A 56,147-nucleotide genomic window follows, 5' to 3' on the forward strand; every position below is an offset into this window, starting at 1 on the left:
GGAGGCCGCGGGCATCGCCGAGGAGACAGCGCCCGGCGTGGAGGTGCGCACGGAGCTGATCACCGGCAATCCGCGAGCGGTCCTCGAGACGGCGTCGCGGACCGCCCTGCTGATGGTCGTCGGCAACCGCGGTCTCGGCGGATTCCTCGGGATGCTGCTCGGCTCGGTGAGCCTGGGGCTGATCACCCACGCCGGCTGTCCCGTGATCGTGGTGCGCGAGGCCGAGGCGCCGCACGGCCCCGTCCTGGTCGGGGTCGACGGCTCCGAGGCGAGCCTCGAAGCGGTCGACGCCGGCGTCCGCCTCGCGCGCGCCCTCGGCGAGGGCCTGACCCTGCTGCACGTGCGCGGCACGGTCGACGGACATGTCGTCGAGGGCGACCGCGCCGAGCGGATCCTCGACGAGGCGACCGCCCGCGCCCACGCGTCGGCCCCTGATCTGGCGGTCAGCTCACAGGTCGAGGAGGGGAGCAGCGTCCCCGACGGGCTCCTGCAGGCCTCGGCCGAGTCCGGCATGCTCGTGCTCGGCTACCAGGGACGCCACGGCCGCCTCTTCGGTTCGACGGCGCATGCCGTGGTGCATCACGCCCAGTGCACGACCGTGATCTGCCGCCACGAGTTCCGTGGCGAGCCGGACCCCTCGTCCCCGCAGCCGGCCTGAGGCGCCCCTGGGCCTCGGCGTCGCTCACTCCTGCTGTGCAGCGATCGCTTGCGCCCGCTCCACCTGCACGCGCTTGTCCCAGCGCAGCTCGACGAACAGGCCGACGGCGGTCGCGGCGACGAGCGCCCACCGGGCGGGCGACGGGACCGTCAGCGGCATCGCCGTCACGGCCAGCACGATGATCAACAGGGTGAGACCGCCGACCACGAGCTGACGCATCGATCGCTCCAGTCCGGATCCTGCGCAAAGCATCCGCGTGAAGCCGTCGATGAGCACGATCGCGATCACCAGCGCGCCGCACATGATGGTCCGCGCGAGCAGCCCCAGGGGGAACAGACCGAGCATGGTCGCCGCAGCGCCGGCACCCAGCAGCGCCTCCGCCAGGGTCCATCCCCAGGGCACGGGACGCGGATGGGGGACGACGGGGCTGTAGCCGGAAGACATGGCGCACCTCCTGCGCGAGGTCTTCTTCCCAGAGTACGCGCGGATGCGCTGGCGAGCTCCTGCGGTGCCGGAGGGTCGCTCCTCCTTGTGGTGATCACCGAGCTCCCCTAAGGTCAGACATCAGACGTCCCTCGGCGGGTCCCTGCGAGGCGACTGCCCGCGCCGCCGACGGACAGGAACGAAGGAGCTCCCGTGACGTCTTCTCCTCGCACTGCCGGACCTCATCGCCGCACCGTTCTCGGCGCGGGCGCCGGCGCCCTCACCTCTCTGCTCGCTGTCCCCGCGGCCGCGCACGCAGCGCCCACCGGCCACGGCCACGGCCACGGCCATGGACATGGACATGGACATGGACATGGACATGGGCACGGCAGCGGCCACGGGCATGGCCACGGCGGCAGCACCGGCGGCCGGTTCCTCACGGAGGCCCTCGCGATCGGCGGCGACGGCGTGTTCCCGAACTACCGGATCACCGCGCTCGTGCAGCTCGAGAACGGCGACGTCCTCGCCGCATACGACGGCCGCCCCACCGGCATCGATGCCCCCGGCCCCAACTCGATCCTCCAGCGCCGCTCCCGTGACGGCGGCCGCACCTGGGAGGAGCAGACCGTCATCGAGCAGGGGCACGACGGCGAGGACAAGATCGGGTTCTCCGACCCCAGCTACGTCTACGACCGCATCACCGGCACCCTGTTCAACTTCCATGTCTTCTCCAAGGACGCCGGCTTCTTCGAGAGCGGCTTCGGGAACGACGACGCCGATCGCATGGTCCTGAGCTCGACCGTCTCGGTCTCGGACGACGACGGCCGCACCTGGACGTCACGGCGCCTGACCGAGATCACCAAGCCCGACGACGTGCGCGGCATGTTCGCGACCAGCGGCGCCGGCATCCAGATCACCCGCGGGAAGCATCGCGGCCGCCTCGTCCAGCAGTACATCGGGCAGTGGCGCGACGAGTCGTTCCGCGCCTACTCCGTGTTCTCGGACGATCACGGCGAGACCTGGCGGATGGGCGAGCCGACGGGCGTGAACATGGACGAGAACAAGGTCGTCGAGCTCAGCGACGGCACGCTGATGCTGAACTCGCGCGTCCACAGCGGGGACACCGCGCGCTACGTCGCCCTCTCCCGTGACGGCGGGGAGACCTGGTCCGAGCCCGTCCTCGACGCGACGCTCACCGATCCGCGGAACAACGCCTCGATCATCGCCATGGATCCGGGGGCGCGGGCAGGGTCGGACACGGCGAAGGAGCTGCTGTTCTCGAACTCGGACAGCGCGACCGCGCGCGTCAACGGCACCGTGCGCTATTCCTACGACGACGGCGAGACCTGGCCGGTGAAGAGGACCTACCAGACGGGCGACCACGCGTACTCCCAGCTCACAGCGCTCGAGGGCGGCACCTTCGGCGTGCTCTTCGAGGGAGAGGGTGCCAACACCATCGTCTTCGGCCGCTTCGACCGCGACTGGTTGAGCCCCTTCCGCCTGCACGTCCCCGACACCTCTGCGGAGGTCGCTGCGGGCGGCGACGTCGAGGTCGCCGTGACCCTGCGCAACGACGAGAAGCGCACACTGCCCGCCTCCCGCGTCACGGCGGAGCTGCCCGAGGGCTGGAGCGCCGAGAGCGTGCATGTGCCGGCCCTGCCCCCGGGCCGCAGCCGCGCCGTCCGGCTGCGCGTCACCGCGCCGGCCGATGCCGAGGCCACGACCGTGACCGGCGACGTCACGATCAGCGCGGGGTCGTTCTCGCTCCGCGGAGACCTGGAGGTCGCCGTCCGGGCCTGAGCATCCGGCCGTCGGTCCGACGGGGAGCGTTGCACACGGGGCGCCCCGCGGCGAGCGCCGCACATGCGGCGCTCCCCGTCGTCGCTCTCCGCGTCGTTGGACACTCCCGGCCCGCCTGCGGCATGCTGTACCTGAAACCGTCGGTATCAGGAATCAGCGCCTCGATGACGTACGGCGCCTCGACGACGAGAAGACCCCCGAAAGGCTGGCCATGGCCCCCACCACCGCGCACTCCGGCAGCGTCCCCGCGTACACCGAGCACGTCACCCGCGTCCTCGTCGAGGACCGCGAGCACGAGGGGATCGGCACGATCGCCGTCCTCACCTTCGCCCCGCCGGAGGGCGAGTCCCGGCCCGCGACGCTCGGGCCGCAGTCGCTCGAGAACGTCGACTCGGCGCTCACGGAGGCGCTCGCCCGGGCCGAGGCCGGCGAGATCCAGGCGATCGCGCTCACCGGCACGGGCAGGGTCTTCCTCGCCGGCGCCGACCTCTCGATGTTCGCCGATCCCGCCGGACGCGAGGCCGTCGACCCCATGACCCATCGCGCGCACGACCTGCAGGTCCGCATGCGCGGCGCCGCGGTCCCGGTGCTCGCCCACCTCAACGGCGCGGCCCTCGGCGGCGGCCTCGAGGTCGCGCTCATGGCCGACATCCGCACCGCCGGCCCCACGGTCCGCGGCATCGGCCTGCCCGAGACGAGCCTCGGGATCCTGCCCGGATGGGGCGGCACCACCCTCCTGCAGTCCGTCATCGACCCTGCCGACGCCGTCCGCGTGATCCTCGAGGACCCCGCCCGCGACAAGCAGCTCAGCGCCTCCGCGGCCCACGAGCTCGGCATCGTCGAGGCACTGGTCGAGGACCTCGACGCGGCCCTCGACCACCTCGCCGGCCGCATCGCCGACGGCGGCATCGACCCGTCGGCTCGCCCCGATCCGATCCCCGCCGCGGGATCCGATCGCGCCCGGACGCTGCTCGACGCGCTGGACGCCCCGCACAGCCCCGCCGAGACCCGTCGCGCATGGGCCGAGCGCATGGAGGCCGCGGGCGCTCCCTCGCTGAAGCGCACGCTCGGTATCCTCGAGGCCCTGCCCGGATCGAGCCTCGAGCAGTCCCTGGCCGCGGAGCACCAGGCCATCGTGGGCCTCGCCGACTCCGATGCCGCCGCCGGCTCGCTGTACGCGGCCGAGCTGCTGCGCCGCGGCAAGCCCGGACGCCGCCCGGTCGAGGGCGCCCGCGAGATCCGCCGCGTGGGCGTGGCCGGAGCGGGCCTCATGGCCTCCCAGATCGCCGCGCAGCTCGCCCTCGGCCTGCAGGTGCCCGTCACCCTGCGCGACCTCGACGAGGACATCGCCCGGAAGGGCCTCGCGCACGCCCGCGACGTGATCGCCCAGGCCGCCTCCCGCGGGAAGCTCGACGAGCAGTCCGCCCGCTCCGTCTCCGAGCTGCTGAACGCCACGGCCGACGTCGCCGACCTCGCCGACTGCGATCTCGTGCTCGAGGCGGTCCCCGAGGTCCTCGCGATCAAGAAGAGCGTGCTGGGGGAGCTCGAAGGCGTCCTCGACCCGTCGGCCCTGCTGGTCACGAACACCTCCTCGCTGTCGGTGGCCGCCATGAGCGAGGACCTCGCCCACCCCGAGCGGGTCGTCGGCCTGCACTTCTTCAACCCCGTCGCGAAGATGCCGCTCGTCGAGGTGGTGCGCACCGAGCGCACCGATCCCGCGGTCCTCGCGACCGGTCACGAGGTCGTGCGGCGCTGCGGCAAGTTCGCCGTCGAGAGCGCGGACGCGCCCGGGTTCATCGTGAACCGTCTGCTGTTCCGCGTGCTCAGCGAGGTGCTGCGCTCGGCCGATCAGGGTGCCGACCTCGCCGCCGTCGACGCCTCCCTGGACCCCTTCGGCCTGCCGATGCGGCCCTTCGAGCTGCTCGACCTCGTGGGCATCGGCGTCGCCGACCACGTGGGCAAGGTCCTCGGCGAGCAGCTGGGCACCGAGCGCTTCCCGGTCTCCACGGGCCTCACGCGCCTGCTCGACTCCGGCGAGGCGGGCACGGTGCGCGACCGCTCGCAGGTCCATCCGCAGGTCTCCGACGCGCTGCGGGCCGCCTTCTCCGGCGGGACCTTGGAGGGCGGGTCGGCCGCCGTCGGCGAAGCGCTCCTGGATCGCGTGCTGCGCGGGCTCGCCGAGGAAACCGGGCTGATGCTCGACGAGGGCGTCGTCGAGCGCGCCGAGCAGATCGACCTGGCGATGATCCTCGGCGCGGGCTACCCGCGCCACCGCGGCGGGCTCACCCCGTACCTCGACCAGACCGGCGTGAGCCGCGAGGTCGTCGGCGCGCCCTTCCACGGGGACCGCTTCACCCGCTGACGGACCCCGATCGCCGGTGCCCGTTTCGGGCCGCGGGCGGTCACCGCGATCCGTTGATGCTCGGCGCCGCTCCGCAGAGGGCGGCGCCGGGTGGCGCATCCGGTCGCGGCGCCGGTGTGCGCTGGGGCACAATAGCCTCTCAGAGTGCCGTGGACCTCGTCGGCACAGGTGCTGAGAGGAGGGGCGGGGCCGTTCGGCGCCGCGCGACACGATGACGCAACCACCGCAGAATCCCGGTCAGGACGGATGGGGCTCGGCCCCGCAGGGCGACGGCCAGGGCGACGGCGCCACGGGCCCGCCCGACGGGCAGCAGCAGGGCTTCGGCCAGGACTTCGGCTCGGCCGACGGCGCGTACGGCTCGGCGAACACCGGCTACGGCGCCCAGAACACCGGCTACGACTCCTCGAACGCGGGATCCGGGTACGGCTCAGCGGGCTCCGGCTACGGCGACCAGGGCACGAACTACGGCGACCAGGGCACGAACTACGGCGACCCGGACACGGGCTATGGCGACCCAGGCGCCGGCTACGGCGCCCAGAGCTCGGGATACGGCGGCTACGGCTCGGCGAATCCCGACTACGGCACGGCGGGCGGCGGGTATCCCGCGCCGCCCACGAGCCCCGGGTCGTCGGCCTCCGCGAACCCCTACGGCGCGACCACGGGCGCCTCGAGCGCGCCCGCGTACGGCGGCGACGGCTTCTCGAGCATCCAGCAGCAGGTCAGCGGCGGCGGGTCGAAGAAGTGGTGGTTCATCGGCTGCGGTGGCTGCGCGGTCCTCGCGCTTCTCGCCGTGATCGCGATCATCGTGGTGTTCGCCCTGGCGGGCGGCGATGATCCGGAGCCGACGTCGGGCCCCGCCACGCAGGAGCAGACGACCGAGCCCGAGGAGACCACCGCATCCGACGAGCCCACCGCATCCGACGAGCCCAGTGAGGACGCGACCGCATCCGGCGACGCCGGCGGCTCCTCCTCCGCGCGCGGCACCCGCAGCGACCCCCTGCCCGCGGGCAGCACGGTCACCGTGGAGGCGGTCGACGGCGGCGAGCTCGACGTGAAGCTCGGGAAGGCGAACTTCGATGCCGACGAGGCCATCGCGAAGGCCGACCAGTACAACGACAAGGCGCCGAGCGGACAGAAGTACATCCTGGTCCCGGTGACGATCACGTATCACGGCGACGGGAGCGCGGCGGCGAACTTCGACGCCACCGTCTCCTACGTGAGCGCGGACGGCAAGGGGTACGAGTACACGTACGCCACGACCGAGCACGACTACCTCGACGCCGAGCAGATCTACGACGGCGCCTCGGTCACCTACGACATGCCGTTCCTGGTCCCGGACTCCGACAAGGGCGACGGCACCTTCAAGGTGTCCGGACTCGTCGACTTCGACACCGACCCGGCATTCGTCGCCGGGAAGTGACGGCGGGACGCGGCGCGGCCCGCGCGGTGCCCGATCAGCCCGCGCGGACGCCCTCGGCCCATGCGGCCAGGCGCCGTCCGGCCTCCTCGAGCGTCGCGCGGTCCTTGCAGAACGCGAGCCGCGCCCAGCTGCGCCACTGCCCGGCCTCGCCCTCGGGCAGAAAGGCGCTGACGGGGATCGCGGCCACCCCGGCCTCCTCGGGCAGACGGTCGCAGAGCTCGGCGGCGTCGTGCGCTCCCAGCGGCGCGAGATCGGCGAGCACGAAGTAGCCGGACTCCGCGACGACGAGGGGCAGCCCGATCCGATCGAGCGCCGTGACCAGCAGGTCCCGTCGCTCGCGCAGGTCCTCGGCGATCGCCGCGAAGTCCTCGTCGGCCATGGCGAGGCCCCTCGCGACCGCTCCCTGGAAGGGCGTGCCCGAGGCGTACGTGAGCCACTGCTTGACGCCGGTGACCGCCTCGAGGATCGGCGCCGGCGCCGTCACCCAGCCGATCTTCCAGCCCGTCACGGAGAGCGTCTTGCCGGCCGAGCCCACGGAGATCGTGCGCTCCCGGGCGCCGGGCAGGGACGCGACGGGCACGTGCTCGCCCTCGAAGACGAGATGCTCGTAGACCTCGTCGGTGAGCACGAACGCGTCGTGCTCCGCGGCGGCATCGACGATGACCTGCAGCGTCCGGGCGTCCAGCACCATCCCCGTGGGATTGTGCGGGGAGTTCACGAGCACCACGCGGGTGCGGTCGGTGATCGCCGCCCGCAGCTCGTCGGGGTCCACGCGCAGGCGTGCCCGCGCGCCGTCGGCCCCGTCCTGCCCGTCGGCCATGTCGCCTCCGTCGTCCGCGACGCTCTCGCGGCGGATCGGCACGGTCCGGTGCACGCCGCCCGCCAGGGCGATCACCGCCGCGTAGGCGTCGTAGAACGGGGCGAGCGTGAGCACCTCGTCGCCCGGCCGCACGAGCGCGAGGAGCGACGCGGCGAGGGCCTCGGTCGCTCCCGCCGTCACGAGCACCTCGCTCGTCGCGTCCCAGCGCAGACCGTAGAAGCGCTCCTGGTGCGCGGCGATCGCCTCGCGCAGGGCGGGCACCCCGGCGCCCGGCGGGTACTGGTTCGCCCCCTCGCGGATCGCCGCCACCGCGGACTCGGCGACGACCTCCGGAGGATCGGTGTCGGGGAAGCCCTGGCCCAGGTTCATCGCGCCGTGGGCCGCGGCGAGGGCCGACATGTGCGCGAAGATCGTCGGCCGCACCTCCCCGTCGCGCAGGAGACCGGCGGCGCTCACCGCGCGCGACCACGGGCCCTCGGGCGCAGGTGCGGACACGGGCGCGGGTGCAGGCGCGGACGCGGACGCGGACGAAGGCTCGGGCCGGGGCGCTCCAGCGGGCTCCGGCGCGGATCGGCGGGCGGGGGAGAGGTGATCGGACATGGTGCGAGTCTGGCAGGGTCGCGGCCGACGGGTGCCGGGTCGTCGCGGGCTGGACCGGGAGCGGCGCCGACGGCCGTCGCGACAGGCCGGGACGACCAGGAGGAACGCGGACGAGCACGCCGACGAGGGGGTACGACACGCCCCGCCGGTCGCCGTGCGATCCGGACTCAAAAGTTATGAAGGCGAGGTGACCTGCGACATCACCCTCTCAGTGGTCTGCGCCACTGGTGGATCGCCCGTCCGGAAACCTATAGTTCCCAGTCGTACAGGCACGGCCTGGTACCAGACGCCTCGGGTGGGGGTCCGAGGTGTCGATGTGCAGCGGCCCGCGCCGACTTCGGTCGGTGCGGGCCGCTCGCTGTGTCCGGACAAGAGCGGACGGATCACGACATCCGCCGCTCGGGGACGACGGGTGACGACTACTGCAGACCGGCTTTCTCGCCGAGCTGGCGCTTGATGCGCCCCAGCATCCCGGCCATGCCCCGCAGGCGCAGCGGGCTCACCACCTCGGCGAGCCCCAGGTTCTCGGTGACGTCGGCCGGGACCGCCCGGATCTGTCCGACGGTGAGCCCCTCGAGGCCCGCGGCGAGGATGCCCGCGAAGCCGCGCGTGGTCGGCGCCTCGGGCGGGGCCGAGAAGAACAGGCGCGCCGGGGCGTCCTCGCCCTGGCCGTCGACCTCCGTGATGACGAAGATGGGCGACTGGCACTCGGGCACCGGCTCGAGCAGCTCGGGGTGGTCGCGGTAGCGCTCGGGCAGCTCGGGGAGGTCGTCGGCGAACTCGAGCAGCATCTGCACGCGATCATTGCCGGAGACCGCGTGGAAGTCGTCGACGATCTCCGCGAACGCCTCCGGGAGGGGCGCGCTCGTCCCCTGGTCGGCGGGGCCGTCAGATGCGGTCGCGTCGCCGGAGGGGGCCGTCATCGGGCGGGCACCTCGCCCGGCTCGGAGCCGGTGGCGATCGGGACGCGCACGCTGTTGCCCCACTCGGTCCACGAGCCGTCGTAGTTCTTCACGTCGGCGAAGCCCAGCAGGTACTTCAGCGCGAACCACGAGTGGCTCGAGCGCTCGCCGATGCGGCAGTAGGCGATGACGGGCGCGGCGGGATCCAGGCCCTGCTCCTGCAGGTAGACGGACTCGAGCTCGGCGCGCGGCCTGAAGCGGCCGTCCTCGCGCGCGGCCTTCGCCCACGGCACGGAGCTCGCGCCGGGGATGTGGCCGCCGCGCACGGCGCCCTCCTGTGGGAAGTCGGGCATGTGCAGGCGCTCGCCCGTGTACTCCTGCGGGGAGCGCACGTCCACGAGCTGCCCGCCCAGGAAGGCGAGCACGTCGTCGCGGAAGGCACGGGAGGCCTCGTCATGGCGCTCGAGCACCGGGTACTCCGTCGCCGCGGGCTGCGGGACCTCGCGGGTCAGCTCACGGCCCTCGGACTGCCAGAGGGCGCGGCCGCCGTCGAGCAGGCGCACGTCGGCGTGGCCGAAGAGCTCGAAGACCCACAGGGCGTAGGCGGCCCACCAGTTCGACTTGTCGCCGTAGACGACGACGGTCGTGTCCGACGTGATGCCGGCGCGGCTCATGAGTGCGGCGAAGCCCTCGCCGTCCACGTAGTCGCGGGTCACCGGGTCATTGAGATCCAGGTGCCAGTCGATCTTCACGGCGCCGGGGATGTGCCCGGTGTCGTACAGCAGGACGTCCTCGTCGGACTCCACGACCACCAGGCCGTCCTCGCCGAGGTGATCGGCGAGCCACGCGGCGGTCACGAGCTTCTCGGGATGCGCGTACTCCTGCAGCTCCGGTGCCGGGTCGGCGGGCAGTGCCATGGGGTGCCTCCTCCAGATCGCGTCCCGGGCGGGGCGGCGTCGGGCCGATACCGCATCGAATGGCCCACCCAGGTGTGGCGTATGGGGCCAGTCTCCCACCCTCGCACGACGAGCGTCAGGGCGGGGTGAGCCGGGGAACGGCGGACGAGACACGGCCGGGATGCGGCCCCGCGGGTCGGCGACGCCGCGTGGACGCCCCGGGCGCGGCGGTGTCAGGAGGCGAACAGCGCGAACGCCTCGCCGATGCCCGCTGCGGAGAGTCCTCGGGCGAGCGCGAGCTGCAGCAGCAGACGCGCCTTGTGGGCCGGGAGCACGCCCGCCATGAGGCAGCCGCTCGCGAGCAGATCGACCTCGCTGCCCGGGTAGGAGTAGTGGTGGGTCGAGGTGCCGCCATCGGGGATCCGGGTCGCGACGACCACCGGAACGCCCTCGGCGACGAGGCGCCGCAGCCTCGGCATCGCCCCCGCGGGCACATGCCCCATGCCGGCGCCGTCCACCACGAGGCCGGCGATCGAGCCGAGGGGCAGGTCGTCGAGGATCTCGCCCTCGTCGCCGATGCCCAGGGAGATCACCGGGACGCGGGGCAGCGGGTCCGGGAGCTCGGGACGGCCGGCGGCGGTCGGATCGGCCGAGGGTCCGGCCGAGGGATCTGCCGACGTTCCCGCCGACGCCCCTGCGAGCAGGCGCACGAGCGGGCGATCGACGGCGTGCGTCGCGCGCGCTGCGGGCCGCTGCAGCAGCCGCGTGCCCTCGTCGATGACCGCGAGGGCGCCAGCGGGAACGGAGCCGAAGGCGCTCACGGAGCGCGAGGACAGCTTGCGCACGCGGGCGCCCAGGTGGGCCGCGCCGTCGAAGACCGCGAGCGCGCCGAGCCCGCGCAGCGCGGGCGCGGCGGCCGCGCGGATCGCATCGCGCACGTTCGCGGGCCCGTCGGCCCCCGGTGCGTCCGACGGACGCATCGCACCGGTGAGCACGAGCGGGGCGTCGCGGTCCCAGAGCGCGTCGAGCACGAAGGCGGATTCCTCGAGGGTGTCGGTGCCGTGCGTGAGGACCACCCCGCGCGCGCCCGCGTCGACCGCGGTCCGGGCCCGCTCGAGCACGGCACCCAGGTGACCGGGCCGCACCGACGGCGACCCGATGTTCGCGACCTCCTCGTGCGTGACCTGGACGCCCGCGGGAAGGCCGGCGGCGACGACGTCCGCGCCGCCCGCACCCGGTGCGGCGCCCGCGCCGTCCGCCGCGGTCATGAAGATCGTGCCGCCCAGCGACAGCACGTGGATGCGCGCGGTGAGGTCAGGAGCAGGGGAGTCGTCGGGGATGCTCACCCCGCGATCCTACGGGGCAGGAGCCTCGTCGTCCCTCGCCTCGAAGAGGACGGCCGCGGGGTCCGCCTCGGTGCGCCGGCGCTCGATCTCCTCGGGCGGGTACTGGCGGACATCGGCGCCGCCCGCCTGGCGATAGGCGCGCTCGGTGACGTGCAGGCGCATGTCGGCGGGGATCTCGACCCGGTCGTCGTCGAGCAGGACGGCGAAGCCGCCGTCGATCTCCTCGATGCCGTGGAACGTCCCCCACGCCTCCACGCGCGGGATCTCGATCGACATGCGATCGAGCTCGGACAGCAGCGGACCCTCCACATGGGCGGGGTCCAGGAGGACGTCGGGCATGGCGCCGTGGTGGGCCCCGCCGTCGTCGGCGATGCGCTGGCGCGCCATCTGCTCGGCGAAGAGCGCGGCGAGCAGGGGGAGCGGGCCGTCCTGCGGCGGCGGCGAGGCCTCGACCCCGGCGACGGTGCGGGGGCTGGACCCCTCCGCCGGGGCTCCCGGGTCCTGCGGATCCTCCGGTCGCGATGCGGATGCTGCATCCATGGCGCTCGACCTCCTCGACGGGCGTGGCGGTGATGTGCTCACCGCCCACTGTTCCACGCGGCGCCGAGCTCGTGCACCCGCTCTCCGAGGTGCCGGACGACTCGCGCTCAGGCGTTCCGGCGCAGCCGCACGAGCACCTCGTCGTGCTCGGTGTGGGGGAACATGTCCACCAGCCGCGCGGCGGCGATCCGGTAGGAGGGCATGGCCGCGAGGTCCGTCGCCAGGGTGCGGGGGTTGCAGCTGGAGTAGACGACGTCGCGGACGCCCGAGTGCTCGAGGAAGCCGGCGAGGCGCTCACCGATGCCGCGGCGCGGAGGATTCACGATCACGGCCTGCGGCGGTCCCGACGCCTCCGCCTCGCGGACCGCCCACGCCGTCGCGTCGTCCGCGTGGAAGGTCGCGCTGAGATGCGCCTCGGCGGCGGCCGCCCGGGCGGAGTCGATCGCCTCGGGGGAGATCTCCACACCGATCACCTCGCGCGCCCCCGGAGCGTCGGCGTCGTGCGCGCAGTGGAGGGCGAAGCCCCCGACGCCGCAGTACAGGTCCCACACGCTCGCGGGGTCGATCTCGGCGATCCATGCTCCCACCTGCGCATAGAGCTGCGCGGCGACAGAGGAGTTGGTCTGCACGAAGGAGCGCGGACGCACCTGCAGCGTGATCGCGCGACCTGGCCCGGCGGGGTTCGCGGCCCCGTCCGTCCGCGCGTCGGTCGGCCCCGCCATGCGCATCCGCAGGGCGGCGTCGCCGGCGAGGTGGATCTCGGTCGGCCCGTCGAGGACCGCCTTGTGCTCGGGATGGATGTTCGCGCTGATCACGCGCAGCTGCGACTGGGCCTCGAGCAGCCGGGGGAGATGCTCGCGGATCCTCGGCAGCGGCTTCTCGCTGCGCAGCACGAGCCGCAGCATGAACTCGCCGTCAGGCGAGACGGTGACCAGCACGTTCTTGAGCTCGCCGCGGCGCCGGGACACGTCGTAGGGAGGGATCTGGGCGCGTCGCACCAGGGCGCGCACGTCCTCGAGCAGCTCCTGCACGCCCTCCGGGTACAGCGGGCAGTCCACGAGGTCGACGCCCGGGCCTCCCGGCGCGCGCCCGGGGGCGGAGAGCAGGCCCAGCACCGGATCTGCGGCAGTGCCGGTCGCGACCATCTTCGCGGTCGCCCGGAAGCCGGAGTCGGCGCTGCGCACGTGCGGCAGCCAGACCGCGCCGGGAGCGGACGGGTCGGCGGCGAAGGGGGCCAGCAGCTCCTGATACCGGGCCTGGGCACGCGCGATCTGCTCGTCGTGAGGGAGGGGGATCAGGGTGCAGGAGCGGCAGGTGCCGGCATCGAAGTGGTGGCACTGCACGCTGTGAAGTGTACGGCTCCGTCGTGCGGATGCGATCCCTCCGTGCCCGGTACGGGCGCGAGCTTGCTAGGTTCACGACGGGAGGTCGGGGGACCTCCCGGTCGGAGCGGAAGGACCATGATGCAGGGAGGCAGCACGACGGACGCCCAACCCGGGTTCGTCACCGATGTCGCGCAGACCTGGCGCACGCAGCGGCTCTCGTTCGAGATCGCCGGCGTGGGCCGCGTGTCCGTGACCGCGGATCCTCGCACCGCCGCCCCGGAGACCCTGGGTCCGCAGGCTGACGTGCCGCCGGTGCCCTTCGACGACGGGTGCGCGGGGCCCGATCAGGCGCAGCATCCGCCCGTCTCGACGGGGAGCGGCGCCGAGGTGAGCCGGGTGGTCGCGAACGAGCGCGCACGCGACGAGCTCGCGCTCCCCGGCGAGGTCGTGCTGATCCCGGCACTGGGTCCTGTGATCCCGACGTCCGCGCCCGTCGTCCCCACCGTGGAGGAGCTCGAGGACGGATCCATCCTCGCGATCGATGCGCCCCCGCCGGAGGGCCCGGAGCCGCTGGATCCTGCGGATCCCTCCGATCTCCCGTCGGCGCTCGACCCGGTCGATCCGGCGGGACCGCCCGAGGGGGCCGAGGATGCGCTGCCCGAACCGGTGCGGCGGGACGATCGCAAATGGCTGCGCTCGCAGCAGGTGCTGCAGGCCGTCTGGGGCCCGGGAGTGGTGACGGGCTCCGGTGCGCTGATCGCGTCGGATCGCAGCTGGTTCGAACCGGCGGTGGCGATCATGCGGGAGGCCGACGTCCTCGGGAGCGCACGGGCCGGCGAGGACGTGGACCTCGTGGAGATCGCGCGCTGCGCGGCCCGCGAGACCGGGCAGGTCGCGATCGTGCACGTGCACGACGGCGTCCTCGACGTGCTCCCTACCGGCACGGATCCGCGGGTCCCGCACCTGCAGGGCCTGCCCACACGCGCGAGCCGGTGGCCCGGCATGTGTCCCCTGACCGGGGTCGACGAGCTGCGGCCCTGCCGCGCCGAGGGCGGCCCCGGCGGGGAGGAGGACATCCGCGCGCGCCTCGCCTTCGACGCGCGTCGCGCGCTCGCCGTCGGACTCCTCGGCTGCGGCGTCTGCCACGGTCGCGGGCGGACGGACGACGGCCAGGGGAACGACGTCGACGTGCCGCTCCCGCTCGCCCTCTCCCTGGGCCAGATCCCGCGGATCACCCTGCGCACCGGCGAGACCATCGAGATCGATGCCCTCGCGGACATCTACGCGGCCGGGGAGCCGTTCTAGCCCCTCCCCTCCGGGCGCCGTGCGGTCCGGGCCGTGGCGGGAGCGGTCCACGGGTCCTCGGGCCAGGGATGCTTGGGGTAGCGCCCGCGCATCTCCTTGCGGACGTCCTGGAAGGGACCGTCCCAGAAGGAGCGCAGGTCGTCGGTGACGGCGAGCGGCCTGCGCGCGGGGGAGAGCAGGTGGAAGAGCACGGGCACCCGCCCGTCGACCAGGCGCGGTGTCTCCGCGAGACCGAAGAGCTCCTGGAGCTTCACCGCGACGACGGGCCTGCCCGATCCGTCCGCCGCCGTCGAATCCGATGATCCTCCCGCGGCCGACGCGTCGGGATAGTCGATCCGCGCGGTCGACCCCGACGGCACGGCGAGCCGCTCGGGCGCGAGCTGGTCCAGTCGCGCGGCCTCCGGCCAGGGCAGCAGGCGCCGCAGCGCGGCGGTGAGGTCCAGGCGCGAGAGAGGGGCATCCGGGCGCAGCTGCAGCAGGTCCGGCAGCAGCCAGGCCTCGAGGGACGCGAGCAGGGAGGCGTCGTCCATCGCGGGCCAGGGGTCCCCGAGCTCCCGATGGATCAGGGCGAGCCGCGAGCGAAGGGTCCGTGCGGAATCGCTCCAGCTCAGAGCTGCGAGGCCGTGCTCCCGGAGGTGGGCGGCGCGGGCGGGGCCGACGTCGTCCGCCGTGGCGGCCACCGGGGTCGCGCGCAGCACGATCGCGCCCAGTGCGCGCTCCTCGCGCACCGAGACCTTCCCGCCCTCGAGACGCGCCCGACGCGTCGCGCGCAGCAGCGGGCCGGCGAGGTCGAGCGCCGAGTCCTCCTCGAGCGGGGCGGCGGTGCGGATGACGGCGCCCGTGCCGTCCGCCGCGCGCCCGTCGGCCCGCTGCACCTCTGCGATGGCGAGCCAGGTGCTGCCGGTGAGGCCGGAGCCCTCGGGAAGCGCGGCGCGCGTGCCGCCGACCAGCAGGTAGGTGCGCGCTCCGGTCGCGGTGAGGCGGGCGATCCGCTCGGGCCGCGCGAGCGCGAGGACCTGGCCCGGGAGATCGTGGGGAGGGTGCGAGCCGCCAGAGGTCGAGGATCCGGTGGGCGACGGGGCAGTGCCGTTCCTCGCCCTCGTGTCCTCGGCGATCCGGCGCAGGCGGGAGACCTCGCGCCGCCAGCGGTCCGCTCCGGGGGCACGGCCCGTGCGCAGCTCCCGCAGCAGGCGCGGCAGGTCCGCATCGGGCGCACGGTGGTCGTCCGAGATCGCGGCGATCACCTCCGCGACCGCCTCGGGTGCGGCCAGGCGCTCGGAGCCCTCGAGCAGGGCGCGCGCCTCCCGCACGCCGACGGGCAGACGGGCGACCCGCCTGCCCAGCGCGCTCGCCCGGCCATCGGTGTCGACGAGCCCCAGTCCCGCGAGCACCTCGACGGCCCGAGTCGCGGAGGCCGCAGGCGGGGGAGTGAGCAGCGGCAGACCAGGGAGCAGTGCGGGCTCCCCGGCCGCGCCGGCGCCCGCGCCCGTGACCTCCTCGGAGTCACCGGGTGCCGCCCACGGCGACCCCCACGCCGCGACCAGCAGGGCGGCGTCCGTGAGGTCCGCCGAAGCGATCTCCGGCGGGGAGATCGCGGGCAAGCGCACGTCGTCCGTCGGAGAATAGGCGCGCACCGCCAGTCCCGGTCCCTGACGGGCCGCGCGGCCCGCCCGCTGATCGGCGCTCGCCCGTGACGCGCTCACCGTGACCAGCCCCGTCATGTCCCGTGCCCGGTCCCGACGGACCTCCCGGGACAGTCCCGCATCGACGACGAGGCGCACGCCGGGCACCGTCAGGGAGCTCTCCGCGAGAGCGGTGGAGACGACGACGCGACCGGGGGACGCGGCGTGGGACCCGACCTCTCCAGTCCCTCCTGGTGCGCGCCCGCGCGTGGCCCGGTCCTGCTCGCGCGCGGGCAGACGGCCGTGCAGGGGAAGCACCTCGAGGTCGGGGGCGCGCGAGCGGATCCTGCGCACCAGCTCGTCGACCTCCCGGGCACCGGGCACGAACACGAGGGCGTCGCAGTCCTCCTCGGCCCGGTGCTCGACGGTGATGCGCGCGAGATGGTCCAGGAACTCCCGGGTCACGCCGCGGGCGTCGAGCCGCGGGGCGGCGCCGGGCTCGTGCGCGATGCGCAGCGGGTGCAGGGGAGCAGGGACGTCGACCACGCGCGCCCCGCCCAGCAGGTCCGCGACCTGCGCGGAGTCGAGCGTCGCCGACATCGCGACCACCGTGAGGTCCTCCCGCAGCGCCCGCACCTCGGCGAGCATGCCCAGCAGCAGGTCGCCGTCGAGCGAGCGCTCGTGCACCTCGTCGAGGATCACCGCGTCCACGCCCTCGAGCTCGGGGTCCGCGAGCAGTCGGCGCAGCAGGACGCCCGGGGTGAGCACCTCGAGTCGGGTCTGCGGGCCGACGTGCCTCTCGCCGCGCACGGTAAGGCCCACGCGCTCGCCGAGGCGCGAGCCGTCGAGCTGCGCGATGCGTCGGGCCGCGGCGCGCACGGCCACGCGCCGCGGCTGGGTGACCAGGGTGCGACCGGGCACGAGGCCCGCCACGAGCGGCGGCACGAACGTGGTCTTGCCGGTGCCGGGAGGCGCCGTGACCACGAGCGCACCGGACCGTGCGGCCTCGGCGAGCTCCTCGCGTGCGGCGGCGACGGGCAGGCCGGCGCCGATCGCCGCGAGGTCGAAGGGTCGGAGCGCCGTCATGGGACGAGGATCATCGCAGGTCGTCGGGGCCTTCGGTGGGTGCCGTGCACTCAGTCGATGAGGTCGAACTCGACGGAGTCCTTGCACACGCTCGTCACCGACAGCGTCCACTGGTCCACGGAGATCGTGTCGCCCACGTGCGCGGTCTCGATCGGCCTCTGCGTGCCGTCGATGTCCGCGACGAGGTCCGCGCCGTCGTCGTCCGTGACGTCCTCGAGCGAGACCTTCAGCGTGAGGTCGTCGCGCTTCGGCAGCGCCGGGTCGTTGGGCTTCTCGCCCTTGACCAGGAACGCCCCCTCGCCGGTGCACGCGTCGGTCAGCTCGGGCTTCTGCTCCGGCGGCGTCACGGCGATCGGTTCGGCCGACGTCGAGGAGTCCCCGCTCGAGCCGCCCGAACCGTCCGACCCTCCGTCGGACGCAGAGCTGCCGTCGGATGCTCCCGCGCCGGAGGCCGCGGCCGAGCCGCCGCCGTCGGACTGCGTGGTGCCGGTCTGCGCGGCGCCGGAGTCCGCGCCGTCACCGCCGCCGCAGCCCGCGGCGAGCACCAGCACCGCGCCGAGCGCGCACGCGACGGACACGGGACGACGGGCGGCGGCGAGGCGATGGGGGAAGCGCTGCACTGCGGTCTCCTTCGAAGCGGTGACGGTGCCGACGGGACGGACCGGGCCGACGGGGCGGGCGGGGCCGATGGGCCGGACGGGGTCGACGGCCGAGCCCACGCTACCGGAGCCGTGCCCGACTCACGAGGACACATGAGGGGCGTCCGGGCCGACCATGCGAGAGACTGGCGCGGTCGCCGGAGGCGACATGCACGAACAGCACCCGCGAGCAGCACGCCCGAGGCGGAGGGAGGCGCGATGAACACGCAGGAGCCCCGGACCCCGCGTCCCGCCGCGCCCTCGCCGGCCGCGCTGCGGGGACGCCCCGCGCCCGCTGCGCGCGTGCGACCCGTCGACTGGACCGCCACCGGCCGCCGCGCCCCAGACCAGGGCGAGGACCAGGGCGAGCATCGGGATGGACGACAGCAGCAACGCCCGGGGAGCAGTGCGCCGACGCCGCGGGGCCCGTCGGCCGGCGACCGCCTCCCCGCGCACCGCCGCGCCCGCACCGTGGAGCTCCCGCGCCCCGCGCAGGCGCCTCCCGCCGAGGCCGTCCACTCCCTCGTCCCCGAGGACCCGCGCCCGAACCTGCGCCCGCTCACGATCGACGAGGGCGCGATCCGCACCGTCGGCGTCATTGACGTCCCCACCGAGACCATCGTGCTCGCCGTGGCCGACCCGGAGGAGTCGTGGAGCGCCGACGCCGGCACCAGCGACCACTTCCTGCGCGGCGGCCTCGTGGTCCAGGTGCACCGCGCCGAGAACGCCGTGATCGGCCTGTTCACCGCCCGCTACGCACTCTCCGTGCGCCCCGAGGAGTACGAGGACGCGCTCGACGCCGCGATCGAGGCCTCCGGGAGGTCGGCCCGCGGAGGCCGCGGCACCCGCCACCCCACCACCCGCCGCGAGCTGCTCACGCGCATGGAGAAGGCAGGGTTCGTCGTCACCCCAGGCGCCGGCCACGGGCGCGTCGCCCACCCCGACCATCCGGGCCTCTTCGTGCCCTTCGCGAGCACCCCGTCCGACGCCCGCTTCACCCGTCACGCCGTCGCCCAGATCCGCCGCGTCTTCGGCATCGACCTGCGGCACTGAACCAGCCCACCGTTCCGCCGTCCCACCACGCACACAGGAGAGCACCCATGACCCAGGCCATCAGCACCGACCAGGCTCCCTCCGCCATCGGCCCCTACTCCCAGGCCGTCCGCCACGGCGACACGATCTTCGTCTCCGGGCAGATCCCGCTGGACCCCGCCACCGGCGCGATCGTCGAGGGCGGCATCCGCGAGCAGACCCGTCGCGCGCTCACCAACGCCGGCGCGATCCTCGAGGCCGCCGGCTCCGGGCTCGAGAAGGCCCTGCAGGTCACCGTGCTGCTTGACTCCATCGACGACTTCGCCGCCGTCAACGAGGAGTACGGGACCTTCTTCACCGAGCCGTACCCCTCGCGCATGGCCTACGCCGTCGCCGCGCTGCCCAAGGGCGCGCTCATCGAGGTCACCGTGGTCGCCGCCGCCTGACCATCCCCACCATCCGCACCATCCGCACACCCGCCCGCACCACGCACCAGGAGGAGCCATGACCGCGTACGACCTCGACACCCTCGTCGACCGCACGTCCATGGGCTCCTCGAAGTGGACGGCGATGGGCGAGGCGGCGCGCACGGCCGACGTCGATCTCGAGCGATGTCGCGACACGGCGGGCGCCCCCATCGCGCCCTTCTCCGTCGCCGACCTGGACCTCGCCAATGCGCCCGAGATCATCGACGCCCTCCAGGGCGCCCTCGCGCGCGGCCTCGTCCTCGGCTACACCGTCCCCACCGACCGCTACCTGGGCGCCGTCACCGGCTGGATGCGCCGACGCCACGGCTGGGACGTCGACCCCGACTGGATCCGCGTGACGCCGGGCGTGATCCCCGCGTTCACCTGGGCCATCCGTGAGCTCACCGCACCCGGTGACGGCATCATCGTGCAGACCCCCGCCTACTACCCGATGTACCGGTCGATCACCTCGAGCGGGCGGCGCATCGTGCGCAATCCTCTGGTCGAGAGCGCGGGCCGCTTCCGCCTCGACCTCGACGAGCTCGAGCAGCTCGCGAAGGATCCCTCGACGACGATGCTGCTGCTGTGCAGCCCGCACAATCCGACCGGCCGCGTGTGGGAGCGGTGGGAGCTCGAGGAGATCGCCCGGATCGTCCTGGAGAACGACCTGCTGCTGGTCAGCGACGAGATCCACGCCGACCTCGTGCAGGAGGGCCACGAGCACCTGGTCGCGCCGACGATCGACCCGCGGCTGGCCGAGCGGACCCTCGTCCTCACCTCGCCCAGCAAGTCCTTCAACCTCGCCGGGCTCGGCATCGCGAACGCGATCATCCCCGACCCGGGGCTGCGCGCACGGCTCACCGAGGCCCGCGACGACCTCGGCTTCGACAACCCCAACGTGCTGGGGGCCGTCGCCTGCGAGGCCGCGTACACGCGTGCCGAGCCGTGGCTGGACGCGGTGAACGAGCTGGTCGCCCGCAACCACCGCCGGGTCCGCGAGATCTTCGCCGAGCGCCTGCCCGCGGTGCGCGTGTGCGACCTCGAGGGAACGTACCTGCAGTGGATCGACCTGCGCGCCCTCGGACTCCCGCACGAGGAGCTGACCCGCCTGCACGCGTGCGAGGCGATGCTCTACTGCGACGAGGGCGCCGTCTTCGGCCCCGAGGGCGAGGGCTTCGCCCGGCTCGTCATCGCCACCCCGACGCCCGTGCTCGAGGCGGCTCTGGATCGCCTCTGCTCCGCCTACGAGCGGGCGCTCGCGGAGCGGCCGGGTGCGCAGCGGCGGGATGCTCAGAAGCGATCGGCGATGGCCTCCAGCCGCGCCCTGTAGTCGGGCCAGTCCTCGTCGGCGGGCAGGTTCGAGTTGTCGCGGCGCAGCCCGGCGGCGCCGTCGATGCTCTCGCGCAGGATGTCCGCGTGGCCCGCGTGCCGGGAGACCTCTGCGGTGACGTGCACGAGGATCCGGTGCAGGGAGATCGTGCGGCGGCTGCGCGGCCACCAGGGGACCTCGGCCGTGGTCTCGAGCGGCAGGGCCTCGACGACCTCGTCGACGAAGGTCTGCACGCGCCGGTAGCGGGCGACCACGAGCTGCGCGCTCTCGTCGGCCGCGGCGTACATGTCGACCAGCGGGTCGGTCTCCTCCGCGGCCAGTGGCAACAGGTCCTCCGGGTGGGGGTACGGCTCGGGGGAGACCAGGGAGAAGTAGCCCGCCTCGACGTTCGCGACGTGCTTGACCAGCCCCAGCAGGTTGGTGCCGGTGGGGGTGCGGGGCAGGCGCAGGTCCCGCTCGCTCAGGCCGTCGAGCTTCCAGAGCAGGGACTCCCGTGCTTCGCGCAGGTACTGCAGGAGGGTGGACGTGGGATCAGGGGTGGGCGCCATGGGGACCAGTCTGCCCCTCGTCGGCCCCGGCCTCGAGGGTCACCGCGGCGTGGGCGAGCGCCCGCAGCACGACCGCCAGCTGGGTGAAGGCGAGGGAGCCGATGAGCGCATGGCGGACGATCGCATCGGTGCTCGGGCCGCTCGGGCCGCTCGAGGCGCTGGCCGACGGACCGGACGACGCGCCCCGCGCGCTCTGCGGCTCGCTGCGGATCCCCGCGAGGTCCTCCCGCGCGATCTCCTCGAGCGGGCGGGCGTAGCGCAGCAGGGTGGGCAGGTCCGCGGCGACGTCCTCGGCGCCCATCGCCCCGAGCAGCCGGTCGAGGGCGACGCGGGGACCGCTGCCGACGTCGGCCCAGCCCATCGCCCCGATCAGGGCCGCCACGCGCGGATCCTCGTCCTCCGGCGGCGGCTCCTCGTGCAGACGGGCGGGCAGACCCGTCGCGATCGCCTGCGCGATCTCGAGGGCCTTCACGAGAGGTCGGCCCTCGTCGATCACGGTGGTGAGCGCCCGAATGTCCTCGATGGGGGCATGGGCGAGCTCGCGCAGCGCGCGGATCAGCGCGAGGCGCTCGAGGTGCTCGCGGCCGTAGTCGAAGCGCGTCGTGGTGAGCCGTCGCCCGGGAGGGAGCAACCGCTGTCGCCGGTAGTACTTGATGCTCGCCGTGCTCGTGCCGCTCGCGCGGGCCAGCTCGTTCAGCAGCATGCGATCCCCCTCGGATCTCGCCGGCGCCGCCGCGCAGATCCTCCGGGACGGTCGGATAGTGCGAGGACCAGCAGCTATCTTGATGGCGCCGTGTCGCCCGTCACATTACCGTCGGCCCATGGGCACACCCGTCGTCGTCATCGTCCTCCACGCGCTCGGCGCGCTGATCGTCCTCACCCTGGGGCCGATCCAGATCTTCCGGCGCCACCGCGACCGTGCGCACCGCTGGCTGGGCCGCACGTGGGCGATCGCCATGGTCCTCACCTGCGTCTCGAGCTTCTTCATCCACCCGCAGGGGCTCAGCTGGCTGCACGCGCTCGCGGTGTGGACGCTGTTCTCCATCACGATGGGCGTCGTCAACATCCGGCGCGGTAACGTCGCGTCGCACCGGGTGTGGATGATCGGCTCCTACCTGGGCACGTGCATCGCGTTCGTCTTCGCGATCCTGTCGCCGGGGCGGCTGATCCCGCATCTTCTGCGCTCGGACCCGGTGCTGACCCTGGTCTTCTTCGCGGGTGTGGTCGCACTCGCCGTGGCGTGGGCCGGGATGGTGGTCCGCGTGCGCGGCACGCGCCGCGATGCGCGTCGGCCCCTCGCCGTGGAGTGAGGCCCGAAGGACCCCCGACAAAGAAAGCGCCCCGGCTCGTCCCCACGAGCCGGGGCCATCCCTTTCCCCCGCGTTCCGGCTTCAGTGGCGGGGCCACCTCCTCAGAAGGCCCGGCCGCCGGTAACGCGTTGGGTATAGATAACCAGCCTGTCTGCAAGATTCGCTGGAGCGTCCCTACGGGTTTCCTGGGAAGGGCGCCCCAGGGTGTGCAGATCCTGTGCGCCCCTTGCATCGCACCAGGTCAGCGCAGGGAGCGTCGGGTGCTGCGAGCACGTTCTCTGCACCGCCGGATACGAGGTGATCCGCATCACCGCGAGACGGCGGGCGCGCGCCGGTCCCGCGGGTCCGCGTCCTGGCGCTGCGCGGTGCGCCGGTAGTACATCGCGAGCACCGCGCCGGACAGGTTGTGCCAGATCGAGAACACGGCGCCGGGCAGCGCCGCGGCGGGGCTGAAGTACTGGGCGGCGAGCGTGGCGGCGAGACCCGAGTTCTGCATGCCGACCTCGATCGAGGTGGTGCGGGAGGTGCGGATCGGCTGGCGCAGCACGCGCGCGAACCAGTAGCCCAGGAGGTAGCCGAAGCCGTTGTGCAGCACCACCGCGAGCAGCACGAGGGCGCCCGCGGAGACGATCTGATCGGCGCTGCCGGAGACCACCGCGATGACCACCAGGGAGATGCCGGCGACGCTCACCCACGGCAGTGCCGGCAAGATCTTGTCCACCAGGCGCGAGAGCACGAGGCGGATCACGAGGCCGGCGATCACGGGGATCAGCACCATCTTCACGATGCTCAGGGCCATCTCCCCGGCATCCAGCGGCATAAACGCCCCGGCGAGCCAGAGGGTCAGGACAGGGGTGAGGATCGGGGCGATGAGCGTGGAGATCGAGGTCATCGTCACCGAGAGCGCGGTATCCGCCTTCGAGAGGTAATTGATGACGTTCGAGCTGGTGCCGCCGGGGGCGCAGCCCACGAGGATCACGCCCGCCGCGAGCTCGGGCGGCAGCTGCAGCACCCAGGCGATGGCGAAGCCGACGAGAGGCATCACCACGTACTGCGCGAGCACGCCGATCAGCACCGGCAGCGGCCGCTTCAGCACGAGGGTGAAGTCGGGGATGGTGAGCGTGAGCCCCATCGCGAACATGATGATGCCCAGGAACAGGTTCGTGTACCCGGAGATCGCCTGGCCGGTGGCCGGCACGAAGAAGCCGAGCGCGGCGGCCGCGAGGATCAGCACGGGGAACACGGTGACCGCGACGCGCGCGGAGCGGTCCTCGCTCGTGGATCCGGCCGGGGCCGACGGGGGTGTGGGTGGAGCGGAGGTGGGGGAGGAGGGATTCTGGCTCATGCGCTCACTCTAAACCGGACATCCAGGATCTGAGACGCACTCTCGACATGCGGGCCGACGGGGCCGGGCGGTTCCCTCAGGCGTCGGCCTGGCCCCGCGCGGGCATCGGCCACTCGTGCACGGGGCGCCCGGAGTGGACGCCCTCGATGTACATCGCGGTCATCCGGGCGAGAGCGTCCTGGCGGCTCGCGCCCCGCAGCTCGAGGGAGGTGACGGTGTCGATCTGCCACCGGGCGCCGTTGCGTCCCGAGCGGGCGCGTCCCAGCAGCACCGAGGTGTAGCGCTCGATCACGTCCTCGTCGGTCCCGAGGTCCCGCAGCCCCTGCATGGCCTGGGGGATGAGGTGCTCGACCAGCAGGTCCGCGACGCGCACCTTGCCCAGGCGCGGCCAGGTGATCCGGGCCTCCAGCCCCCACCGCGCGCACAGCTCGAAGTGCTCGGCGGCCTGCTCGAAGCTCATGCGCGACCACAGCGGGCGCCGCTCCTTCACGAGCGACTCGAGGATCCCATAGAGGAACGCGGCATTCGCGGCCATGTCGATCGCCGACGGCCCGGCCGGCAGCAGACGGTTCTCCAGCCGCAGGTGGGGCATGTCCTCGCCCGGATCGTAGATCGGCCGGTTCCAGCGCCACACGGTGCCGTTGTGCAGCATCAGCTCGTGCAGTCGCGGGGACGCGCTCTCGGCGAGCAGCGGCTCCTCGGCCATGGTGCGGGACTCGGGGATGAGCGCGGGGAACAGCCGCACGTTCTCCTCGAAGAGGTCGAACATCGAGGTGATCCAGCGCTCGCCGAACCACACCCGCGGGCGCACTCCCTGGGTCGCGTACTCGGGCGGGCGGGTGTCCAGGGCCTGCGTGAACGCGGGGATCCGGTTCTCGTGCCAGAGACGGCGGCCGAACAGGAACGGCGAGTTCGCGCCCAGCGCCGCCTGCGGGCCGGCGATCGCCTGCGCGGCGTTCCAGACGTCGGCGAACTGCTCGGGGGAGACCTGCAGGTGCAGCTGCATGGAGGTGCATGCGGCCTCGGGCCCGATCGAGTCGAACTCGACGTCGAGCCCGCGGCCCTCGCCGCTGATGCGCAGGTGGATCTCCTCGCCGCGGGCCTCCATCACCGTGTTCTCGAGCGCCTCGTAGCGCGCGCCGGGGGAGCGCCAGGAGTCGTCCTCGAACATCTCGGAGGTGAGGGTGGGCAGGTGCCCGACGGGCACCATGCGCGCGCCGTGCCGGCGCGCCGTGGCGTCGGCCTTCTCGATCCGCTCGTGCAGCTGCTGCTCGAGGTCCCGCAGCCCGCTGCCGCGCGGATGGGTGACCGGCAGGTTCGCCTCGACGTTGAAGCGACCCAGCTCGTGCACGAAGTCCGGGTCGTCGATCGCGGGGATGACCTCGTCGGCCAGCAGGGCCGGCGACATCGGATCCCCGGCGCCGGATTCGACGGCGAGGTTCATCTCGAGCTCGACGCCGATGGTGCCCTCGGTGCGGAACTCGGCGGTGTCCAGGAACGTCTCGAACAGGTCGAGATTGCGCCTCAGCTCCCGCCGGTAGTGCGTGCGCTCGCTGCGGGTGTACTGGGTCGAGCCGATCTCGCGTCCCATCGCGACCTCCCCCTGGACTCCGGTGCGCACGGGGCCGACGGACAGGCCGACGGGTGGGTCGGGCCGCAGCCTCCCGCGCGCGGGTGCGCCCCATCAAAGCACGTGGCCGGGGCGCACGGAACGCCTGTTCGCACGCGGGTGGCCCAGTGCACGGCGTCGCCCCCGACCCGCGGCTGCGGATCGGGGGCGACAGTGGGGGACGGGGCCGTCAGGGCCTCGGCTGCGACGGATCCCGCGCCGGGCTCAGGGCTTCTGGTGCGACAGCGTCAGCACCTCGGAGTCCCAGCTCTCCCAGTCGGAGGCCGTGTCGGGATCGCCGAGGGCCTTGAGCACGCGGACCTCGATGATGTACGTCCCGTCCTTCGCGGTGACGGTCTTCCCCTTCGCGGTCTGGTAGGTGCCGTCCCAGGGCAGCGCCTCGGTCTCGGACGAGCGGCCCCACTTGCTCTCGGAGCTGACCGTGCCCACCTTGGGGTTCACGAGCTTGCCCTTCGAGCCGTCGGCCTTGGCGTGGTACACGGCCACGTCCAGGCGCTCGACCGGGTAGTCCAGGTAGAAGAGGACGTAGGGGACGTCGTCCCCGGACATCGAGTACGTCGCGTCCGTGCCGGAGACCGGCACGATGTTCTCGCCCTGCGCCTTGCCGAGGGCCGGCAGGCCGTCGTGGGCGCCGAGCACCTCGACGTTCTGGTAGTCGCCGGACATGCCCGCGAAGGGCACCGAGAGGTCCTCGTCATCACTGGTCAGCTGGATCCAGCCGCCATAGATGATGCCGTCCTCGCCGAAGTCCTCGCTGATCCGCGCGGTCACCAGCGCCGAGCGGTGCGGCTGGATGGTCACCGAGCGGCTCGAGAGCCGCACGGAGGGGTCGGCGACCTGGAAAGCCGGGTCCGACGGCGAGCCGCCGGTGGCGACGCCGGTGCGGGTCGAGACCGCATAGGTCTTCGCCGCATCGCCGTCGTTGCGCACGTTCACCGTGACCGAGTGGGCGCCCTGCGAGCTGTCGCCGAGCGAGATCGTCGGCTCGGCGACGGACGTGGAGGTGTGGGCGGCCTCGACCATGTCGAGCATGCCCGCGCCCTGACGGTGCACCGGCTCGAGGTAGCCCTTGCCGGGCTCGAGCGACCAGTCCAGCGGGTCGGCCGTGTTCACGAGCGCCGACTTCACCTGCTTCGGCGTCCAGCCCGCGTGCTCCTGCAGCATGAGCGCGGCCGCGCCGGCGACGTGCGGGGAGGCCATCGAGGTGCCGGACTTCGTGCCGTGCCCGCCCTGCTCGAGCGGCACGGTCGAGTAGATCTGGCCGCCGGGGGCCGACAGGTCGGGCTTCAGGCCCAGCTCGGCCGTGAGCCCGTACGAGGAGAAGGACGACATGAGGCCGGCGCCCGCGTTCGGGAACACGGCCACGCCGTCCTTCCAGGCGATCTTCGTCGTGCCCGCCGCGATGGCCTTCTGCAGGGCGACACCGTCGTCCTGGGTGACGGAGACGACGGGGATGGTGATCTCCGGGTCGCCCGCGACGGTCGGGCTGATGAGCCCGGCGCTGTTGTTGTAGAGCACGACCGCGGTGTACCCGGCCTCCTGGGCGTTCGCCGCCTTGTCGTGGAAGGAGCACGTGCCGCGCTTGACGAGCAGTGCCTGCTTCTTCTTCGTCGGCTTCGGCACCTCGGCCGGGTCGCAGGCCAGGACGGGGGCGTCGGCCGCGTCCGAGTTCTCGCCGGCGCTCGCCAGGACGACCTTGCCGGAGGTCGGGACCGTCCCGCCGTCCTCGGCGGAGGTGAAGCCGTACTTCGTCTTGCCCACCGCGAAGTAGGGGGTGTGCGCGTCGGTGTTCTCGACCGAGCCGACGGTGATCACGTCGCTGCCGACGCCGGGAGCGCCTCCGGAGAACGTGCCGGCCTCGCCCTCGTTGCCGCCCGAGGCGACGACCACGACGCCCTTGGCGGTGATCTCGTTCGAGGCCTGCGCGGTCGGGTAGTCGTCCCAGGTCATGAACGAGGCGCCGAGCGACATGTTGATGACGTCGACGCCGTCGGCGAAGGCGCGGTCCATCGCGGCGAGGATGACGTCGGTCGAGCTCGTGCCCTCGCAGCCGAAGATCCGGTACGAGGCGATGTCGGCCTTCGGGGCGACGCCGGTGACGTCGCCGTCGGCCCCGATGATGCCCGCGACGTGGGTGCCGTGGCCGCCGCAGTCGTCCGGGTACTCGTCGGGCTTCGGGACGCTGCCCGGGACCGAGGAGTTGTAGTCGTCGCCCACGAAGTCGTAGCCCATGGTCACGCGGGTGCCGGGGAAGTCCTTCGTCTGGTCGTTCGTCCCGGAACCGCCGAGGTCGGGGTTGTTGTAGTCGACGCCCGAGTCGATGACGCCGACGGTCACCCCCTCGCCGTCCAGGCCGTCGACCTTCTGGACCGTGTCCACGCCGGTCATGGCGTTGGCGTACTCGTCCTCGGGGGAAGCGTCGTCCTGGTCCGGCGGCAGGGCCACCTGCATCACGGGGTAGACGGCGGTGACGCCGTCGACGTCCTGGAGGGCCTCGGCGTCGGCCTTCGTCATCGAGACGGCCATGCCGTTCCACGCGTGCGTGAAGGACTGGTCGACGGTCACGTCCAGGCCGTCCTTCTCCGCCTTCTCCACGACGCCGGTCTGCTTCGTCTTCAGCGTGCGCTGGGGGGTGCCCTGCGCCTGCGGGGCGCCCTCGACCTGGACCAGGTAGCGGTCGGGCACGGAGCCCTTCACGTCGTCGAGGGAGGGGGAGCCCTTCGCGGGGGCCTCGACTCCGTGGGAGGAGGCCGTCCCGAGGTCGTCGCCCTGGCCGTCGGCCTGGGCGGGGAGGGGGCCGAACATGGCGGCGGCGAGGGCTGCCGCGGCGCCGGCGGTGAGGAGGGATCGGGGGGAGAGGAGAGCGCGGCGATGCGCAGGGAGGTGTCTCATGGGCTGCCTCGGGGAGGGGAGAAGGATGGCCGGCGGCGCCGGGCGGGGTCTTGAGGAGAGCACCCCGACGTGACGCATGACACCATGTCCTGACTGCGCGCGGTGGGCGTCGGCGGACACCGAGACCCATCCGTGACCTTCCCGTGACATCCCGGGCCCGGTCGGATCCCGAACTATTTCCGACCGATCCCCGACCAATCCGGATCGCTCGATGCTCCGAACACCCCTCGTCACCGTCCCCTGCGGCCTGTCGGCCGCACGGTGACTCCGAACGGAGGCATCATGCGCAAGACGATGAAGTCCATCTCCCTCATGGCAGCCACGATGGCGGCGGTCGGCTTCGGCGCGACCGCACCGGCTCTCGCAGAGGGCAGTGACGCTCACAGCTACCAGGCAAATCTCACCGAGCTCAACGATTCCGGTGCCTCGGGCACGGCCTGGCTCACCCTCGACGGTGACCAGCTCACCGTGAAGATGGATACCAAGGGGCTGCTCGAAGGCTCGCCGCACGCCCAGCACATCCACATCGGAGGCAAGGGCAAGTGCCCCGACCCGAACATGAAGGGCTCGGGCGAGAACGGAGCCATCCAGGTCAGCGACGCCATGGACGACTACGGCATGATCGGCACCTCGCTCACCACGAAGGGCGGGACCGGTCCGGACAACGGTCTGGACGTCGCGAACTTCCCCACGGGCGACGGCCACTACGAGCGCACCATCACGGTGAGCGACGACGTCGCCTCGTCCCTCAAGGACGGCAAGGCTGTCGTGGTCGTGCACGGTGTGGACCACAACGGCAGCGGGAAGTACGACGGGGACACCAAGTCCGATCTCGACCCGTCGCTGCCCAGCGAGGCCACCGATCCCGCGGCCTGCGGTGCGGTGACGGTCAGCCAGATGTCCGACATGCCGCAGGGCGGCGTCGAGACCGGTGACGGCACCACCGCCGGCATCGAGGACGCCGGGCTGCTCGCAGCCGGCGGCGCGCTCGTCACCGCGGGCGTCGTCGGAGCCGTCGTGAGCCGTCGTCGCAGCGCGCGCACGGAGAAGTGAGTAGCAGCATCTCGCGATGAGCAGTGTGAACAAGCAGCACCGCCGCGGCGGCCGTCTCTGGGCGGTCGCCGCGAGCGGTGCGCTGTGCGTGGCGGGGCTCGTGCTCCTGATCGTCTTCCTGGTCGACCAGGAGCCGCCCCCGCCCCAGGCGCCGGCGGCGCAGACTGCTTCCAGCAGTTCCGACAGCTCCAGCAGCTCCAGCAGCTCCGGCGCGACGACGCCGCCGTCGAGCGACGCGGAGCAGACCCCTTCGACCTCCGCGGCTCCCAGCACGCCCGCGGTGCTGCCGGCATCGAAGCCGGTCCGCATCCGGGTGCCGGACCGTGACATCGACGGCGCGGTGTTCGGGATCCCTCTCGCCGATGACGGCACGCTCCCGGCCCCCAGCGGGGCCCGCAAGGACGACGCCGCCTGGTTCGACGGCTCGCCGACGCCCGGTGAGCAGGGCCCCGCGGTGATCGAGGGCCACGTGACCTACAGCGGGAAGCCCTCGGTGTTCTTCGAGCTCGGCGCGGTGCGCAAGGGCGACCGCGTCGACGTGGAGCGTGCGGACGGGAGCACCGCGACCTTCGAGGTCTACGACGTCGGCCGCTTCCCCAAGGACTCCTTCCCCACCTGGGCCGTGTACGAGAACACGTCGAGCGCCGAGCTGCGCATGATCACCTGCGGCGGCACGGTCGACGCGGCGGGGCGTCATGCGGACAACGTGATCGTCTTCGCGAGGCTCGTCGACGAGGGATGACCCTCGCCTCGCACCGCAGGAGCGGTCCGCCTCAGGAGTAGTCGAGCGCGGCCAGGACGGTCGTCGGCTGCTCCGAACCCCCGGCGGGCTCGAGGCTGATGGCGGCTCCCTCGGCAGACCCCGCGGACAGCAGTGTGCGGGAGTCGCCGTCATCGTCGGGGTGGACCAGCCCTGCACTCACGGGGCCCTCGGACTCCTTGGTCCATGCCTGGTAGTCCTTGCCCGACGGAGCAGCGGGGAGGTCCTCGACCTTCAGCACCGCAGAGCCCAGGGAGGGCGAGCGCACCGCCGTGATCCGCGCCGAGCGCCACGTCGTCGTGTACTCCCGGGCGTCGTCGGCCGCGAGCACCTCGTCGATGTCCTTCTCCTCCTGCGAGCGCCAGGGGCGCGCGACGACGAGGCCGGTCGCGACCAGTGCGCTCGCGGCGAGGGCGAACCCTCCGGCGAGGACTGCGCGGCGCCTCGGCCGGCGCGGGGGCCGGTGCTCCTCGGGCCCCTCGGACTCCTCGGGCGCTTCGGGCTCCTCGGCCGTCGTGGGCGGCGTGGGCGCCGTATCCGACTCGTCGCTCACGGCCTCCAGGATCCGGTCGCGCAGCGCGGCGGGTGGCGGCGTCTCGAGCCCGTCCGAGAGTCCGAGCGTCGACTCGCGCAGGGAGTCGACGAGCTCACGGCACTGCGGGCACGTCGCCAGGTGGGCCTCGACGGCCGCGGTCTCGGAGGGGTCGAGGGCGTCGAGCGCATAGGAGGCCGCGAGCGCCTCGAGCTCCTCGTGCGCGGGGTCGTGGTCGCGGTCGTGGGGTGCTCCGCGGCTCTCGCTCATCTCTCCTCCTCCCTCGTGTGCTCCGTGCTCATGATCCGCCGCAGGGCCAGCAGTCCGTCCCTGATGCGCGTCTTCGCCGTCCCCAGCGGGATGCTCAGCCGCTCGGCGACCTGGGACTGGGTGAGTCCGTCCAGATATGCCAGGCGGATCGCCTCGCTCTGTCTGTCCGACAGCTGCGAGAGCGCGCCGCGCACGTGGCGCGCCTCGATGCCGTCCAGAGCCGTCTCGCTGGTCGGGTCGGGCTGCTCCGTCGACGATCGTGATTCGTAGGCGACATCGCGATCGGATTGCGACTGTGACGCGCGCACCCTGTCCACCGCGCGGCGGTGGGCCATGGTGAGGATCCAGGCCAGGGCCGATCCCCTCGACGGGTCGAAGGACGATGCCCGGCGGAACACCTCGAGGTACACCTCCTGGGTGACCTCCTCGGACTGCGCCCGGTCCCTCAGCACCCTCAGCACGAGGCCGAACACGCGCGTGCTCGTGGAGTCGTAGAGCTGGGGGAAGGCCTCGGCATCGCCTCCGGCGACCGCGAGCAGGAGTCCGCGCAGGACGTCCGCGGATGCCGTCGCCGCGGGGGCGGGCTCCTCCTCGGGCGTCGTCATCCGGCCATCCTACGGGCGGAGCATGGGCGTTCGATCACGCGGTCCCTGGCGTCGCCGGTGCGACCGGCGCGTCGACCGGGGCAGAGGGCGAGGCGGACGCCGGGGCGCTCATCGAGTCCATCGAGTGCACGTGCGGGCTGAGGTTCACGAGCAGTCCGGTGATCGCGAGCACCCCCAGCAGCAGCACCGCCTCGCGCCGCATGATCCGCAGCAGGCGGTCCCACGGGGCGTCGGCCGCCGCGATCGCGGGCAGCAGTCGGGTGCGGTTCCACGCCGCGAGCCCCACCGCGACGGCGACGACCACGAGCTTGACGAGCAGCGTGCGCCCCCACGCCGAGGTCACCAGCGCCGCGGGCGAGTCCAGGATCAGCACCGCCATCGTGGTGCCGCTGGCTGCGAGCACCAGCACGCTGACCAGTGCCACAAGGGAGAACCGTCGAACCACGGTCACGCCCTCCGCGGCCGCCGAGTGCCGGTGCAGCCCCGTGAGCATCGCGATCGCCGCGAGCAGCCCGCCCGACCACACGGCGCCCGCGAGCAGGTGGGCGACATCGGCGACGAGCATCAGGGGGCGCGGCGCGATGGACGCCGAATGGCCGACGAGCACCGGGGCGACCAGGGCCAGCAGCGCGCCCGGCACGGAGAGCGCGGGTCTGCGCGCCCCGCCCGCCCCGATCACCAGGGCGGCCCCGAGGACCACGGCGCCGGCGCCGACGACGGGCGGGGCCGAGAGCCCCGCGCCCATGCGCGTCCAGCCGGCGACCTCGGCCGCCGTCACGGGGACGAGGAGCGCGGCCGCCGCCGCGGCCACCAGCGCGAGCACCCGCAGGGCCCGCGTCGCCCGGTCCGAGGCCATCACGGCCCGGGCCGCCGCACCGTTCGCCACGAGCACGGAGCACAGCAGTGTGCCCGCCATCACCAGCAGCGAGAGGTACTCGGCCACGGTGAGGACCGGGACCAGCGTGGCCGCCCCCGCGCCCGGATCCTCGTGCGCCGCGGTATCGGTGCCGGCGCCGGCGTCGGCACCGGTGTCGGAGCCGTCGGACGGCGTGGCAGGGATCGTGGAGGGGGCGCCAACAGAGAAGTCGAGGGTCCCGGTCACCGGATGCCCGTCGGCCGAGACCACCCGATAGGTGAGCACGTAGCTGCCGTCGGGGAGGTCCGAGGGCAGCGCGGCGAGCACGTCGTCGTCGCGCGAGTGCGCCTCGAGCGTCGTCGAGGTGCCGTCCGGGCGGGTCAGGCGGGTCTCGCCGTCGATCGGCCGCACGTGCTCGTCGAAGGTGAGCGTCGCCGTCCCGGGGGCATGCTCGACCACGGTCCCGTCGTCGGGGCTGCTCGACTCCAGCTGGGCGTGCGCGAGCGCGGGAGCGGCCCCGCCGAGCATCAGCAGCAGGCCGAGAAGGCTCCCGAGCAGCACCCGCAGCGCGGGCATCCGGAGGTGGGTCACGACGGGATCAGCGCCTCCTGCGCACGGTGATCAGCGCCGCCGCGCCGCTCAGCAGCCCGAGCGCGCCGATCACGAGGCTGGTGACGACGAGCGCCGTGGTCGTGCCGTCGAGCGCCGCCTGGGGCTGGGCCACGGCGGTCGCGGTGGAGGAGTCGCCGGACGCGTCACCGGGGGCGGCGACGGCGACGGAGGGCGCCGGGGACTCGAGGTCCTTCTCGCTCTGCCCCTTCTTCGGCACCTGGGTCCACGCGGTCTCGCCCTTCTCGCAGGTCTGCGTGGTGGGGAAGGTGAGGGTGGTGCCCGCGGCGTCCTCGGGGATCTGCAGGGAGAGCTCGAAGGAGTCGCGCTCGCCGTCGGGCAGCGGCGTCTTCGCCGTGTACACGACCTGGGAGTCGCGCTCGGTGACCTCGTTGCCGTGGGCGTCGGTCTCGGGCTCGGCGAGCTTCTCGTGCTTCGTCGTGACGTCGTAGTACGGGTTGCGCGTGGGGGTCACCTCGTCGACCCCCTCGGGCAGGTCGATCGCCACCTTCGTGGTGGCCGAGCCGTCGCAGCCGTGGGGGACGCTGAAGGTGACCACGGTGTACGCGCCAGCGGTCGTGTCCTCGGCGTCCGCGGTCACGTGCGCCTGCGCGGCCGCGGGCACGGCGAAGGCGAGGCCCGCGGCGGCGGGGCCGAGCGCTGCGCGGAGGGGGAGTCGGCGTGCGGTGTTCGCAGTCATGGATGTCCTCGAGGTGGGGGATCGGCAGGGATTCGGAGTCGGAGGGGAATCGGATGGGTCGATCAGTGCAGCAGCATCAGCCAGCAGGCCAGGGCCATGGCGAGGTCCATCGCGGCCATCATCCGCAGGCCCGCGCGCGGGCCCGGCGACTCGTGGGCCTCCGCGAGCTGCAGCAGACCGGAGACCGCGAGCACGCCCGTGAAGGCCACGCCCAGCAGGCCCGCGCCGGTGGGCAGCATGGTCATGGAGTGGGCGCTCGAGCCGGGGTCGGCGGACATGGTCACCACCATCCAGACCATCGCCAGCATCATCACCGCGTGCTGGCCCTGGTGCAGCGGACCGTGGACGCTCGCGTCCGTGCGGCCCTCCGCGAGCTGGAGCAGGGCGAGCAGGGCGAACCACGCGGTGGCGAGGGCGAACAGGACGATCTGGGGGAGCGCGGGCAGAGCGCTCCACCAGGACCAGGACATGGCGACCATGACCACGCACATGAGCACGTGCAGGAGGTCGCCCACGAGGTCGACGGGCCGGTCGCGATGGCGCGCCGCGCGCACGAGCGCGTGGACGCCGAGCACGGCGAACACGACGCTGAGCGCCACCGCGCCGATCGTCCCGTGCATCCCGCTCCGCCCGTCGTAGTTCTACGTTCTGTAGAGAACTCTAGGGCCGGCCGACGGGGCCCGCAAATCGACCCGCGGGATGTTCGATGCGACCGGCCGTGCGCTCAGCGCCCCGTGCGCCCGGTGCGCGGTCGCCGCGAGCGGAAGTTCTGCAGGCGCAGCGAGTTGTGCACGACGAACACCGAGGACAGCGACATCGCCGCCGCCGCGATCAGCGGGTTCAGCAGGCCGATCGCGGCGATCGGGATCGCCGCCACGTTGTAGCCGAAGGCCCACACGAGGTTCGTGCGGATGGTGCGGTTGGTGGCGCGCGAGAGCGCGATCGCGTCGATCACCGCGAACAGGTCCTCGCGGACCAGGATGATGTCCGATGACTTCAGGGCGACGTCGGTGCCGGTCACCATGCCGAGCCCGAGGTCCGCGGCGGCCAGCGCCGCGGCGTCGTTGATGCCGTCGCCGACCATCGCCACCGAGTGGCCCTCGGCGCGCAGCTCCTCGATCGCGGCGGCCTTGCCCGTGGGCAGCACGCCCGCGCGCACGTCGTCGATGCCGAGGTCCGCGGCCGCGCGCCGGGCGGCCGCCTCGGAGTCGCCCGTGAGCAGCACGGTGCGCAGGCCCGCCTCGTGGAGCGCGGCGATCGCGCCGCGCGCATCGGGCTTGATCTCGTCGGCCAGCACGATCGCGCCGACGGCCCCGCCCTCGCGGGCGACGAGCACGGCCGAGCGCCCGGATGCCTCCGCCTCGCGCACGGTCTCCGCGAGGTCCGCGGGCACGGTGGTCTCCAGGGTCTCCATGTGCGCGGGGCTGCCGACGGCCACCTGCGCGCCCTCGATCACGGCCTCGACTCCCAGCCCGGGCGTGACGTGGAAGTCGCGGGCCTCGGGGACGTCGGCCACGCGGCTCGCCGCGTGCTCGCGGATGGCCGTGGCCACGGCGTGCTCGGAGGAGGACTCGGCGGCCGACGCCCAGCGCAGCACCTGCGCGGCGCTCGCCGCGCCCGTCACCACCACGCGCTCGACGCTCGGGGCCCCCACGGTCAGGGTGCCGGTCTTGTCGAGGACGACGGTGGTCACGGTGCCGCTCGCCTCGAGGGCGTCCTGACCCTTGACCAGGATGCCGAGCACGGCGCCGCGGCCCACGCCCACCATCAGCGCGGTGGGGGTCGCGAGGCCGAGCGCGCACGGGCAGGCGATGATGAGCACGCTGATCGCGTTCGAGACCGCGGTGGCGACGTTCGCGCCCAGCAGCAGCCAGATCACGGCGACGAGCACGCTGAGCACGAGCACGACCGGCACGAACACGCGCACCACGGCGTCCACGGTGCGCTGCACGTCGGCCTTGCGGACCTGCGCCTGCTCGGCGATCGCGGCCATCTGCGCGAGCTGCGTGTGCGCGCCGACGCCCGTCGCCCGCACCACCAGCAGCCCGTCGGTCGAGACGGTCCCGCCCACGACCTCGTCGCCGATCCCGGACGTGCGCAGCACGGACTCGCCGGTCATGGCGCCCGTGTCGATCGCGGCAGAGCCCTCCACGATCTCCCCGTCGGCCGGGACGGTCTCGCCGGGACGCACCACGAGCAGGTCGCCGCGGCGCAGCTGCTCGATCGCGACCATGGACTCGGCGCCGTCGCGGCGCACGCGAGCCTCGCTCGCTCCCAGCGCGGTGAGCGCCCCCAGGACATCGCCCGCGCGGCGGCGGCTGCGGGACTCGAAGTAGCGCCCGGCCAGCTGGAAGGTGGTCATCCCGGCCGCGACGTCGAGGTAGAGGGCGTCGGCCCCCGCCGGCGCGCGCCCGAAGCCGAGCCAGAAGCCGTCCTGCGGCTCGAGGCCCACGAGCATCGAGACGATCGCCCAGCCGAAGGACACCGCGATCCCGATCGAGACCAGGGTGTCCATGGAGACCGCGCCGTGGCGCAGGTTCCGCAGCGTCATCCGGTGGAAGGGCCAGGCGGCCCAGGTGACCACGGGGATCGCGAGCAGCACGCACAGCAGCTCCCAGCCCGGGAACCGCCACTGCGGCACCAGGGCGAGCACGAGCGAGACGTCCATCAGCGGGATGGTCAGCAGCGCGGCCGCGATCAGCCGGCGCCGCAGGGAGGTGATGCGCATCTCCGTCGCGCGGCGGGACCAGGTGTCGTCGGCCTCGTCGTGCACGGCGGCGTCGTAGCCCGCGGCGCGGATCAGCGTGATCGCCTCGTCCGGGGCCTCGATGCCGGTGACCAGCGCGCGCTCGGTCGCGTAGTTCACCGTCGCGGAGATGCCGTCGGCCTTGTTGAGCTTGCGCTCGATGCGGTTCGCGCAGGCCGCGCAGGTCATTCCCGAGACGTCGAAGCTCCAGCGCTCGGCCGGATCGACCGGGGCGGGAGTGCGGGACTCGAGCACGGGCGGGGTCATCAGCTGCCCTTCCTGTCCGAGAGCTTCTTGAGCATCTCGTTGTACGCGTCGAACTCGTCGTCGAGCCCGCGATCCATGTGGCGGTCGCGGCGCCTGGCCTCGACGTCGTCCTGCCGGGCCCACTGCACGCCGAGCGCGATGATCGCGATCACGAGCGGCACCTCGCCGCCCGCCCAGGCCACGGATCCGGCGACCTGCTGGGAGTGGGCGAGGTCCGCCCACGGCAGGTCGAGGTAGGTGTAGTAGGTCTCCGCGAGGATCGTGGAGCTCGAGATGATGGCGACGCCGAAGAAGGCGTGGAACGGCATCGCCGCGAGGATGTAGCCGAGGCGGCCGATGTGCGGCAGCGGCCGCGGCGGCCGGTCCACGCCGATGATCAGGCTGTAGTAGAGGTAGCCGACGAGCAGGAAGTGCAGGTTCATCAGCTGGTGCGCCCAGTGGTAGCGCATCATCAGCCCGAACAGCGGCGAGAAGTACAGGCCGTAGTAGCTGCCGATGAACACCACGAACACGAGCGCCGGGTGGTAGACCGTGCGCATCACCGGCCAGTTCAGCGCCTGCGTGATCCAGGCGTGGATGCCCACGGTGCGCGCGTGCGCCGCGGACGCGCGCAGCAGCAGCGTGATGATCCCGCCCTGGACCAGGAAGATCGGGGCGAGCATGCCCAGGCTCATGTGCACGGCCATGTGCACGCCGAAGTCGGGCGCCGAGTAGCGGCCGATCCCGCTGTTGGTCGCGAGCAGCACCACCAGCCAGCCGGCGATCCAGAAGATCGTGCGCGAGAGCGGCCAGCGGTCCTCGCGCCGCCGCAGCGAGACCACCATCGCCAGGTACAGCACGATCATGGCGAGCGAGAGCACCGAGAACAGCAGGTTCAGCCGTCCGGTGGACAGCAGCACCTCGGCCGACGGCGCCTCGGGCACCTCGTAGCCCATGAACACCTGCGGGATCGAGGTGGGCACGAAGTACTGCGGCGGCGGGATCCGCAGCATCGCCGCGCCGGCGCCGAGCACCGCCAGCAGCAGCGCGCCGAGCGCCGTGACGCGTCGGCCCTCGAGTGTCCCCGAGCCCCGCACCAGCAGCAGCGCGCCCATCGCGAGCAGCAGCAGGATCCGCACGCCCTCGAGCGCCGCGGTGGGGGTGGCGAGCGCGCCCGCGCCCTGGAGCTTGAACCAGGCCAGGACGATCTCGATCACGAGCGCTGCGGGCACGCCGATCCGCGCGAGCAGGCGCAGGCGGCCGCGATCGGTCCGCGGGGCGCCGGTGGCGCCGAGGATCGCGTCGACCAGCAGCGGGGCGAGCAGCAGGCCGATCACGAGGGTCTGCAGGGTGCCGGCGTCCGAGCCCACGTCGTGGTTCGGGCCGACGAGGATCTGCCCGACGACGACCGGCGCGAGGATGCCGATGCAGCCCGCCCACAGGCCCAGCAGGAGGGTCGCCCAGCGCGTCGCGAGGAAGGCGGTGAGGGCGACGACGAGCGCCGCGACCGCGGTGACCGTCCAGGCCCGCGGCATGTAGCCGAACGAGTACACACGCAGCATCGTGTCGGGGCTGATCACCCGCGACAGGGCCAGGCCGTTGGTGTCGGCGGCGCTCGCGACGATGCTCGCGAGCGAGAGCACGCACCAGCTGACCGAGGAGACGAGCAGTGCGGTGAGGTCGGGCGCGGACTGCACGCGCCGCGCGGATGTGCGGGTGCGCGCGTGCAGGAAGGTGACCGTGACCAGGGAACCCAGGGTGAGCATTCCCGCGAGGGCGGCGGCGGACTCGATGAGCCCCGCGACCAGCGCGGTGGTCGCCCCCGGGTACTCCCGGTGGATCGAGGTGAAGAGCTGCTCGCCGAGCGCGGCGTCGGCGATCACGGGCGGCACGCACACGAGCGCGACCGCCACGGCGATCCACGCGACGACTCGGGTTCTCACGCCCAGAACTCTACTTCGTGTAGACGTTCCCGGCCGGGCCGGGAAGGGGTGCTGGAGCCGAGGTCACACGGTCCTCCGCGCCGCGGGCGGCGAGGCGCTCGGCGCGCACCAGCAGTGCGGGCGAGGCCACGAGGGCGTGGGAGGCGCGCAGCCCCGCGAGCAGGCGCCCCTCGCCGACGGCGCGGGCGGCGGCGTCGTCGGCCGCGAGCTCGGTGAGCAGGTGCACGCGCCCCACCAGGAGACGGCGCAGCGCGGAGCGCCGGGGCAGGCACGCGGCGTGCCAGGCGCACAGCCGCCGCATCTCGGCATGGCGCCCGCGCAGATGGGCGGCCTCGTGGGCGAGGACGCCGCGCAGCTCGGCGGCGGTGAGCGCCTCGCGGGCCTGCCGCGACACCGTGATCTCGGGGTGCCTGCCGCCGATCGCATGGGCGATGAGTCGCGGGTCGTCGACCTCGTAGAGCACCGCTCCGGTCTCGGCGTCGAAGGCCATGCGTACGGTGGCGGGGGAGCGGCGCACGACCGGACGGGCCGTGCTCGGTCCCTCGGCATCCAGCAGCGCGTCCTCGGCGGCGGCGTCGGGATCGGCGGCGGACCCGTCGACGGGCGCGCCCCGCCCGGGGCCCCCGAGCGCCATCGCGGCGAGCACCCCGGCGCCGCCCAGCCCGAGCCACGCGAGCAGTGCGAGGGCGAGCGCGCGCGCCGAGGCGGAGATCGAGACGTCTCCCGTCGGCCCCGAGAACGCGACCAGCAGACCGGCCGTCAGGACCGAGGCGGCCGCGAGCGCGAGGCCCGCGGCGCCGACGCCGAGCCACAGCCCGAGCGCGAGCCGCGGATGCCAGACCTGCCAGCGGCCCGCCACGAGCGGGAGCACGGAGGCCGGCGCGCACAGCAGCGCCCCGGCGAGCACGAGCAGCAGCACGATCACGAGGCGGCGCCCCGTGGGCGGCGCGCGTCGATCGCGCGGCGCATGAGCTCGATGTCCTCGCTGCTCAGGGTGTCGGCGAAGGCGAGCAGGGCGCCGCGGCGATCATCGGCCTCGTCGAGGGTCTCGACCATGTCGCGTGCGTGCGCCTCGGCGCTGCTGATGCGGGGGCGGAAGCGCACCTTGCGCGGGGACAGCGCCTCCCGCTCGACCATCCCCTTCTCCTCGAGGCGCGTGAGCACCGTGAGGATCGTCGTGTACGCGGGGACCGGGTCGGCGAAGGCACCGAGGATCGCGCGGGCGCCGAGCGCCTCGTCGGCCTGCCAGAGGGCACGCATGACCAGCGCCTCCAGGGCGCCGTTCGAGCGCGCGCGCACGCCTGCCATGGGCGGTTCTCCTCGGGGGGACGGGGTCGGGACGACCCGCACAACTCTACACGGCGTCGTGGTGATGCGGCCCGTCGTGAGGCCCTCCCTCGTGAAGCCTTCTACACTCGTCCCCGTGAGCGCGACGACGACGAGCCCTGCCGCCCCGGTGACCCGTGCCGTGATCCTCGCCCGCGGGCTCGGCACCCGCATGCGGAGGGCCGACGACGGTGCGCAGGTCGACGAGAAGCAGGCCGCGGTCGCCGCGAGCGGCGTGAAGGCGCTCATCGACGTCGGCCGTCCCTTCCTCGACTTCGTGATCAGCGCCCTCGCGGATGTCGGCGTCACCGACGTGTGCCTGGTCATCGGCCCCGAGCACGACGTGCTGCGCGAGTACGCGGAGCGCACGAGCGGGGGCCGCGTCACCGTCACCACCGCCGTCCAGGCCGAGCCGCGCGGCACCGCCGACGCGGTCGCCGCCGCCCGCGACTTCGCCGGCGACCAGCGCGTGATCGTCCTGAACTCCGACAACCACTACCCGACCGACGCCCTGCGCGCCCTCGCCGCCGCCCCCGGCAGCGCCCTCGTCGGCTTCGATCGCGAGGCCCTCGTCGCGCAGTCGAACATCCCTGCCGAGCGCATCCGCGCCTTCGCTCTCGTGGACGTCGACGCCGACGGTCGCCTGCGGGACATCGTCGAGAAGCCGGACGAGCAGACCCTTGCCGCCTTCGGCGACGACGCCCCCGTCTCCATGAACGCCTGGCTGTTCACCCCCGGCATCTTCGAGGCCTGCGCGCGCATCGATCCCTCGCCGCGCGGCGAGTACGAGGTGATCGACGCCGTGCGCCGTCAGGTCGCGGACGGCGAGGTCTTCACCGTGGTGCCCGCCGCCGTGGGCGTGCTCGACATGTCCTCGCGCGGCGACATCGCCTCGGTCCAGGAAGCGCTCGCGGGCATCGAGGTGCGCCTGTGAACGCGCCCTCCTCCCTGCCCGACGAGGTCGCCTGGTTCGTGCCCGGCCGGGTCGAGATGCTCGGCAAGCACACCGACTACGCCGGCGGGCGCTCCCTGCTGGCCGCCGTCGACCGCGGCCACACCGTCACCGCGCGCGCCCGAGACGACCGGAAGCTGCTGGTCACGAGCTCCATCGCCCGAGAGACCCTCGAGATCGACCTCGACGGCGAGCCCGCCGGACGGCTCGGCGCGGGCCACTGGTCGGGGTACGTGCGCACCGTCGTCGACCGGCTGCGCGCGAACTTCCCCGGCCGCTCCCGCGGCGCCGAGATCGGCATCGAATCGGACCTGCCGCTCGCGGCCGGGATGTCGAGCTCCTCGGCGCTCGTCGTCGGCCTCGCCCTCGCCTACGGCGAGCTCTGCCGGATGGGCGACGAGCCCGCCTACCGGGAGGTCGTCACCGATCGCGAGCGCCTCGCCGAGTACCTCGGCTGCGTCGAGAACGGCCAGAGCTACGGCCCGCTCGCCGGCCACCGCGGCGTGGGCACCTTCGGCGGCAGCGAGGACCACGTCGCGATGCTGTGCGGCCGCGAGGGACAGATGGTCCAGTACTCCTTCTGCCCCGTCGCCTTCGAGAGCGCCGTGCCCTTCCCCGAGGACCGCGCCCTGGTCATCGCCGTGTCCGGGGTGCAGGCGGAGAAGACCGGATCCGCCCTCGAGCACTACAACCGCGTCTCCCTCTCCGCGCGGGACATCGTGGGCATCTGGAACGAGCGCACGGGCCGCCACGACGCCACGCTCGGAGACGTCGTGGCCGCCGACCCCGGCGCCGCGGACGAGCTGCGCGCCCTGATCGACCCCGGCACCTACCTCTCCGCCCGCCTCTCCCAGTTCCTCGAGGAGTCCGAGCGGATCATCCCGGCGGCCACCGACGCGCTCGCCGCCGGCGACCTCGCGACCTTCGGGAGCCTGGTCGACGAGTCGCAGCAGCTCGCCGAGGAGGGCCTGGGCAACCAGACCCCCGAGACCGTCGCCCTGCAGCGCCTGGCCCGCGAGATGGGGGCCGACGCCGCCAGCGCCTTCGGCGCCGGCTTCGGCGGCAGCGTCTGGGCGATGGTCCCCGCCGAGCGCGCGGACCGCTTCGCCGTCGACTGGGTGGACCGCTACGCCGACACCTTCCCCGTCGCCGGGCGCGCCGCGACCTGGCTCGTCACCCGTCCGGGACCGCCCGCCCACCGGGTGCGGAGCAGCTGAGCACCCATCCGACCCCGCCCCAGGAGGCACCATGCATTCCCCCGTCGGCGAGTACCTCCAGCAGATCCTGTCCGAGTGCGCGGCCGACGACGGCGCCGTCGCCGACTACATCCCCGAGCTCGCCGCGGCCGACCCCGACCACCTCGCCGTGGCCCTGTGCACCCCCGACGGCACCCTCTACAGCGCGGGGGACGCCGAGCGCCGCTTCACCATCCAGTCGATCTCCAAGCCCTTCGCCTACGCGCTCGCGCTGCGCGACCACGGCATCGACGCGGTGCTCGAGAAGGTCGGGGTCGAGCCGTCGGGCGACGCCTTCAACGAGATCAGCCTTGAGGAGCGGACCGGGCGCCCCGAGAACCCGATGATCAACATCGGCGCCATCACCACCCACACCCTCGTCGGCCCCGCGGATCTCGACGAGGACGCCCGCACCTCCCGCGTCATCGAGGGCCTGGGCGCCTTCGCGGGCCGCGAGCTCGCGGTCGACGAGGACGTCTTCGCCTCCGAGATGTCCGAGGTCTGGCGGAACCTGGCGCTCGCCTCCCTGGTGCGCGCCAACGGCATCATCTCCGGCTCCCCTGAGGAGGCCGTGCGCGGGTACACGCGCCAGTGCGCGGCGCTCGTGGACGTGCGCGACCTCGCCGTGATGGGCATGACCCTCGCCCGCGGCGGCACGAATCCGCTGACCGGCGAGCAGGTCGTCCCCGAGGAGGTCGCCCGCCAGGTGCTCTCGGTGATGACGAGCTGCGGCATGTACGACGCGGCGGGGGACTGGCTCTCCGCCGTCGGCATCCCCGCGAAGTCGGGCGTCGCCGGGGGCATCCTCGGCGCGCTGCCCGGGCAGGTGGGCGCGGGCACCTTCTCCCCGCGCCTGGACCGCTTCGGCAACTCGGTGCGCGGGGTGCGGGTCTTCGAGCGCCTGAGCCGGGACATGAACCTGCACCTGATGCGGATCCCCGAGCCGTCCCTCGAGGTCATCGGCCGCCGCGAGAGGACGCGGCGCGGCCGACGCCTGGTCGTGCTGCAGGGCGCGATGGACTTCGCCTCGGCGGAGATGGCGCTGCGGCACTTCGAGCGCATCGACCCGAGCGAGGGCGACGTCGTGGTGGACATCGGCATGGTCTCCTCCCTCAACGACGTGGGACGGCGCATGCTGCACGAGGGCCTCGCGCGCCTCGCGGCCGACGGGCACCGCGTGGTCGTCGTCGACCCCCACGGCCGCCTCGGGGACCTCGGCGGCGGGCGCGTCCCCTACATCGCCCGCGTGGTCCCGGACCGCCGGGACGAGTAGGGCCGTCGCGACCGGCTCCTGTGCCACGATGAGCCCATGCCCGCTTTCGACTGGCCGCATGACGCGGCGCCCCTGCCCATCGAGCCCCTGCGCGGGGCGATCGACCGCCTGACCGCGCTCGCCGCCCGCCACGAGGGCGTGCTCGAGCTGATCGCGCCGCTCGAGGCCGAGGACGAGCAGAGCGACGGCGCCCCGGGCACCGCGGGGCTCGCGGGCGGCGTCGCCGGCGACCCCCGCGCCTACCTGCCTCCCGTGCTCTCGAGGATCGCCGACGAGTTCGGCGGGATCCGGGTGGTCGGCGGCGACGCGGCGCTCATGATCGTCGTCGACGAGCGCAGCGACCTGGGCCCCTTCACGATCCTCACCGACCCGGTCTCCTTCACGCCGCTGTACGAGGGCGACGACGTCGCCGTCGTCCTCGCGATCGACGCGCAGGGCGCGGCGGGCCCGGTCTTCGCGATCGGCGAGGACCTCGCCCTGACCCTCGTCGCCCCCGACCTCGTCGACTACGTGCAGCGGTTCACGGAGGCCCTGGACCTCGCGGTGACCACGACGGCCGACGAGACGGTGGACGCCGAGCTGGTCGCCGACCGCATGGAGGAGTCCTTCTTCGCGCCCCTGTTCGCCGAGGACCCCGAGCGCACCGTCGCCCTGACCGTCGAGGCCCCCTCGGGCGTCGACGCGCCCGCGGACGCCCTCGCCGTCGCCGACCTGCGCGGCGCCGCCCCCGGTGCGCGCGTCGAGGTCATGGACGCCGACCTCCCGGGCGACCCGCTCGACATCGGCATCGCCTGGCGCGCCGACGGCCTCGTGGTGGTGGTGACGGGCGAGTGAACCGGCGCGCGGCCGCGTGCGCCGCGCGCGCGTAGGATCGGGGGTTCCCCGCCCGATCCAAGGAGCCGTCGTGTCCTCTCGTCCTGCCGTCCTGGTGATGATCCCCGGAGTCGCCGCCGATCCCGCGCTCAAGGCCCGTCCGGCCTTCCGCCTGGTCGACGAGGGCGCGCCGCAGCTGCGCGTCACCGATCTCGCCGCCACCCGGGGCGATGGCGTGTTCGAGACGGTGGGCGTGTTCGACTCCCGCCCGGCGAACCTCACGCCGCACCTCGAGCGCCTGCAGCGCAGCGCCCGCATGCTCGACCTGCCCGCGCTCGATCTCGACGTGCTCGCGCAGGCGGTCGACGCCGCCGTCACCGCGCACCTGCCGGTCCCCGAGCTGCTCGTGAAGATCGTGGTCTCCCGCGGCGTCGAGGGGCAGCCCCGCCCCACCGCCTGGGTCTATGCCGACGCCGCCCCGAGCTACGCCTCCGCCCGCGCGGGCCTGCGCGTCGCGGCCCTTGACCGCGGCATCCCCACCACCGCCCCGCAGACCAGCCCGTGGCTGCTCGCGGGCGCCAAGAGCCTCTCCTACGCGATCAACATGGCGGCTCTGCGCGAGGCCTCGCGGCGCGGGGCCGACGAGGTCCTGTTCGTCTCCTCCGACGGCTATGCGCTCGAGGGGCCGACGTCGACCCTGCTGGTCAAGCGCGGGGACCGCTTCCTCACCACGCCGGTGGACGCGGGCGTGCTGCCGGGCACGAGCCTCGGCTCGGTGTTCGAGCTGGTGCGCGGCGAGGGCGCGGAGGCGGCGGAGGAGCTGCTGACGCCCGCGCAGGTGGCCGCGGCCGACGGCGCCTGGCTGCTCTCCTCGGTGCGCCTGGCCTGCCCGATCACGCATCTCGACGATGCGGAGCTGCCCGTGGACCGCGCCCTCACCGATCGGCTCAGCGCGGCGATCGCGGGGCGGAAGTAGCCCCTCAGGCCGCGCGGCGGGCGAGCGCGGGCGGCGCCCACGGCGTCATCCGCTTCGCGCGTCGGCGTCCGGCGCCCCGCAGGGCCCCGCGCGCCGACTCGTCGCGCCCCGAGTAGGGCAGGTCGATCCACGCGTGCGCGGCGGCGACCGCCGGACGCACGTACTCGCGCAGGAGCTCGGCGACGCCGTCGACATGCGCGGCCGGCACGACGAGCACGTCGACCATCGGCCGGGTCCAGTGGGTGTCGGCGCCGTGGTCGTCGAACACCATGATGGTCTGCGCATCGCTCGAGCAGACGCGCGCGAGCGCGCGCACGAAGTCGCGGTCGCGGACGTCGGACCAGATGTGCGGGCGGCCGTTGAGGCGCACGGTCGCGGTGGTGAGCAGCTGCGAGCGCACGCGCAGGTCGGTCACCTCGATCTCGGGCAGCGGGGCGCCGGTGTCCGAGCACAGGCGCTGGGCGACCTTGTGGATACTGCGCTCGAGCTGCTCGGCGCTCGGCGCGGACTCCCCGAAGAGGTCGGCGCGCGGAGGCAGCACGCGATGGCGGCCGCTGATCACGTAGCGCCCGTCGATCCGCTCGTGCAGCAGCCACCAGAAGGCGCAGCGCTGCAGGCCGGGGACCGGGGGAGTGGTCTCGGGCTGCTCGTCGGCCTCGGGCACGAGCTCGAGGTCGCGGCGCGAGGCGGCCTGGACGGCGCGGGCGACGGCGGCGGGGGTCACGTGCTCGCGCAGCGTGAGGCCGAGCGCGGCGAGCATGTCGACCTGCTGGTCGATGCTCGGAGCCGGCGCTCCGGCGCGCAGGACGTCGTCGACGGGCGCGGTGTGCGCGGTGGGCGCTGCGTCCCCGTGGAGCAGGGTGCGCACGCGGTGCGTGATGCTCATGGCGACCTCCTTCTTCGCGTCGGACTGCGGCTGCGGGTCGAGCTGCGGCTGCGGGACCACCGTATGCAGGGCGGCCCCGGCGACAGGTGACATGCAGGCGAACTCTTCGCGTCGAGTGCGCGACGGGCCGACGGGTCGGCGGGTCGGCGGGCCGACGGGGCAGAATCGGAGCATGACCTATGAGATCGAGGATTCCCTGGTCGTCCCGGGCACTCCCGAGGACGTGTACGCCCTGCTCAGCGACGTGACGCGCACCGCCGAATGGAGCCAGCAGTGCTACCGCTGCGACTGGGAGGACGACACCCGCGGCGTCGGCGCGCGCTTCACCGGGTGGAACCGCACGCCCGTGCGCGAGTGGCACACCACCTCCGAGGTCGTCGCCGACGTCCCCGGCGAGCACTTCGCGTGGTCCGTCGGCCCCGGCCGGGCGGAATGGGGGTACCGGATGGAGCGGGCCGATGGGGCCAGCGAGCCCGGCAGGGCCGATGGATCTGGCGCGCCCCGCACCCTGCTGACCGAGTACACCCGCACCACGCCCCTGTTCGAGACCACCTTCGCGGAGCGCTACGGCGACCGCGCCGAGGAGGAGATGGCCGCGCGTCGGAGCGCGGCCGAGTCCGGTATTCCTGCGACGCTCGAGGCGATCCGGAAGGTGCTCGCCGGGGAGTCTGCTGCGGAGTCTGCCGGGGAGTGAATCGGACTCGCGCAGCGGCGCCTCTCCGCTGTGCACCCTCTCTGTATCACCACTGGTCAGCGCCCTGAACTCTCCCTGCGTTCAGGTGTCGTCCCCTCATCCGTTCCTCCACATAGCCCACTTCTCCACATCTTTCCCAGAGCCCTTCCACATGTCCGATTCGCCCGATATGATCGGGTGAGAATCGAACAGGTGTTCTAATCGCAGAGAGCCTCGGCGACGGCGCCGGAGTCTCGACGACGGGGGGGGGGAGGGGACACGATGACTGCGCTCGATCCGGGACCGCGCCAGGAGATCCTCGGCGACCACGCCCTGTTCCCCGGCATGACCTTCCCGCGCGAGCGCACCGAGCTGCTGCGCGCCCAGCAGGCCGAGCGCGCCGCGCAGGATCCGGTCCAGCGCATCCGTCCGCGCTCCCCGCGTCCTCTCACGCGCGAGTCCGTGGCCGCCCGCGTCGATGCCTCGCCGACCGTGGAGCTCACCGCACGCGTCCAGAGCATCTGGGACCAGGGCGTGCGCGAATCCTGCGAGCTCGCGGAGTCCCTCGCCGCACTCGCGCCGTCGTGGCGCGGTCGCGACTCCGGCGGCTGCTCCCCGGAGGATGCGCAGTGCGAGGACCTGCTGGTCGCAGCCGCACTGCGCTGCTCCGACACAGTGGCCTACCGCCGCATCCGCGACGGTCATCGCGGCGTCGACCTCTGCCCGCGCGTCTTCGCCCGTCTGCGGGCGGGGGAGTTCCCCGCCGCATGGTTCCGCGAACTGCTGCGTCGCACCCTCGGCCTCACCGACGAGGAGATGGCGCTGGTGGACGCGACCGTGAGCGCCTGGGACCCGGGCATCACCTCGGAGCACTTCAACCGCTGCCTGGGCACCGTCGTCGCGACGCTCCTCGAGCGCCGCGAGCTGCCGCCCCACCTCGACGTCGAGGCTCGGCGCCGCGTCGAGTTCGAGCACGACGGGGACGACGGCACCGCGTGCCTGCAGATCGTCGGCCCCGTCCCCGAGATCCTCCAGCTCGCCCGCCGGCTCGACGATGCCGCACGCACCGTCCAGGCCGCGCAGCGCCACGCTCTTCAGGGCGGCGCCGAGATCCCCCTGGACCCCCAGGGGCGTGCGGCCGCGCAGGGCAGGCCCCTCTCGCTGTCCGAGCTGCGCTACCACCTGCTGACCACGTCCGAGCTGAACACCGACGGCGTCGGGCTGAGCGCCGCGTCCTTCCGCATGAACGTGACCGTCCCGCTGCTGACGCTCATCGGGCACAGCGACGCTCCCGGCATGCTCGACGGGCGGATCCCGATCCCCGCCGACATGGCCCGCGAGCTCGCCGCCGGCGAGGACGCCTGGTACCGCCTGCTCACCGACCCCGTGAGCGGCGAGTTCCTCCCCGCACCTGCCGAGCGCTATGCGGCGCCGCAGGCAATGCGCGAGCACCTGCGCGTGCGGATGACGACCTGCGCGGTGCCCGGCTGCCGGCGCCCGGCCTCCTGCGTGACCGAGGCCGACCACATCGAGGAGTACGACCACGAGGACCCGCTGCACGGCGGACGCACCTCCGTGGACAACCTGCACCTGCTGTGCTGGAAGCACCACGCCCTGAAGACCGCCCGCCGCATCGACCCGGTGCGCGTGGACGCCTCCCATTCGCCCACCGGGCGCACCGGAACCCTCTGGACCATCGACGAGGAGATGCGGATCTTCCAGGAGGACGACACGGATCTCGCGACCCCCGCGATCGTGCAGGACCTCGAGGACTCCTGGGCACGGATCATCGCCCAGCGGGCCCAGCACGAAGCCGCCCGGCGAGAGCAGGCCGAGCTCGAGGAGCGGCAGCAGCGCGAACGCGACGAGGGTGCGCGCGCCGCACGCGAGAAGGCGGAGAGGCTCCGGGCCGCAGCGGCCGACGGGGCGCCTCCCGAGCAGCCGCCGCCCGACAGCGCTCCACCGAGCGAACCGCTGGATACATCATCCTTCCCGGGATCCCCGCCGCCGTTCTGACCGCCCAGCCTGACCTGCCGGACTGACCGCCCGGCCGGGTCAGCGCGCGGTGCTGCCCGTCGTGCCCTCCGCCTCGCACAGAGCATCCACGGCCCGCACCAGGGCCAGGTGGCTGAAGGCCTGCGGGAAGTTGCCCGCCATGCGCTGGTGCGCGTCGTCGTACTCCTCGGAGAACAGCATGAGGTCGTTCCCGCATGCCAGCACGCGATCCAGCATGCGCCGCGCGTCCTTCGTGCGCCCTGCCCTCGCGTAGAACTCCGCGAGCCAGAAGCAGCAGGCCAGGAACGGATTCTCGTTCCCCCGCAGTCCGTCCTGACCCGTCGTGCGATAGCGCAGCACCAGGCCGCCCTCGGTCATCAGCTCGTCCTCGATCCGGCGCACCGTGGCGACCATGCGCGGATCATCGGTGGCCACGAAGCCGATCCGGGCCAACTGCAGCAGCGAGGCATCGACCTCGGTGCTGCCGTAGGTCTGGGTGAACGCGCCGTCGGCCCCCACGCCCTCGCGCAGGATCTCTTCGCGCAGACGGTCTCGCGCCGACCGCCACCGTTCGAGCTCCCCGTCCTTCGCCCGCAGCCCGTGCTCCTCGACGCCGCGGACCGCCCTGTCGAAGCCGGCCCACATCATCACCCGCGAATGCGTGAAGAACGCGGGCGCCCCGCGCATCTCCCACAGCCCCTGATCCTTCGTCTCCAGGTGCTCGCACGCGAACTCCAGCAGCGAGCGCTGCAGCGACCACGACCAGGTGCTCTCCTCGAGGCCCGCCTCGCGCATGGCCGCGAAGCCCACCAGCACCTCACCCACCACGTCGCCCTGATGCTGGGCGGCCGCTCCGTTCCCGACCCGCACCGGCCGCGAATCCGCGAAGCCGGAGAGGTGCTGCAGCTCCCCTTCCGGCAGGGAGCGCTCCCCGGAGATCGAGTACATGATCTGCATGTGTTCGGGATCCCCGGCGATCGCGCGCAGCAGCCAGTCCCTCCAGCCCACGGCCGCCTCCACGTGCCCGTGGGCCAGCAGCGCCTCGAGCGAGAGCGCCGCGTCGCGCAGCCAGCAGTAGCGGTAGTCCCAGTTGCGCTCCCCGCCGAAGTCCTCCGGCAGGCTCGCCGTCGGCGCGGCGACGATGCCGCCCGCGATTACGTCGGACAGCCCGTGCAGCACGAGCAGCGAGCGGGTCACCTCTGCGCGGTAGCGGTCGTCGACGTCCACGTGCCCCAGCCACCCGCGCCACGCCGACGCCGTCCGCTCCATCTCCCGCTGCGGATCCACGGCTCGCGGCAGCTCCGTCCACGAGGGATGCCAGGTCATCATCCAGGCCTGCGCCTCGCCCGCGCGCAGGGCGTGGTGCCCCGTGTGCACGTGGTCGCTCGCCGTGAGCCCCGGGCCGCGCAGCGCCAGCGCACTCGCACCCGCGACCGCGGAGATCACGGACTCGCCGTCGGCGTCCTCGCGCCGCCGCACCCACGGCACCACGTCCCCGTACTCGAAGCGGATGCGCAGCTGCTGCTCGACCTCGACGCTGCCCTCGGTGCAGCGCACCAGGCGCACGAGGTCCGCGCGCTCGTCGGCCGACGGGTCCTCGGCGGCCTCCTCGGGCGTGAGATCCGAGGGCATCATGTCGATGACCTGCGCGGCCCCCTCGGGCCCCCGCCAGGTGGTCTCGAGGATCATCGTGCCCTCGAGGTAGCGCCGCGAGACGACCTCGCCGCCGCGGATGCCGAGCGTCCAGTGCCCGTTGTGGTCATCGCCCAGCAGCGCGCACAGAGCCGCGGGGGAGTCGAAACGGGGCATGCACAGCCAGTCGATGCGGCCCTCGCGTGTGACCAGGACGGATCCTCGCCGGTCGGACAGCAGGGCGTGGTCCTCGATGTGATGCTCGCGATGCTCCATGCCACCCGATTCTGCACCCGCGGGGGCGGACGGCGGTCAGGAATCGCGTCAGGTCAGGCGCCGCCCCGCCTGCGTGCGGGACCGATGCCCGCGGTGACCGCGGCGGCGACGAGGGTGAGGACCGCGCCGACCAGCGTGAGCGGGGTGAGGTGCTCGGTGCCCGTGGGGGCGAGGACGTCCAGCAGCACCGAGCCCACGATCTGCCCGGCGATGGTCGTCATGGCCAGGGTGAGCACACCCAGCGGACCCGCGAGCTGCGCCGCGATCGCGATGAACACGACGCCGATGGCTCCGCCCAGGTAGAGCAGCGGATTCGCGGGGAGCGGGGCGGGACCGTGCCCGACGGCGAGGGCGTGGATCACCGCGACCAGCACGAGCATCGCGGTGCCCAGGACGAAGTTCCCGAGCGTGGCGATCATGAAGTGCCCGGTGTGCTGGGAGACCCTGCCGTTGACGGCCTGCTGCAGCCCCATCGCGGCGCCGGCGATCACGGGCAGCACGAGCAGCGGCCAGGGGACGTCGACGCCCACGCCCGAAGACATCGCGAGCCCCACGGCGACCACCATCAGCAGCGCACCGAGGAGCCGGGGCGCGGTGAGCGGGCGGACGCCGCCGGGCCCCAGGCCGACGCGGTCGACGACGAGCCCCGTGACCGTCTGGCCGGCGACGACGCAGACGATGAACAGGGCCACCCCGATCAGGGCGACCGTGAAGGTCTGGCCGAGCACGAAGGTCGCCCCGCCGATCCCGCCCAGCGCGAGCGGCCAGGGGAGCGCGCCGATGCGCAGATCGCGCCCGAAGCTCGCGGCGCGCTCCCGCAGGGACCTCCGGGAGAGCACGATGACCAGCACGATCACGAGGCCCGTGCCGAAGGAGATGGCCGAGGCGGTGAAGCCGTCGGCGAGCTCGGTGGACAGGCGCGAGTTGATCCGCGACTGCACGGCGGAGAGCAGTCCGCCCGCCAGCGCGACCGGCAGCGCCCAGCGCGGGGCGCGGCCCAGTGAGAAGGAGAGAGGGGAGGGTGCCACGGGGGTCCACTCTAGGTCCGTAGACTCGAGGAGTTCCCGACACGGAGGAGTCGATCATGACCGAGCAGTACGACGAGGACCTCACGAACCTCACCGACCCGACGCCGTCGGACCTCTCCGAGGAGAGCAGCCTCGAGGCGGCCGTCGACGACGAGGACGAGGACGAGGACCCCGACGTGGAGCCCGGCGCCGAGGGGCCCGAGGGCACCGGCGTCGAAGGGGCCGACGACATCCTCGAGGAGGAGCGCGACCGCGACGCCGAGGACGATTCGTTCTACGACTCGGACTACCCGAGCGGCCTCGGCGAGGACGACTCGGCCGCCGCCGAGCAGGGCAACCGCGACGGCGACGAGATGGTCTCCGAGGGGGACGACGCCGAGGAGGTCTCCGAGCTCGACGGCGACACCGAGGACGTGGACGCCCTGGGCGGCGTCGACGAGGACATCGCGGCCGACGGCGTCGACCTCGACGGCACCGACGGCGGGGAGGACCCGCTCTCGGGCGAGGCCCTCGGGTGAGCCGGGGGGACCGCGTAGAACCCCACCCCGCGCACGCCCTCGGGCCCCGCGTCGGCGTCAAGGCGCTGATCCTGCGCGACGGGGCGATCCTCATGAACCGCTCCGACGTCGACGGGCACGAGGTCTTCGACCTGCCCGGCGGCGGGCAGGAGTACGGCGAGACGCAGGCCGAGGCGCTCGTGCGCGAGTGCGCCGAGGAGATCGGCGCCCGCGTGCGCGTCCACGGCGTGGCGTGCGTGTGGGAGTTCCTCACCGAGATCGGTGGCTTCCGCCGCGAGCAGATCCCGCTCTCCCACCAGCTCAACGTGGGCTTCTGGTGCGGGCTCGAGCCCGGTGAGGAGCCCCGCGCGGAGGCGACCACGGAGATGGACGCCTGGCAGGTCGGCACCTCCTGGCTGCCCGTGGACCAGCTGGACCGCTTCGACGTGCGCCCGCGCGCGATCGCCGACTGGCTGCAGGCCGACCCGTCGATCCGGCCGGTCGGCCTCGGCCCCGTCGAGCTCTAGGAAGGAGGGCGGACATGGACCCCCTGGTGGGACTCGTGCAGCCGACGAGCCTCGTGGAGGCCGAGCTGCTGGTCGCGACGTTCGTGCTGTGCTCGCTGATCGGCCTCGAGCGCCAGATGCGGCAGAAGAGCGCCGGCTACCGCACCCACGTGCTCGTGGGGCTCGGCTCGTGCGCCTTCACCTTGGTCTCGGCCTACGGCTTCGCGGCGGTGCTCGGCGACGAGGTCAACCTCGACCCCTCGCGCATCGCCGCCCAGATCGTCTCCGGCATCGGCTTCCTGGGCGCGGGCGTCATCTTCAAGGGCCGCTCGATGGTGCGCGGGCTGACGACGGCCGCGACGGTCTGGGTCTCCGCCGCCGTGGGCATGGCCTGCGGCAGCGGCATGCTCTCGCTCGGCATCACCCTCACCGCTCTCCATCTCGTCACGCTGTTCGTGGTGGCCCCGCTCGTGCGGCGCGTGCCCGGACCCGATCGTCACCGCCTGCTGCGCGTCACCTACGCCGACGGCCGGGGCGCGCTGCGCGACATCCTCGCGACCGCGACCGGTGCCGGCTTCACGAACTCGATCGAGAACTCCCGGAAGATCACGGGCGCCGACGGCGACCCGAAGATCGTCATGGACATCCGCTTCCTGGGCCGCCCGCCCGTGCGCGACCTGATCCCGCCGCTGCTCGAGGTCGACGGGGTCGAGCGGGTCTCGCTCGCCAAGAACCAGGGCAGATCGGGCGGCGAGGCGGACGACGACTGACGCCCCTGGCTACGCTGGGGACGACCGCAGCGACCCGATCCGAGGAGCACCATGACCAGCGCACCCTCCATCCGCTTCCACGACGGACGCACGATCCCGCAGCTCGGCTACGGGGTCTGGCAGGTCGAGCCCGACGTCGCGGCCGACGTGGTCGTGCAGGCCTTCGAGGCAGGCTACCGGCACGTCGACACCGCCCGCGGCTACAACAACGAGGACGGCGTGGGCCGGGCGCTCGCCGCCTCGGGCCTCGCGCGCGACGAGTTCTTCGTGACCTCGAAGGTCCCCAACCAGGACCAGGGGCGCGAGGCGACGCTGCGCTCCTTCGACGCCACCATGTCCGATCTGGGCCTGGACGAGCTCGACCTCTACCTCATCCACTGGCCCGCGCCGGAGAAAGGGCTCGCTCTGGAGACCTGGCGCACCCTCATCGAGCTGCAGGAGCAGGGGCGGATCCGCTCGATCGGCGTCTCGAACTTCCGCGCCGAGGACCTCGAGATGCTCGAGGCGGAGACCGGCGTGCTGCCCGTGCTCAACCAGATCGAGCTGCATCCCTTCTTCAACCAGCCCGAGCTGCGCGCGCTGCACGCCGAGAAGGGCATCGTCACCGAGGCCTGGTCGCCGCTGGGCCAGGGAGGCGGGGAGCTCGAGGACCCGGTGGTGCTCGAGATCGCCCGTGCGCACGACGCCGACCCCGCCCAGGTGCTCATCGCCTGGAACCTCGCCCTGGGCGACGTGGTGATCCCGAAGTCCGTCACCCCCGCGCGGATCGTCTCGAACCTCGCGTCCCTCGACCTCGCCCTCTCGGACGAGGAGATCGCGCGGATCACGGCGCTCCACCGGGGCGAGAGCGGACGACAGGGCAAGCACCCCGGGGAGTTCGCGGGCCACCAGGGCGCCTGATGCCCTGAGCGGCGGGCCGCCCGCGGGCCGCGGCAGGTCTACGCGGGCGGCCGGCGCTCCTCGAGCACCGAGAGCGCCCCGAGGATCGTGGCGCGGCTGCGCTCGAGCTCCTCGCGCCGGTGCTCGATGACGGCGAGCTGCTCGGTGAGCAGAGCGCGGCGCTCCGCGTCGTCCATGTCCGCCCAGTGCGCCATGCGCGAGCGCATGTCCTGCAGGGAGAAGCCCGCGTCGCGCCCCGCGAGGACCAGCCGCACGCGCTGCACGGCGTCCTCCCCGAAGTCGCGGTAGCCGTTGGGGCCGCGGGTGATCTGACCGGGGCTGAACATGTCCCGCTCCTCGTAGAAGCGGACCGTCGAGGGCGTGAGCCCGGTCCTGCGGGCGAACTCGCCGATGCGCATCGGGATCCTCCTCCTTGACCCTCCAGCAACTGGAAGGTCTAGCGTCCCAGACGTCCGCCCCGCTCGTCCGTCCGTCCAGGAGATCCCCGTGGCCCAGGTGCTCGCGCTCGTCGCGTCCGTGCTGTTCATCCTCCGACTGCTCGTGCTGGTCTCCCTGCACGTGCGCCCCGGCGGCATCCACCCCGTGCGGCACGCGGTGAGCGACTACGCCGCCTCGTCCGCGCCCGGCACTCGGCGCCTCGCCGCGGTCGCCTCGTGGCTCGCGGCCCTCGCCTGGGCGGTCCTGGGCATCACGGCCCTCGTGCTCCCCGCTGCGACCTCGCACACGGGACTCGGCATGTGGCTGCTCGTGCTCGCCCTCGTGCTGGCCCTCATGCCCCGCGTGCCCACCGATGCGCCCGGGGAGCCCGTCACCTCCCGCGGCCGGCTGCACCTGGTGCTCGCCGTCGCCTGGTTCGCGATCGCCTATTCGACGATCGGGCCGCTCACGCGGCTGCTCGCCGAGGCCGCGGGGGCGCCTGCGCCCGGGATCCTGCCCGTGCTCCACGTGATCGCGGCGATCGCCCTGGTGTGCCTCGTCGTCTCCCTGCTGGTGTCGGCGCTGCGCGAGCGCACCTTCGGCGTCAGCGAGCGCGCGTTCATCCTCGCCGTCACCCTCGCGCCGCTGATCGTGAGCGCGGGCCTGGCCGCCGCGTGACCGCAGCCCCCGTAGGGTCGAGAGCATGACGCTGCCCACCGCCTCCGCCCCCTCCGACACCGCGATCGCCTGGTGCCTCCTGGACGCGCAGGGTCGCGAGCTCTCGAGCAGCGCGGCGGATCGGCCCTTCTACGCGGCGAGCACCATCAAGCTGCACGTGCTCCTCGCCGCGCTGCGCGCCGCGGATCGCGGGGAGCTCGATCCGGACGCCTCGGTCCCCGCGACCCGCACCTTCACGGGGGAGGGCGGGATGCCCTTCACCCTCGCGGGCGACCACCTGGACCCGACGCATCCGGACGACGGGCAGCAGATCTCCGTGCGGGATCTGCTGGTGCGCATGATCGACCGCTCGAGCAACGAGGCGACGGACCACGTGCTCTCCCTCGTCGGCCTCGAGGCCGTGGCCTCCGTGATCGCGGACCTGGAGCTGCCCGCGACGCGCGTCGAGCGGATGATCGGCGACGACGCCGCGCTCGCCGCGGGCCGCACCAACGAGACGAGTGCGCGGGACCTCGCGCGCACCCTGGACGCGATCGTGCGGGGCGGTGTCGCCCTGGAGGCAGGTTCTCGGGATCTCGCGCGCGAGGCGCTCGCCGCACAGCGGATCCGGATCATCGGCCGCGCGGTGCGGCCCGGCGTGCCCGTCCTGTCGAAGTCCGGCTGGGTCGACGGGTTCCGCCACGACGTCGCCGCGGTG

At 73.3% G+C, this 56,147-nt stretch carries 51 protein-coding genes (2 of these 51 only partly in view); 24 read left to right on the top strand and 27 right to left on the bottom strand.

From position 1 onward, the window contains the following. Window positions 1–658, top strand: the 3' portion of a protein-coding gene (locus Bra3105_RS12720; RefSeq protein ID WP_228357087.1) for a universal stress protein. 209 nt of this gene lie to the left of the window's left edge; the window shows 658 of its 867 coding nt (coding positions 210–867); its start codon lies off the left edge, out of view; its stop codon occupies window positions 656–658. Window positions 659–682: 24 nt separating this feature from the next. Here the strand turns inward: Bra3105_RS12720 and Bra3105_RS12725 are convergent, their stop codons facing one another. Continuing rightward, window positions 683–1,102: a hypothetical protein gene (locus Bra3105_RS12725; protein WP_228357088.1), complete on the bottom strand. Its 420-nt coding sequence runs from the start codon at window positions 1,100–1,102 to the stop codon at window positions 683–685. Between the two features lie 192 nt (window positions 1,103–1,294). Here Bra3105_RS12725 and Bra3105_RS12730 point away from each other — a divergent pair, with 192 nt between their 5' ends. The 3 genes from Bra3105_RS12730 to Bra3105_RS12740 all read left to right on the top strand — a co-directional run bounded on the left by Bra3105_RS12730 (window position 1,295) and on the right by Bra3105_RS12740 (window position 6,663). Beyond that, on the top strand, window positions 1,295–2,881 hold the full coding sequence (locus Bra3105_RS12730; protein WP_228357089.1) for an exo-alpha-sialidase: 1,587 nt from the start codon (window positions 1,295–1,297) through the stop codon (window positions 2,879–2,881). A 211-nt stretch (window positions 2,882–3,092) separates the two neighbouring features. Next, window positions 3,093–5,243, top strand: coding sequence for a 3-hydroxyacyl-CoA dehydrogenase NAD-binding domain-containing protein (locus Bra3105_RS12735; protein ID WP_228357090.1), 2,151 nt, complete (start codon window positions 3,093–3,095; stop codon window positions 5,241–5,243). Between the two features lie 211 nt (window positions 5,244–5,454). Then, entirely contained in the window at window positions 5,455–6,663 is a 1,209-nt protein-coding gene (locus tag Bra3105_RS12740; RefSeq protein WP_228357091.1) for a hypothetical protein, read from the top strand. A gap of 34 nt (window positions 6,664–6,697) precedes the next feature. Here the strand turns inward: Bra3105_RS12740 and Bra3105_RS12745 are convergent, their stop codons facing one another. The 6 genes from Bra3105_RS12745 to Bra3105_RS12770 all read right to left on the bottom strand — a co-directional run bounded on the left by Bra3105_RS12745 (window position 6,698) and on the right by Bra3105_RS12770 (window position 13,110). Beyond that, entirely contained in the window at window positions 6,698–7,978 is a 1,281-nt protein-coding gene (locus tag Bra3105_RS12745; protein ID WP_228357092.1) for an aminotransferase class I/II-fold pyridoxal phosphate-dependent enzyme, read from the bottom strand. A gap of 524 nt (window positions 7,979–8,502) precedes the next feature. Then, window positions 8,503–9,006: a SufE family protein gene (locus Bra3105_RS12750; RefSeq protein ID WP_228357093.1), complete on the bottom strand. Its 504-nt coding sequence runs from the start codon at window positions 9,004–9,006 to the stop codon at window positions 8,503–8,505. Further along, window positions 9,003–9,902 (bottom strand): sulfurtransferase, encoded by a 900-nt coding sequence (locus tag Bra3105_RS12755; RefSeq protein WP_228357094.1) that lies wholly within the window; start codon window positions 9,900–9,902, stop codon window positions 9,003–9,005. The genes Bra3105_RS12750 and Bra3105_RS12755 overlap by 4 nt, the downstream gene beginning before the upstream one ends. A 212-nt stretch (window positions 9,903–10,114) precedes the next feature. After that, window positions 10,115–11,227: an asparaginase gene (locus tag Bra3105_RS12760; RefSeq protein ID WP_228357095.1), complete on the bottom strand. Its 1,113-nt coding sequence runs from the start codon at window positions 11,225–11,227 to the stop codon at window positions 10,115–10,117. A 9-nt stretch (window positions 11,228–11,236) separates the two neighbouring features. Then, on the bottom strand, window positions 11,237–11,767 hold the full coding sequence (locus Bra3105_RS12765) for a hypothetical protein (protein ID WP_228357096.1): 531 nt from the start codon (window positions 11,765–11,767) through the stop codon (window positions 11,237–11,239). A 107-nt stretch (window positions 11,768–11,874) separates the two neighbouring features. After that, the gene (locus Bra3105_RS12770; protein WP_228357097.1) at window positions 11,875–13,110 is read right to left on the bottom strand and encodes a methyltransferase domain-containing protein; all 1,236 of its coding nucleotides are present in this window, start codon (window positions 13,108–13,110) and stop codon (window positions 11,875–11,877) included. A gap of 117 nt (window positions 13,111–13,227) precedes the next feature. On the opposite strand from Bra3105_RS12770, the gene Bra3105_RS12775 reads away from it, so the two are divergent. Beyond that, window positions 13,228–14,397, top strand: a complete 1,170-nt coding sequence (locus Bra3105_RS12775; protein ID WP_228357098.1) for a hypothetical protein — start codon at window positions 13,228–13,230, stop codon at window positions 14,395–14,397. On the opposite strand, the gene Bra3105_RS12780 is transcribed toward Bra3105_RS12775, so the two are convergent. Beyond that, window positions 14,394–17,105 carry an ATP-dependent RNA helicase gene (locus tag Bra3105_RS12780; protein ID WP_228357099.1) on the bottom strand — a complete coding sequence of 904 codons (2,712 nt, stop codon included), beginning with the start codon at window positions 17,103–17,105 and terminating at the stop codon, window positions 14,394–14,396. The genes Bra3105_RS12775 and Bra3105_RS12780 overlap by 4 nt on opposite strands. A gap of 50 nt (window positions 17,106–17,155) precedes the next feature. Then, window positions 17,156–17,725: a hypothetical protein gene (locus Bra3105_RS12785; protein ID WP_228357100.1), complete on the bottom strand. Its 570-nt coding sequence runs from the start codon at window positions 17,723–17,725 to the stop codon at window positions 17,156–17,158. Window positions 17,726–17,962: 237 nt separating this feature from the next. Between Bra3105_RS12785 and Bra3105_RS12790 the strand changes: the two genes are divergently transcribed. The 3 genes from Bra3105_RS12790 to Bra3105_RS12800 are packed head-to-tail and all read left to right on the top strand — an operon-like array spanning window position 17,963 to window position 20,572. After that, entirely contained in the window at window positions 17,963–18,796 is an 834-nt protein-coding gene (locus Bra3105_RS12790; RefSeq protein ID WP_228357101.1) for a hypothetical protein, read from the top strand. Between the two features lie 47 nt (window positions 18,797–18,843). Beyond that, entirely contained in the window at window positions 18,844–19,221 is a 378-nt protein-coding gene (locus Bra3105_RS12795) for a RidA family protein (RefSeq protein WP_200502301.1), read from the top strand. Between the two features lie 58 nt (window positions 19,222–19,279). Continuing rightward, a complete protein-coding gene (locus Bra3105_RS12800; RefSeq protein ID WP_228357102.1) occupies window positions 19,280–20,572 on the top strand; it encodes a MalY/PatB family protein in 1,293 nt (430 codons plus the stop codon). Here Bra3105_RS12800 and Bra3105_RS12805 read toward each other — a convergent pair. Beyond that, a complete protein-coding gene (locus tag Bra3105_RS12805; RefSeq protein ID WP_228357103.1) occupies window positions 20,533–21,120 on the bottom strand; it encodes a DinB family protein in 588 nt (195 codons plus the stop codon). The two genes, Bra3105_RS12800 and Bra3105_RS12805, sit on opposite strands and share 40 nt — an antisense overlap. Beyond that, window positions 21,104–21,823: a MerR family transcriptional regulator gene (locus tag Bra3105_RS12810; RefSeq protein WP_228357104.1), complete on the bottom strand. Its 720-nt coding sequence runs from the start codon at window positions 21,821–21,823 to the stop codon at window positions 21,104–21,106. The genes Bra3105_RS12805 and Bra3105_RS12810 overlap by 17 nt, the downstream gene beginning before the upstream one ends. A 118-nt stretch (window positions 21,824–21,941) precedes the next feature. Here Bra3105_RS12810 and Bra3105_RS12815 point away from each other — a divergent pair, with 118 nt between their 5' ends. Next, window positions 21,942–22,430 (top strand): DUF2306 domain-containing protein, encoded by a 489-nt coding sequence (locus Bra3105_RS12815; protein WP_228357105.1) that lies wholly within the window; start codon window positions 21,942–21,944, stop codon window positions 22,428–22,430. Window positions 22,431–22,737: 307 nt separating this feature from the next. Here Bra3105_RS12815 and Bra3105_RS12820 read toward each other — a convergent pair whose 3' ends face one another. The 3 genes from Bra3105_RS12820 to Bra3105_RS18575 form a co-directional block, all read right to left on the bottom strand. Further along, a complete protein-coding gene (locus tag Bra3105_RS12820) occupies window positions 22,738–23,775 on the bottom strand; it encodes a bile acid:sodium symporter family protein (RefSeq protein ID WP_228357106.1) in 1,038 nt (345 codons plus the stop codon). 76 nt (window positions 23,776–23,851) lie between these two features. Then, on the bottom strand, window positions 23,852–25,366 hold the full coding sequence (locus Bra3105_RS12825) for a glutamate-cysteine ligase family protein (RefSeq protein ID WP_228357107.1): 1,515 nt from the start codon (window positions 25,364–25,366) through the stop codon (window positions 23,852–23,854). Window positions 25,367–25,609: 243 nt separating this feature from the next. Continuing rightward, window positions 25,610–28,297, bottom strand: coding sequence for a S8 family serine peptidase (locus tag Bra3105_RS18575; protein ID WP_323188822.1), 2,688 nt, complete (start codon window positions 28,295–28,297; stop codon window positions 25,610–25,612). Between the two features lie 282 nt (window positions 28,298–28,579). Between Bra3105_RS18575 and Bra3105_RS12840 the strand changes: the two genes are divergently transcribed. Both Bra3105_RS12840 and Bra3105_RS12845 read left to right on the top strand, forming a co-directional pair. Next, window positions 28,580–29,350 (top strand): CHRD domain-containing protein, encoded by a 771-nt coding sequence (locus tag Bra3105_RS12840; RefSeq protein ID WP_228357108.1) that lies wholly within the window; start codon window positions 28,580–28,582, stop codon window positions 29,348–29,350. A gap of 16 nt (window positions 29,351–29,366) precedes the next feature. Continuing rightward, the gene (locus tag Bra3105_RS12845) at window positions 29,367–30,092 is read left to right on the top strand and encodes a class F sortase (RefSeq protein WP_228357109.1); all 726 of its coding nucleotides are present in this window, start codon (window positions 29,367–29,369) and stop codon (window positions 30,090–30,092) included. Window positions 30,093–30,123: 31 nt separating this feature from the next. Here the strand turns inward: Bra3105_RS12845 and Bra3105_RS12850 are convergent, their stop codons facing one another. The 9 genes from Bra3105_RS12850 to Bra3105_RS12890 all read right to left on the bottom strand — a co-directional run bounded on the left by Bra3105_RS12850 (window position 30,124) and on the right by Bra3105_RS12890 (window position 39,925). Beyond that, window positions 30,124–30,912, bottom strand: a complete 789-nt coding sequence (locus Bra3105_RS12850; RefSeq protein WP_228357110.1) for an anti-sigma factor — start codon at window positions 30,910–30,912, stop codon at window positions 30,124–30,126. After that, window positions 30,909–31,517 (bottom strand): ECF RNA polymerase sigma factor SigK, encoded by a 609-nt coding sequence (sigK, locus tag Bra3105_RS12855; protein ID WP_228357111.1) that lies wholly within the window; start codon window positions 31,515–31,517, stop codon window positions 30,909–30,911. The genes Bra3105_RS12850 and sigK overlap by 4 nt, the downstream gene beginning before the upstream one ends. Window positions 31,518–31,551: 34 nt before the next feature. Next, window positions 31,552–32,964 carry a copper resistance CopC/CopD family protein gene (locus Bra3105_RS12860; protein ID WP_228357112.1) on the bottom strand — a complete coding sequence of 471 codons (1,413 nt, stop codon included), beginning with the start codon at window positions 32,962–32,964 and terminating at the stop codon, window positions 31,552–31,554. Window positions 32,965–32,971: 7 nt separating this feature from the next. Continuing rightward, complete coding sequence (locus Bra3105_RS12865; RefSeq protein ID WP_228357113.1) at window positions 32,972–33,682, bottom strand: YcnI family copper-binding membrane protein; 711 nt, start codon at window positions 33,680–33,682, stop codon at window positions 32,972–32,974. Window positions 33,683–33,744: 62 nt separating this feature from the next. Further along, a complete protein-coding gene (locus tag Bra3105_RS12870; protein ID WP_228357114.1) occupies window positions 33,745–34,302 on the bottom strand; it encodes a DUF5134 domain-containing protein in 558 nt (185 codons plus the stop codon). A gap of 104 nt (window positions 34,303–34,406) precedes the next feature. Beyond that, window positions 34,407–36,695, bottom strand: coding sequence for a heavy metal translocating P-type ATPase (locus Bra3105_RS12875; protein WP_228357115.1), 2,289 nt, complete (start codon window positions 36,693–36,695; stop codon window positions 34,407–34,409). Continuing rightward, a complete protein-coding gene (locus Bra3105_RS12880; RefSeq protein ID WP_228357116.1) occupies window positions 36,695–38,617 on the bottom strand; it encodes a cytochrome c oxidase assembly protein in 1,923 nt (640 codons plus the stop codon). The genes Bra3105_RS12875 and Bra3105_RS12880 overlap by 1 nt, the downstream gene beginning before the upstream one ends. A 10-nt stretch (window positions 38,618–38,627) precedes the next feature. Beyond that, complete coding sequence (locus tag Bra3105_RS12885; protein ID WP_228357117.1) at window positions 38,628–39,542, bottom strand: M48 family metalloprotease; 915 nt, start codon at window positions 39,540–39,542, stop codon at window positions 38,628–38,630. After that, window positions 39,539–39,925: a BlaI/MecI/CopY family transcriptional regulator gene (locus Bra3105_RS12890; protein WP_228357118.1), complete on the bottom strand. Its 387-nt coding sequence runs from the start codon at window positions 39,923–39,925 to the stop codon at window positions 39,539–39,541. The genes Bra3105_RS12885 and Bra3105_RS12890 overlap by 4 nt, the downstream gene beginning before the upstream one ends. A 115-nt stretch (window positions 39,926–40,040) precedes the next feature. Here Bra3105_RS12890 and Bra3105_RS12895 point away from each other — a divergent pair, with 115 nt between their 5' ends. The 5 genes from Bra3105_RS12895 to Bra3105_RS12915 all read left to right on the top strand — a co-directional run bounded on the left by Bra3105_RS12895 (window position 40,041) and on the right by Bra3105_RS12915 (window position 45,192). Beyond that, complete coding sequence (locus tag Bra3105_RS12895; RefSeq protein ID WP_228357119.1) at window positions 40,041–40,877, top strand: sugar phosphate nucleotidyltransferase; 837 nt, start codon at window positions 40,041–40,043, stop codon at window positions 40,875–40,877. Next, a complete protein-coding gene (locus tag Bra3105_RS12900) occupies window positions 40,874–42,112 on the top strand; it encodes a galactokinase (RefSeq protein ID WP_228357120.1) in 1,239 nt (412 codons plus the stop codon). The genes Bra3105_RS12895 and Bra3105_RS12900 overlap by 4 nt, the downstream gene beginning before the upstream one ends. A gap of 31 nt (window positions 42,113–42,143) precedes the next feature. Beyond that, entirely contained in the window at window positions 42,144–43,403 is a 1,260-nt protein-coding gene (locus Bra3105_RS12905) for a glutaminase (protein WP_228357121.1), read from the top strand. A gap of 36 nt (window positions 43,404–43,439) precedes the next feature. Next, entirely contained in the window at window positions 43,440–44,237 is a 798-nt protein-coding gene (locus Bra3105_RS12910; protein WP_228357122.1) for a hypothetical protein, read from the top strand. 70 nt (window positions 44,238–44,307) lie between these two features. Then, window positions 44,308–45,192 carry an aminotransferase class IV gene (locus tag Bra3105_RS12915; RefSeq protein WP_228357123.1) on the top strand — a complete coding sequence of 295 codons (885 nt, stop codon included), beginning with the start codon at window positions 44,308–44,310 and terminating at the stop codon, window positions 45,190–45,192. A gap of 4 nt (window positions 45,193–45,196) precedes the next feature. On the opposite strand, the gene Bra3105_RS12920 is transcribed toward Bra3105_RS12915, so the two are convergent. Further along, window positions 45,197–46,171, bottom strand: a complete 975-nt coding sequence (locus Bra3105_RS12920) for a hypothetical protein (RefSeq protein ID WP_228357124.1) — start codon at window positions 46,169–46,171, stop codon at window positions 45,197–45,199. 79 nt (window positions 46,172–46,250) lie between these two features. Here Bra3105_RS12920 and Bra3105_RS12925 point away from each other — a divergent pair, with 79 nt between their 5' ends. Together Bra3105_RS12925 and Bra3105_RS12930 are read left to right on the top strand one after the other, a co-directional pair. Then, a complete protein-coding gene (locus Bra3105_RS12925; protein WP_228357125.1) occupies window positions 46,251–46,772 on the top strand; it encodes an SRPBCC family protein in 522 nt (173 codons plus the stop codon). 261 nt (window positions 46,773–47,033) lie between these two features. Beyond that, window positions 47,034–48,767: an HNH endonuclease gene (locus tag Bra3105_RS12930; RefSeq protein ID WP_228357126.1), complete on the top strand. Its 1,734-nt coding sequence runs from the start codon at window positions 47,034–47,036 to the stop codon at window positions 48,765–48,767. 39 nt (window positions 48,768–48,806) lie between these two features. Here the strand turns inward: Bra3105_RS12930 and Bra3105_RS12935 are convergent, their stop codons facing one another. Next, window positions 48,807–50,654, bottom strand: coding sequence for a glycoside hydrolase family 15 protein (locus tag Bra3105_RS12935; protein WP_228357127.1), 1,848 nt, complete (start codon window positions 50,652–50,654; stop codon window positions 48,807–48,809). 53 nt (window positions 50,655–50,707) lie between these two features. Continuing rightward, window positions 50,708–51,682: a DMT family transporter gene (locus tag Bra3105_RS12940; RefSeq protein ID WP_228357128.1), complete on the bottom strand. Its 975-nt coding sequence runs from the start codon at window positions 51,680–51,682 to the stop codon at window positions 50,708–50,710. 56 nt (window positions 51,683–51,738) lie between these two features. Between Bra3105_RS12940 and Bra3105_RS12945 the strand changes: the two genes are divergently transcribed. Genes Bra3105_RS12945 through Bra3105_RS12960 form a run of 4 tightly spaced genes read left to right on the top strand, consistent with a single transcriptional unit; the run spans window position 51,739 to window position 54,355 of the window. Next, a complete protein-coding gene (locus Bra3105_RS12945) occupies window positions 51,739–52,200 on the top strand; it encodes a hypothetical protein (RefSeq protein ID WP_228357129.1) in 462 nt (153 codons plus the stop codon). Continuing rightward, window positions 52,197–52,706, top strand: a complete 510-nt coding sequence (locus Bra3105_RS12950) for an NUDIX domain-containing protein (RefSeq protein WP_228357130.1) — start codon at window positions 52,197–52,199, stop codon at window positions 52,704–52,706. Before Bra3105_RS12945 ends, Bra3105_RS12950 begins: the two co-directional genes overlap by 4 nt. Before the next feature lie 14 nt (window positions 52,707–52,720). Continuing rightward, window positions 52,721–53,455: an MgtC/SapB family protein gene (locus Bra3105_RS12955; RefSeq protein ID WP_228357131.1), complete on the top strand. Its 735-nt coding sequence runs from the start codon at window positions 52,721–52,723 to the stop codon at window positions 53,453–53,455. 51 nt (window positions 53,456–53,506) lie between these two features. Beyond that, window positions 53,507–54,355 carry an aldo/keto reductase gene (locus tag Bra3105_RS12960; RefSeq protein WP_228357132.1) on the top strand — a complete coding sequence of 283 codons (849 nt, stop codon included), beginning with the start codon at window positions 53,507–53,509 and terminating at the stop codon, window positions 54,353–54,355. A 38-nt stretch (window positions 54,356–54,393) separates the two neighbouring features. Here Bra3105_RS12960 and Bra3105_RS12965 read toward each other — a convergent pair whose 3' ends face one another. After that, window positions 54,394–54,753 (bottom strand): MerR family transcriptional regulator, encoded by a 360-nt coding sequence (locus Bra3105_RS12965; RefSeq protein WP_228357133.1) that lies wholly within the window; start codon window positions 54,751–54,753, stop codon window positions 54,394–54,396. A gap of 88 nt (window positions 54,754–54,841) precedes the next feature. On the opposite strand from Bra3105_RS12965, the gene Bra3105_RS12970 reads away from it, so the two are divergent. Both Bra3105_RS12970 and Bra3105_RS12975 read left to right on the top strand, forming a co-directional pair. Beyond that, complete coding sequence (locus Bra3105_RS12970; RefSeq protein ID WP_228357134.1) at window positions 54,842–55,450, top strand: DUF998 domain-containing protein; 609 nt, start codon at window positions 54,842–54,844, stop codon at window positions 55,448–55,450. Between the two features lie 25 nt (window positions 55,451–55,475). Then, window positions 55,476–56,147 carry the 5' portion of a serine hydrolase gene (locus Bra3105_RS12975; protein ID WP_228357135.1) on the top strand. Its footprint extends 132 nt past the window's final position, so 672 of the gene's 804 nt are visible here — the first part of the coding sequence; its start codon is at window positions 55,476–55,478; the stop codon falls past the right edge of the window.

This window comes from Brachybacterium halotolerans subsp. kimchii (assembly GCF_020792675.1).
In the GTDB taxonomy this organism is placed as follows: Bacteria; Actinomycetota; Actinomycetes; order Actinomycetales; family Dermabacteraceae; genus Brachybacterium; species Brachybacterium halotolerans.

Bases quoted from the DNA above. Each gene is read 5' to 3' on its own strand.
- Bra3105_RS12930 (WP_228357126.1), top strand. From the start codon at position 47,034: ATGACTGCGCTCGATCCGGGACCGCGCCAGGAGATCCTCGGCGACCAC.
- Bra3105_RS12890 (WP_228357118.1), bottom strand. From the start codon at position 39,925: ATGGCAGGCGTGCGCGCGCGCTCGAACGGCGCCCTGGAGGCGCTGGTC.
- Bra3105_RS12800 (WP_228357102.1), top strand. From the start codon at position 19,280: ATGACCGCGTACGACCTCGACACCCTCGTCGACCGCACGTCCATGGGC.
- Bra3105_RS12735 (WP_228357090.1), top strand. From the start codon at position 3,093: ATGGCCCCCACCACCGCGCACTCCGGCAGCGTCCCCGCGTACACCGAG.
- Bra3105_RS12865 (WP_228357113.1), bottom strand. From the start codon at position 33,682: ATGACTGCGAACACCGCACGCCGACTCCCCCTCCGCGCAGCGCTCGGC.
- Bra3105_RS12840 (WP_228357108.1), top strand. From the start codon at position 28,580: ATGCGCAAGACGATGAAGTCCATCTCCCTCATGGCAGCCACGATGGCG.
- Bra3105_RS12810 (WP_228357104.1), bottom strand. From the start codon at position 21,823: ATGCTGCTGAACGAGCTGGCCCGCGCGAGCGGCACGAGCACGGCGAGC.
- Bra3105_RS18575 (WP_323188822.1), bottom strand. From the start codon at position 28,297: ATGAGACACCTCCCTGCGCATCGCCGCGCTCTCCTCTCCCCCCGATCC.
- Bra3105_RS12875 (WP_228357115.1), bottom strand. From the start codon at position 36,695: ATGACCCCGCCCGTGCTCGAGTCCCGCACTCCCGCCCCGGTCGATCCG.
- Bra3105_RS12765 (WP_228357096.1), bottom strand. From the start codon at position 11,767: ATGGATGCAGCATCCGCATCGCGACCGGAGGATCCGCAGGACCCGGGA.
- Bra3105_RS12935 (WP_228357127.1), bottom strand. From the start codon at position 50,654: ATGGAGCATCGCGAGCATCACATCGAGGACCACGCCCTGCTGTCCGAC.
- Bra3105_RS12960 (WP_228357132.1), top strand. From the start codon at position 53,507: ATGACCAGCGCACCCTCCATCCGCTTCCACGACGGACGCACGATCCCG.
- Bra3105_RS12755 (WP_228357094.1), bottom strand. From the start codon at position 9,902: ATGGCACTGCCCGCCGACCCGGCACCGGAGCTGCAGGAGTACGCGCAT.
- Bra3105_RS12845 (WP_228357109.1), top strand. From the start codon at position 29,367: ATGAGCAGTGTGAACAAGCAGCACCGCCGCGGCGGCCGTCTCTGGGCG.
- Bra3105_RS12775 (WP_228357098.1), top strand. From the start codon at position 13,228: ATGATGCAGGGAGGCAGCACGACGGACGCCCAACCCGGGTTCGTCACC.
- sigK (WP_228357111.1), bottom strand. From the start codon at position 31,517: ATGACGACGCCCGAGGAGGAGCCCGCCCCCGCGGCGACGGCATCCGCG.
- Bra3105_RS12850 (WP_228357110.1), bottom strand. From the start codon at position 30,912: ATGAGCGAGAGCCGCGGAGCACCCCACGACCGCGACCACGACCCCGCG.
- Bra3105_RS12805 (WP_228357103.1), bottom strand. From the start codon at position 21,120: ATGGCGCCCACCCCTGATCCCACGTCCACCCTCCTGCAGTACCTGCGC.
- Bra3105_RS12790 (WP_228357101.1), top strand. From the start codon at position 17,963: ATGAACACGCAGGAGCCCCGGACCCCGCGTCCCGCCGCGCCCTCGCCG.
- Bra3105_RS12965 (WP_228357133.1), bottom strand. From the start codon at position 54,753: ATGCGCATCGGCGAGTTCGCCCGCAGGACCGGGCTCACGCCCTCGACG.
- Bra3105_RS12955 (WP_228357131.1), top strand. From the start codon at position 52,721: ATGGACCCCCTGGTGGGACTCGTGCAGCCGACGAGCCTCGTGGAGGCC.
- Bra3105_RS12820 (WP_228357106.1), bottom strand. From the start codon at position 23,775: ATGAGCCAGAATCCCTCCTCCCCCACCTCCGCTCCACCCACACCCCCG.
- Bra3105_RS12910 (WP_228357122.1), top strand. From the start codon at position 43,440: ATGCCCGCTTTCGACTGGCCGCATGACGCGGCGCCCCTGCCCATCGAG.
- Bra3105_RS12740 (WP_228357091.1), top strand. From the start codon at position 5,455: ATGACGCAACCACCGCAGAATCCCGGTCAGGACGGATGGGGCTCGGCC.
- Bra3105_RS12945 (WP_228357129.1), top strand. From the start codon at position 51,739: ATGACCGAGCAGTACGACGAGGACCTCACGAACCTCACCGACCCGACG.
- Bra3105_RS12815 (WP_228357105.1), top strand. From the start codon at position 21,942: ATGGGCACACCCGTCGTCGTCATCGTCCTCCACGCGCTCGGCGCGCTG.
- Bra3105_RS12825 (WP_228357107.1), bottom strand. From the start codon at position 25,366: ATGGGACGCGAGATCGGCTCGACCCAGTACACCCGCAGCGAGCGCACG.
- Bra3105_RS12795 (WP_200502301.1), top strand. From the start codon at position 18,844: ATGACCCAGGCCATCAGCACCGACCAGGCTCCCTCCGCCATCGGCCCC.
- Bra3105_RS12920 (WP_228357124.1), bottom strand. From the start codon at position 46,171: ATGTCACCTGTCGCCGGGGCCGCCCTGCATACGGTGGTCCCGCAGCCG.
- Bra3105_RS12725 (WP_228357088.1), bottom strand. From the start codon at position 1,102: ATGTCTTCCGGCTACAGCCCCGTCGTCCCCCATCCGCGTCCCGTGCCC.
- Bra3105_RS12870 (WP_228357114.1), bottom strand. From the start codon at position 34,302: ATGCACGGGACGATCGGCGCGGTGGCGCTCAGCGTCGTGTTCGCCGTG.
- Bra3105_RS12750 (WP_228357093.1), bottom strand. From the start codon at position 9,006: ATGACGGCCCCCTCCGGCGACGCGACCGCATCTGACGGCCCCGCCGAC.
- Bra3105_RS12925 (WP_228357125.1), top strand. From the start codon at position 46,251: ATGACCTATGAGATCGAGGATTCCCTGGTCGTCCCGGGCACTCCCGAG.
- Bra3105_RS12905 (WP_228357121.1), top strand. From the start codon at position 42,144: ATGCATTCCCCCGTCGGCGAGTACCTCCAGCAGATCCTGTCCGAGTGC.
- Bra3105_RS12780 (WP_228357099.1), bottom strand. From the start codon at position 17,105: ATGACGGCGCTCCGACCCTTCGACCTCGCGGCGATCGGCGCCGGCCTG.